The organism is Pseudoalteromonas sp. OFAV1 (assembly GCF_021532595.1).
In the GTDB taxonomy this organism is placed as follows: domain Bacteria; phylum Pseudomonadota; class Gammaproteobacteria; order Enterobacterales; family Alteromonadaceae; genus Pseudoalteromonas; species Pseudoalteromonas lipolytica_C.
In genome coordinates this window covers 173015-230685 of sequence record NZ_JAKGBG010000001.1, presented here as the reverse complement: position 1 = coordinate 230685, position 57671 = coordinate 173015, and the positions used below count along the sequence as shown (strand labels likewise).

At 40.8% G+C, this 57671-nt stretch carries 50 protein-coding genes (2 of these 50 running past the window's edge); 16 read left to right on the top strand and 34 right to left on the bottom strand.

What is annotated here, in order from left to right; all coding sequences use genetic code 11:
- The 3 genes from ribD to glyA all read right to left on the bottom strand — a co-directional run.
- Positions 1–990, bottom strand: partial view of a bifunctional diaminohydroxyphosphoribosylaminopyrimidine deaminase/5-amino-6-(5-phosphoribosylamino)uracil reductase RibD gene (ribD, locus tag L1267_RS01050; RefSeq protein WP_235381840.1) — the 5' portion only. The gene continues 150 nt to the left of window position 1, outside the view; the window shows 990 of its 1140 coding nt (coding positions 1–990); it begins with the start codon at positions 988–990; the stop codon falls past the left edge of the window.
- A gap of 2 nt (positions 991–992) precedes the next feature.
- Positions 993–1442, bottom strand: a complete 450-nt coding sequence (nrdR, locus tag L1267_RS01045; protein ID WP_054552576.1) for a transcriptional regulator NrdR — start codon at positions 1440–1442, stop codon at positions 993–995.
- Positions 1443–1549: 107 nt separating this feature from the next.
- Positions 1550–2806, bottom strand: coding sequence for a serine hydroxymethyltransferase (gene glyA, locus L1267_RS01040; protein WP_135923686.1), 1257 nt, complete (start codon positions 2804–2806; stop codon positions 1550–1552).
- 291 nt (positions 2807–3097) lie between these two features.
- Here glyA and L1267_RS01035 point away from each other — a divergent pair, with 291 nt between their 5' ends.
- Positions 3098–3466, top strand: a complete 369-nt coding sequence (locus tag L1267_RS01035; protein ID WP_135923685.1) for a hypothetical protein — start codon at positions 3098–3100, stop codon at positions 3464–3466.
- Between the two features lie 31 nt (positions 3467–3497).
- Here the strand turns inward: L1267_RS01035 and thrC are convergent, their stop codons facing one another.
- From thrC to L1267_RS01015, 4 genes are all read right to left on the bottom strand, one after another.
- Positions 3498–4781 (bottom strand): threonine synthase, encoded by a 1284-nt coding sequence (gene thrC / locus L1267_RS01030; protein ID WP_235381839.1) that lies wholly within the window; start codon positions 4779–4781, stop codon positions 3498–3500.
- A gap of 18 nt (positions 4782–4799) precedes the next feature.
- Positions 4800–5726, bottom strand: coding sequence for a homoserine kinase (thrB, locus tag L1267_RS01025; protein ID WP_135923683.1), 927 nt, complete (start codon positions 5724–5726; stop codon positions 4800–4802).
- A 9-nt stretch (positions 5727–5735) separates the two neighbouring features.
- Positions 5736–8153, bottom strand: a complete 2418-nt coding sequence (gene thrA, locus L1267_RS01020) for a bifunctional aspartate kinase/homoserine dehydrogenase I (protein WP_135923682.1) — start codon at positions 8151–8153, stop codon at positions 5736–5738.
- A 226-nt stretch (positions 8154–8379) separates the two neighbouring features.
- Positions 8380–8754: a response regulator gene (locus L1267_RS01015; RefSeq protein ID WP_199526873.1), complete on the bottom strand. Its 375-nt coding sequence runs from the start codon at positions 8752–8754 to the stop codon at positions 8380–8382.
- 235 nt (positions 8755–8989) lie between these two features.
- Between L1267_RS01015 and L1267_RS01010 the strand changes: the two genes are divergently transcribed.
- Positions 8990–10753 (top strand): sensor histidine kinase, encoded by a 1764-nt coding sequence (locus tag L1267_RS01010; RefSeq protein ID WP_135923680.1) that lies wholly within the window; start codon positions 8990–8992, stop codon positions 10751–10753.
- A 90-nt stretch (positions 10754–10843) separates the two neighbouring features.
- Entirely contained in the window at positions 10844–11752 is a 909-nt protein-coding gene (gene rdgC / locus L1267_RS01005) for a recombination-associated protein RdgC (RefSeq protein WP_135923679.1), read from the top strand.
- Positions 11753–11812: 60 nt separating this feature from the next.
- On the opposite strand, the gene L1267_RS01000 is transcribed toward rdgC, so the two are convergent.
- Entirely contained in the window at positions 11813–12655 is an 843-nt protein-coding gene (locus L1267_RS01000) for an HDOD domain-containing protein (RefSeq protein WP_135923678.1), read from the bottom strand.
- A gap of 270 nt (positions 12656–12925) precedes the next feature.
- Between L1267_RS01000 and L1267_RS00995 the strand changes: the two genes are divergently transcribed.
- Positions 12926–14617 carry a dipeptidyl-peptidase 3 family protein gene (locus tag L1267_RS00995; protein ID WP_235381838.1) on the top strand — a complete coding sequence of 564 codons (1692 nt, stop codon included), beginning with the start codon at positions 12926–12928 and terminating at the stop codon, positions 14615–14617.
- Positions 14618–14692: 75 nt separating this feature from the next.
- Here the strand turns inward: L1267_RS00995 and L1267_RS00990 are convergent, their stop codons facing one another.
- Entirely contained in the window at positions 14693–15445 is a 753-nt protein-coding gene (locus tag L1267_RS00990) for a substrate-binding periplasmic protein (RefSeq protein WP_235381837.1), read from the bottom strand.
- Between the two features lie 63 nt (positions 15446–15508).
- Positions 15509–15913: an HIT domain-containing protein gene (locus L1267_RS00985; protein WP_135923675.1), complete on the bottom strand. Its 405-nt coding sequence runs from the start codon at positions 15911–15913 to the stop codon at positions 15509–15511.
- A 112-nt stretch (positions 15914–16025) separates the two neighbouring features.
- Here L1267_RS00985 and L1267_RS00980 point away from each other — a divergent pair, with 112 nt between their 5' ends.
- Positions 16026–18251, top strand: a complete 2226-nt coding sequence (locus tag L1267_RS00980) for a S9 family peptidase (RefSeq protein WP_235381835.1) — start codon at positions 16026–16028, stop codon at positions 18249–18251.
- Positions 18252–18400: 149 nt separating this feature from the next.
- Complete coding sequence (locus L1267_RS00975) at positions 18401–20035, top strand: methyl-accepting chemotaxis protein (protein WP_235381833.1); 1635 nt, start codon at positions 18401–18403, stop codon at positions 20033–20035.
- Between the two features lie 84 nt (positions 20036–20119).
- On the opposite strand, the gene L1267_RS00970 is transcribed toward L1267_RS00975, so the two are convergent.
- The 7 genes from L1267_RS00970 to L1267_RS00940 form a co-directional block, all read right to left on the bottom strand.
- On the bottom strand, positions 20120–20701 hold the full coding sequence (locus L1267_RS00970) for a hypothetical protein (RefSeq protein WP_135923672.1): 582 nt from the start codon (positions 20699–20701) through the stop codon (positions 20120–20122).
- Positions 20702–20734: 33 nt separating this feature from the next.
- Positions 20735–21220, bottom strand: coding sequence for a hypothetical protein (locus L1267_RS00965; RefSeq protein ID WP_199526869.1), 486 nt, complete (start codon positions 21218–21220; stop codon positions 20735–20737).
- A gap of 103 nt (positions 21221–21323) precedes the next feature.
- Complete coding sequence (locus tag L1267_RS00960) at positions 21324–22403, bottom strand: hypothetical protein (protein ID WP_235381831.1); 1080 nt, start codon at positions 22401–22403, stop codon at positions 21324–21326.
- A gap of 359 nt (positions 22404–22762) precedes the next feature.
- Entirely contained in the window at positions 22763–24286 is a 1524-nt protein-coding gene (locus L1267_RS00955; RefSeq protein WP_235381830.1) for a M17 family metallopeptidase, read from the bottom strand.
- Positions 24287–24389: 103 nt separating this feature from the next.
- The gene (locus tag L1267_RS00950) at positions 24390–26072 is read right to left on the bottom strand and encodes a carbon starvation CstA family protein (protein WP_235381828.1); all 1683 of its coding nucleotides are present in this window, start codon (positions 26070–26072) and stop codon (positions 24390–24392) included.
- A 106-nt stretch (positions 26073–26178) separates the two neighbouring features.
- Positions 26179–27231 carry a DNA polymerase IV gene (dinB, locus tag L1267_RS00945; RefSeq protein ID WP_199526866.1) on the bottom strand — a complete coding sequence of 351 codons (1053 nt, stop codon included), beginning with the start codon at positions 27229–27231 and terminating at the stop codon, positions 26179–26181.
- A 71-nt stretch (positions 27232–27302) separates the two neighbouring features.
- Positions 27303–27512 (bottom strand): hypothetical protein, encoded by a 210-nt coding sequence (locus L1267_RS00940; protein ID WP_135923666.1) that lies wholly within the window; start codon positions 27510–27512, stop codon positions 27303–27305.
- A gap of 153 nt (positions 27513–27665) precedes the next feature.
- Here L1267_RS00940 and L1267_RS00935 point away from each other — a divergent pair, with 153 nt between their 5' ends.
- The 3 genes from L1267_RS00935 to L1267_RS00925 all read left to right on the top strand — a co-directional run bounded on the left by L1267_RS00935 (position 27666) and on the right by L1267_RS00925 (position 30234).
- A complete protein-coding gene (locus tag L1267_RS00935) occupies positions 27666–28094 on the top strand; it encodes an acyl-CoA thioesterase (RefSeq protein ID WP_235381826.1) in 429 nt (142 codons plus the stop codon).
- A gap of 12 nt (positions 28095–28106) precedes the next feature.
- On the top strand, positions 28107–29159 hold the full coding sequence (locus L1267_RS00930; RefSeq protein ID WP_135923664.1) for an aldo/keto reductase: 1053 nt from the start codon (positions 28107–28109) through the stop codon (positions 29157–29159).
- A gap of 136 nt (positions 29160–29295) precedes the next feature.
- Positions 29296–30234 (top strand): ABC transporter substrate-binding protein, encoded by a 939-nt coding sequence (locus tag L1267_RS00925; protein WP_235381824.1) that lies wholly within the window; start codon positions 29296–29298, stop codon positions 30232–30234.
- Here L1267_RS00925 and L1267_RS00920 read toward each other — a convergent pair.
- From L1267_RS00920 to L1267_RS00910, 3 genes are all read right to left on the bottom strand, one after another.
- On the bottom strand, positions 30173–30784 hold the full coding sequence (locus L1267_RS00920; RefSeq protein ID WP_135923662.1) for a fumarylacetoacetate hydrolase family protein: 612 nt from the start codon (positions 30782–30784) through the stop codon (positions 30173–30175). The genes L1267_RS00925 and L1267_RS00920 overlap by 62 nt on opposite strands.
- A gap of 174 nt (positions 30785–30958) precedes the next feature.
- Positions 30959–33475 carry a glycoside hydrolase family 3 protein gene (locus tag L1267_RS00915; protein WP_235381822.1) on the bottom strand — a complete coding sequence of 839 codons (2517 nt, stop codon included), beginning with the start codon at positions 33473–33475 and terminating at the stop codon, positions 30959–30961.
- A 2-nt stretch (positions 33476–33477) separates the two neighbouring features.
- Positions 33478–34743 (bottom strand): sugar MFS transporter, encoded by a 1266-nt coding sequence (locus tag L1267_RS00910; protein ID WP_135923660.1) that lies wholly within the window; start codon positions 34741–34743, stop codon positions 33478–33480.
- A gap of 227 nt (positions 34744–34970) precedes the next feature.
- Here L1267_RS00910 and L1267_RS00905 point away from each other — a divergent pair, with 227 nt between their 5' ends.
- Genes L1267_RS00905 through L1267_RS00895 form a run of 3 tightly spaced genes read left to right on the top strand, consistent with a single transcriptional unit; the run spans position 34971 to position 38677 of the window.
- A complete protein-coding gene (locus L1267_RS00905; RefSeq protein ID WP_235381818.1) occupies positions 34971–36299 on the top strand; it encodes a GH1 family beta-glucosidase in 1329 nt (442 codons plus the stop codon).
- Positions 36300–36323: 24 nt separating this feature from the next.
- Complete coding sequence (locus L1267_RS00900) at positions 36324–37655, top strand: glycoside-pentoside-hexuronide (GPH):cation symporter (RefSeq protein ID WP_235381816.1); 1332 nt, start codon at positions 36324–36326, stop codon at positions 37653–37655.
- Between the two features lie 23 nt (positions 37656–37678).
- A complete protein-coding gene (locus L1267_RS00895; protein ID WP_199526859.1) occupies positions 37679–38677 on the top strand; it encodes a LacI family DNA-binding transcriptional regulator in 999 nt (332 codons plus the stop codon).
- Here L1267_RS00895 and L1267_RS00890 read toward each other — a convergent pair.
- Genes L1267_RS00890 through L1267_RS00870 form a run of 5 tightly spaced genes read right to left on the bottom strand, consistent with a single transcriptional unit; the run spans position 38664 to position 44160 of the window.
- Positions 38664–40631 carry a response regulator gene (locus tag L1267_RS00890; RefSeq protein ID WP_235381815.1) on the bottom strand — a complete coding sequence of 656 codons (1968 nt, stop codon included), beginning with the start codon at positions 40629–40631 and terminating at the stop codon, positions 38664–38666. The two genes, L1267_RS00895 and L1267_RS00890, sit on opposite strands and share 14 nt — an antisense overlap.
- 10 nt (positions 40632–40641) lie before the next feature.
- Positions 40642–41103: a response regulator gene (locus L1267_RS00885; protein ID WP_135923655.1), complete on the bottom strand. Its 462-nt coding sequence runs from the start codon at positions 41101–41103 to the stop codon at positions 40642–40644.
- A complete protein-coding gene (locus tag L1267_RS00880; protein WP_135923654.1) occupies positions 41103–42587 on the bottom strand; it encodes a sensor histidine kinase in 1485 nt (494 codons plus the stop codon). The genes L1267_RS00885 and L1267_RS00880 overlap by 1 nt, the downstream gene beginning before the upstream one ends.
- A 10-nt stretch (positions 42588–42597) precedes the next feature.
- Entirely contained in the window at positions 42598–42807 is a 210-nt protein-coding gene (locus L1267_RS00875) for a histidine kinase (RefSeq protein WP_135923653.1), read from the bottom strand.
- A 12-nt stretch (positions 42808–42819) separates the two neighbouring features.
- Positions 42820–44160 carry a sigma-54-dependent transcriptional regulator gene (locus L1267_RS00870; RefSeq protein WP_135923652.1) on the bottom strand — a complete coding sequence of 447 codons (1341 nt, stop codon included), beginning with the start codon at positions 44158–44160 and terminating at the stop codon, positions 42820–42822.
- 218 nt (positions 44161–44378) lie between these two features.
- On the opposite strand from L1267_RS00870, the gene L1267_RS00865 reads away from it, so the two are divergent.
- On the top strand, positions 44379–44891 hold the full coding sequence (locus L1267_RS00865; protein WP_135923651.1) for an NUDIX hydrolase: 513 nt from the start codon (positions 44379–44381) through the stop codon (positions 44889–44891).
- A gap of 60 nt (positions 44892–44951) precedes the next feature.
- On the opposite strand, the gene L1267_RS00860 is transcribed toward L1267_RS00865, so the two are convergent.
- From L1267_RS00860 to L1267_RS00850, 3 genes are read right to left on the bottom strand one after another with little or no spacing between them, the layout of a single operon-like run.
- Positions 44952–45446: a YgjV family protein gene (locus L1267_RS00860; protein WP_135923650.1), complete on the bottom strand. Its 495-nt coding sequence runs from the start codon at positions 45444–45446 to the stop codon at positions 44952–44954.
- 49 nt (positions 45447–45495) lie between these two features.
- Positions 45496–46062, bottom strand: a complete 567-nt coding sequence (locus L1267_RS00855; protein WP_235381814.1) for a Crp/Fnr family transcriptional regulator — start codon at positions 46060–46062, stop codon at positions 45496–45498.
- Positions 46059–47096, bottom strand: a complete 1038-nt coding sequence (locus L1267_RS00850; RefSeq protein ID WP_235381813.1) for an NAD(P)H-dependent flavin oxidoreductase — start codon at positions 47094–47096, stop codon at positions 46059–46061. Before L1267_RS00850 ends, L1267_RS00855 begins: the two co-directional genes overlap by 4 nt.
- A 165-nt stretch (positions 47097–47261) precedes the next feature.
- Here L1267_RS00850 and L1267_RS00845 point away from each other — a divergent pair, with 165 nt between their 5' ends.
- On the top strand, positions 47262–48638 hold the full coding sequence (locus tag L1267_RS00845) for an NAD-dependent succinate-semialdehyde dehydrogenase (RefSeq protein ID WP_235381812.1): 1377 nt from the start codon (positions 47262–47264) through the stop codon (positions 48636–48638).
- A gap of 46 nt (positions 48639–48684) precedes the next feature.
- Here the strand turns inward: L1267_RS00845 and L1267_RS00840 are convergent, their stop codons facing one another.
- From L1267_RS00840 to L1267_RS00825, 3 genes are all read right to left on the bottom strand, one after another.
- Positions 48685–49758: an endonuclease/exonuclease/phosphatase family protein gene (locus L1267_RS00840; RefSeq protein WP_442960545.1), complete on the bottom strand. Its 1074-nt coding sequence runs from the start codon at positions 49756–49758 to the stop codon at positions 48685–48687.
- Positions 49759–49775: 17 nt separating this feature from the next.
- Positions 49776–50090 carry a hypothetical protein gene (locus tag L1267_RS00830; RefSeq protein ID WP_235381806.1) on the bottom strand — a complete coding sequence of 105 codons (315 nt, stop codon included), beginning with the start codon at positions 50088–50090 and terminating at the stop codon, positions 49776–49778.
- 100 nt (positions 50091–50190) lie between these two features.
- Complete coding sequence (locus L1267_RS00825; RefSeq protein ID WP_235381804.1) at positions 50191–50628, bottom strand: hypothetical protein; 438 nt, start codon at positions 50626–50628, stop codon at positions 50191–50193.
- 346 nt (positions 50629–50974) lie between these two features.
- On the opposite strand from L1267_RS00825, the gene L1267_RS00820 reads away from it, so the two are divergent.
- Positions 50975–53032: a TonB-dependent receptor gene (locus L1267_RS00820; RefSeq protein ID WP_235381802.1), complete on the top strand. Its 2058-nt coding sequence runs from the start codon at positions 50975–50977 to the stop codon at positions 53030–53032.
- A 96-nt stretch (positions 53033–53128) separates the two neighbouring features.
- A complete protein-coding gene (locus L1267_RS00815) occupies positions 53129–54313 on the top strand; it encodes an MFS transporter (protein ID WP_235381801.1) in 1185 nt (394 codons plus the stop codon).
- A gap of 14 nt (positions 54314–54327) precedes the next feature.
- Here the strand turns inward: L1267_RS00815 and L1267_RS00810 are convergent, their stop codons facing one another.
- The 3 genes in view from L1267_RS00810 to L1267_RS00800 are tightly spaced (at most 46 nt apart) and all read right to left on the bottom strand, a layout consistent with a single transcriptional unit that may run on beyond the window.
- Entirely contained in the window at positions 54328–54738 is a 411-nt protein-coding gene (locus L1267_RS00810) for a GFA family protein (protein WP_235381800.1), read from the bottom strand.
- A gap of 1 nt (position 54739) precedes the next feature.
- Entirely contained in the window at positions 54740–55753 is a 1014-nt protein-coding gene (locus tag L1267_RS00805; protein ID WP_235381799.1) for a fatty acid desaturase, read from the bottom strand.
- A gap of 46 nt (positions 55754–55799) precedes the next feature.
- Positions 55800–57671 carry the 3' portion of a putative bifunctional diguanylate cyclase/phosphodiesterase gene (locus tag L1267_RS00800; RefSeq protein ID WP_135923639.1) on the bottom strand. It continues 300 nt past the right edge of the window, so the window shows 1872 of its 2172 coding nt (coding positions 301–2172); its start codon lies off the right edge, out of view — the gene reads right to left on this strand; it ends in the stop codon at positions 55800–55802.

Here is a 57671-nt window from a genome sequence, read left to right as displayed (position 1 = left end):
ATCACCTATTAACTTAGGGGCAATATAAACAATGTATTCATCAATTAAATCTTGCTCAGCAAATGCACCGGCAAGGGTCGCACCTGCTTCGAGCCAAATATGGTTAAATTGCAGCTCAGCAAGACGCTTTAAAACCGCTGATAGATCAACTTTATTATTAACTGCTGGTACAACTTCGTGTTTAACAAAGTGAGGCCATTGATACTGTTTATCAAGCGATGTAGTGAAAATAATCACCGGACTTTCAATGCTAAATAATGCAAGTTCAGGCGTTAACCTATTTTGTGAATCAATAATCACACGGGTAGGTTGACGCAAAGGCAGTGACGTTGGCATATCAAATGGCAGCTCATCAATGCGTACATTAAGTTTGGCATTATCGGTCATAACCGTATCTGCACCAGTGAGTACCACGCAACTTTGGGCACGAAATGCTTGCACATCTTGGCGCGCTTTAGGCCCTGTAATCCACTTACTTTGGCCATTATTTAGCGCAGTTTTACCGTCTAAACTGCAAGCCATTTTACAAATCACATATGGCAACCCAGTTTCCATGCGCTTTAAAAAGCCTTTGTTTAAATCGCGCGCTTGTTGTTCAAGTAAACCTGATGCTACAGCGATACCTGCATCAGCTAAAATCTGTAGACCGCGACCACTCACCGCTGGGTTTGGGTCGACCATGGCAGCTATAACTTTGCTAACACCCGCAGCTTTTAAACCTTCGGCACAAGGCGGTGTGCGTCCATAATGACTACAAGGTTCTAAAGTCACATATGCGGTGGCACCTTTTGCATTGTCGCCAGCCACTGCCAGAGCATTAACTTCAGCATGGCCCTGCCCTGCTAGTTGATGAAATCCTTCACCGACTATTTCGCCATCTTTAACCAGTACACAGCCAACATTAGGGTTTGGTGTTGTAGTAAAACGACCTTGTTTAGCAAGCTCTATGGCACGTGCCATATAAGCCGTATCAAGTTCTGTGAATGACATAGTTAATCACCTAAACGAGCGATTTCTTCACCAAACTCGCGAATATCTTCAAAAGAACGGTAAACTGATGCAAAGCGAACATAAGCCACTTTATCTAGTTTTTTTAGTGACTCCATAATGCACTCACCAATTAAATGGCTAGAAATTTCACGTTCACCCGTGGCACGAAGCTGAGATTTAATAATGTTGACCACTTCATCGACCTGCTCTGTGCTGACAGGGCGTTTTTCTAGCGCACGATGCAAGCCATTGAGTAATTTGTCTTCATTAAATGGTTCACGACTACCGTCTTGCTTTATGACTCTTGGCATCACAAGTTCTGCGCCTTCAAAGGTGGTAAAACGTTCGTGACATTCATTACATTCACGTCGACGCCTAACCTGGTGGCCGCCGCCAACAAGTCGAGAATCAATTACTTTAGTATCTTTTGCGGTGCAAAAAGGACAATGCATAGAGTTCAGCTTCCGTTTATTAAAAACAAAAAAGGCCGCTTATTAAGCGGCCTTTATAATAGCAAAAAACAACGCTATTGTTATCTTAATTACGGTTCAACCAATAATTAAGCGTAAACTGGTAATTTTTTACAGATAGCTTTAACTTTCTCTTTTACTTCAGCTTGTACAGACTCATCATTGATGTTGTCTAGTACGTCACAGATCCAGCCAGCAAGCTCTTTTGACTCTGCTTCTTTGAAACCACGGCGAGTAATAGCCGGAGAACCAATACGAAGACCAGACGTTACGAACGGTGAACGTGGGTCATTCGGAACTGAGTTCTTGTTTACAGTGATGTTAGCGTTACCTAGTGCAGCGTCAGCATCTTTACCTGTGATATCTTTATCGATTAGGTCAAGAAGGAATAAGTGGTTGTCTGTTTTACCAGAAACAACTTTGTAGCCACGCTCTTGAAGAACTTCAACCATAGCTTGAGCGTTCTTTACCACTTGAGCTTGGTACGCTTTAAATTCTGGTTGTAATGCTTCTTTGAAAGCAACTGCTTTAGCAGCGATGATGTGGCATAAAGGACCACCTTGACCGCCAGGGAATACTGCGCTGTTTAGCTTTTTGTAGATTTCTTCATCACCACATGCAGAAACGATTAGACCGCCACGAGGGCCCGCTAATGTTTTGTGAGTTGTCGTAGTAACAACGTGTGCGTGAGGGATTGGGCTTGGGTATACACCCGCTGCGATAAGACCAGCAACGTGAGCCATATCTACGAATAAGTAGGCACCAACTTTGTCAGCGATTTCACGGAATTTAGCCCAATCAACGATACCTGAGTATGCTGAGAAACCAGCGATGATCATTTTTGGTTTGTGCTCTAATGCTAGCGCTTCAACTTGAGCGTAATCAATTTCGCCTGTTTCGTCATTTAGGCCGTATTGAATTGCATTGTACGTTTTACCAGAAAAGTTAACGTGTGAACCGTGAGTTAAGTGACCACCATGAGCTAAGCTCATACCTAGTACTGTATCATGCGGCTGAAGAAGTGCTTGGAAAACAGCTGCGTTTGCTTGTGAACCCGCATGCGGTTGAACGTTAGCGTAATCAGTACCGAATAATTCATTAGCACGGTCAATTGCTAGCTGCTCAACAACATCAACATGTTCACAACCGCCATAGTAACGTTTGCCTGGGTAACCTTCAGCATATTTGTTGGTAAGCTGAGAACCCTGCGCTTCAAGTACGCGTGGGCTACAGTAGTTTTCAGACGCGATCAGTTCGATGTGCTCTTCTTGACGAGCCGTCTCTTTAGTGATGGCTGCAAATAACTCTGGATCGAAATCCGAAATATTCATGCTACGTTCTAACATGGGGTCTCCTAAGGCAACGTGTATGGTATTTTTTGAAGGCTATATTGTACGCTTAAAACGCACTTTTGCCTATCTTGTAAAGATGAACATATTTAAACAGGGATTGAATTTATTTCACAGTGTTTTAATAATGATATTTTTTTATTGATACATAATAAAAATTTATAAATTTAAAACATTACATATATTTTTAAAATATGATTTAGCGTAAAAAGTTCATCATGCGTTTGCATATGGGCACAATGAAACTAAGCTTGTAATACAAACCCAGATCAAGGATGTTTTGAGTCAATGTTAGCCAAGCCCATTTATGAACTTGTTCCCTACTGCTATTTGTTTTTAGGTATTGCCTGTATCGTCATACCTCATGAGCTGCTCTACACACTCATTGGTATTGTGTTATTTTTGCTGGGTGCAAACATATGGCGAATGCGCTCAGAAGCACGAAGACGAGATCAAAAAAGTCAGCGAATTAAACAAAGAAGAGCGCGCTATTACTATGAATTTAAACCCTTTATTTTATTCATTAGTGCTCTGACTTTAACACAATGGACGCAAAACGAGATCATCTTATTAAGCTGCGCTTTGCTATGTTTTAGTGCGTTAGTGATAATTGCAATGCGATTATTGAACCGCCACAGCCATTCATTATCACATTAAAAAGAGCGGCAATGCCGCTCTTTTAATTACTTTAAGCTAGTTTATTTAAAAGCTCTGTTCTCAATAGTTGATAATCATGCTTGATGTCTTCTGCCAAACAAGGCTTAGCAAGAGCATCTGCTAGAGGCTTAGGCATTGCTAACTCAATACCTAAAATATCTTCAACACTTTCTTTAAATTTAGCAGGATGTGCCGTTGCTAAAAATATACCGGCACTGCCATCTGCTAAATTTTCTTTTAAGCCTTGGTAAGCAATCGCTGTATGAGGTTCTGCGATATAACCCGTTTGATGAATTTTTTTCATCACTTCTTTGGTTTCTTCTTCGCCAACACAACTTGAGTAAAAGTCATCATAGCTAAACCAATTATTATCTAACATAAATTGAACACGAGGCCAGTTATTCGGTTTACTCACATCCATTGCGTTCGATAATGACTCAAGCGTTTCGTTAGGTGCCCACTCTTTGTTTTGTAAAAAACGTGGCACAGTGTCATTTTGATTGGTTGTTGCACTCAATTTTGCGACAGGCATACCAAGTACTGCACCAATCATCGCAGCGCACACATTACCAAAGTTACCACTTGGTACTGAGATATGTGCCTTGCTACGCTTTTCTTTTGGCAACTGGGCTATTGCTTCAAAGTAATAACACACTTGAGCGACCAAGCGACTGATATTGATCGAGTTAGCTGAGTTAAGGCCAAGTTTTTGTTTTACTTCATCGTCTAAAAACGCATTTTTGACCATGCCTTGACAGTCATCAAAACTACCATCAACTGCATAGCAGTGAATGTTATTGCCAAGTGTGGTGAACAGTTTTTGCTGAGCTAATGAAATTTTACCTTTCGGATACAGAATAACTACATCAATATTTGGCTTGTTATAAAACGCATGGGCAACGGCAGCTCCTGTATCACCCGATGTTGCCGTTAAAATCGTTACTTTTTCGCCTTGGTTAAACTGCGCCAAACACTCAGCCATAAAACGACCACCAAAGTCCTTAAAGGCAAGCGTTGGACCATGAAAAAGCTCTAAGCAATACATGTCTTTTTCAACTTCAACCAATTTCACATCAAAGTTAAACGCATTTTGCACCATCTGTGCAACAGTATCGGCAGGCAGCTCATCACCAATCAGGTGTGATAAAATTTTGCTGCTACGGCTAACAAAGTCCAAATCAAGTAGCGCATCAACATCTTTGATAGGCGTTAAGCTATCAGGAAAAAAGACACCTTGATTACGCCCTAATCCCGTTTTTACCGCTTCAACAAACGACACCTGTTGTGATTCATCTTTTAAATTATGTAATTGCATGTTGTTTCCTTAAATTCTTTAAAGCTCTCGTGTGCCAAGCTGATCGAGTTGACAGATGTGGCTGAAACCCTGCTCATTAATGTAATTATCGTTCAGCCAAGCTGCGCATTTTTCTGCAGCATCTAAACTTTTACACACGGTAAATAATGTTGGGCCTGCACCCGAAATACTGACGATTTCGGCACCAAGCTCTGGTAATGCTTGTTTCGCTTCGGCAAAACCTTGGATAAGGGGTGCTCGATGCGGCTCAGCTATTTCATCAGTCATGATTGATAGCGCAGCATCAAAGCGTCCCGTTAGCAGTAAACTGCTAAAAGCCGAAAGACGTTGTGCAAATTCAACACTGTCATGCATTGATAATTGTTTTGGCAGTACTGAGCGTGCTTTTGCGGTATTTAGCGAAAAGCCAGGAAAAGCCGCCACGTAATACCATTGATTATCAACAGGTAACGAAATTGATTTATTGGGAATGAGTTCGCCAGTTAATTGCAAGCCACCTAAGTAGCATGGTGTGATGTTATCGTAATGACGGCCGCCACTAACCATAGCTTCAAAATCAGCCATCAATTCGATGAGTTGCTCTTGTGATAAATTGGTTTGTGCAAATTTATCAAGGGCTGCAAAGGCTGCCACCACAGAGCAAGCACTTGAACCTAACCCAGAGCCAATAGGTAGATTCTTTTTAAGTTCAAGTTTTACCGCTGGCATAGCAGGCGCAACGTGTTCTTTAAAGTGAATTAAACATTGATATGCTAGGTTTTCTTCTGCATTGGCAGGCAGTTTATGGGCATAGTCGCCAGAGCATACAAAAGTGTCTTGCTCAGCAGGACTTACTTCAACTACATCACCCAATAAAGTGCCATCGATGGGCGCTAAAGCAGCGCCTAATGCGTCAAACCCAACTGCAAAATTGCCGATAGAAGCAGGTGCATATACACGGATCATAACCTGCTCCTATCGTGTTAATGTTTTGAGGATGTCAGCAAATACACCTGCTGCTGTTACTTCAGCACCAGCACCATAGCCACGAATCACGAACGGACGTGGTTGATAGTATTGACTTAAAATTGCTAATGCATTTTCACCATCGCGAATATCATAAAGTGCGTGACTGCTATCGACAGCCTCAATACCGACTTTACAATGACCATTTTCAATTGTGCCTACATAACGTAGAACTTTACCTTCACTGGCTGCACTTTGAATGCGGTCGTTAAATTCAGCATCTAGACTAGGTAGCTTCGCCATAAACTCATCAACAGAGTCGCCTTCTGCAAACCCTTTTGGTAATACAGACTCTACTTCGATATCGCTCAGTTCTAACTCAAGACCTGATTCACGAGCGATAATCAACAGCTTGCGGGCTACATCTGTGCCCGATAAGTCATCACGCGGGTCTGGCTCAGTAAAACCACTTTCTTTCGCTTTTAATGTTGCTTCGCTAAGTGATAAACCATCCTGAAGCGCACCAAACATATACGATAATGAGCCCGATAGAATACCGCTGAACTTAATTAGTTCGTCACCTGCACCAAATAATGATTTGAGATTATCAAGTACCGGTAAGCCTGCACCTACGTTTGTTTCGTATAAAAACTTACGGTTATTCTTTTGTGTCGCTGCAACTAAATCTTGGTAGTACGCATACGAGCTAGTATTGGCTTTTTTGTTTGCCGCAACCACATGGAAACCTGCATTTAAGAAATCAACATATTGCGCAGCAAGTTTATCGGCTGAGCTACAATCAACAATTACAGGATTAATAAGGTGGTTTTGTTTTACAAATTGCTCAACTAAATTAAGGTCGAAGCCTTGTTCAGAGGCTGCGAGTTTATCCTGCCAACCATCAAAAGCGATACCTTCACTGTCTAGGTATAACTGTTTTGAATTCGCAACACCGTATAAATTAAGCTTGATATTACGCTTTTCGAGCCACGCTTGTTGACGCTCTAATTGCTGGATAAGCTCTTGCCCAACTAAACCACAACCAAGTAAAAACACGTCGATTGATGGGATGTGAGTAAAGAAGTTCTCGTGACACACTTTTACTGCGTCGTTGCATAGCTCACCGTCAATCACTGCTGAAATAGCACTTTCAGTTGAATCTTGTGCAATAGCTACAATATTCACTTGTGCTTGAGCTAATGAAGCAAAGAACTTGGCCGCTAAACCTTTGTGAGCACGCATGTTATCACCCACTAAAGTGACAATTGCAAGGTTACGTTGTACTTGTACTGGCTCGATTAAACCAGCTTGCGATTCTAATTCAAAGGCTGTTTGCAGTGCTTCAAGAGCTAACGATAAATCACTCTCATGCACACAAAAGCTGATACTAAATTCACACGAAGATTGAGTAATTAATACGATTGAGACATTGTCATGAGCCAAGGCATTAAATACTTTTGATGCCATCCCCACTTTACCCTTCATACCAGGCCCTGACACCGTCAACATAGCGAGGTTTTGTAAACTTGATAACGCTTTAACTGGCTCGTTAGATACACTGTCGTTACTGATCACAGAACCTTCGGCACGTGGGTTATGAGTATTTTTAATCTCGCACGGCACACCCGCTTTGGCACAAGGTAAAATCGTTTTCGGGTGCAATACTTTCGCACCAAAATAAGAAAGCTCCATCGCTTCTTTATAAGATAGCGAATCAACTTTAGAAGCTTTTTTAATATAACGCGGATCTGCGTTGTAAACACCATCAACGTCAGTCCAGATTTGGCATACATCAGCGTCTAAACACGCCGCAGCTATTGCAGCAGAATAATCAGAGCCATTACGACCAAGAGTAGTCAATTCACCTTGCTCATTCGCAGCAGTAAAGCCCGGCATAATATAAATAGTGCTTGGGGCAGCTTTTAACGCTTCTTGAAAACGTAATTTGCTTACATTAAGGTCAGCCTCTGCATCAATGTAGCCACCCACTGAAGCAATACATTCTGTTGCTTCTAAATAACGTGCATTGCTTTGTTTGAGCATACATTCCATTAGAGCAACACTAATACGCTCACCAAAGCTAATTACATAAGCGCGTACTTGATCTGGACAACATTTTAATAGCGCCACTCCATCAAGCTTATTTTTTAACTCACTTAAGTCTGGCCAGTTTGCTACTTGACCATAGTCTGCTTCTACCGCCGATTTTAGCTGCTCACAGCGATTGATTAAATTCTGCCACTGCTCACTAAAGTCTTGACCTTGTTCAGCTGTACTTGCCAATGCAACCAAAGAGTCTGTCATGCCACCCGGTGCAGATAGCACTAATAACATTTCATCTTTCAGTTCTTCTTTGACTAACTGAGCTACCTGTTGCAAACATGCGTAGTCGGCCAAGGACGACCCACCAAATTTTAATACTCGCATTATTTATGTTTCCTCATTCCATAAACGAAAAAGGCCTGTGTTCTAGTGAACACAGGCCTATAATTTTGTTGCACCTACCTATGCCACTATCCCGTAAGGATGATGGTTGTAATAATAATGGTCGTTGCGTGATTAAATGTTTTCATAGTCTGTAGACTGCCTTAAAAACAGCCAAGATGTCAACCCTTAAAAAAAGATAAATTATGCATTTAAATAATTTTAAAAGTTAACGAATACCAAATTTATGCAAAGTAGCTTTTAAGCGCACAATATCTATCGGTTTATCAATGAAGTCAATTGCACCCAACTTTACTACTCTTTGCTTCATTTCTGCTTGAATATCAGCCGAAATAACGATAACAAAGCATTCTATTTTTTCTGCCTTGATTGATTCGAGCACTTCGATCCCATCGATTTCTGGCATTGTTAAATCTAGGCACAGCAAGTCAAAACTTTGCTCTCTTAACAAGGCAAGCGCTTCTCGACCATTTGAGGCTTGTTGAATATCAGCACTGAGACAATCATCTAAACAGCGCACAACCTGTTTTCTGGCTATTGTAGAGTCATCACAGACCAGCACGGTAAAATTAAGATTATCCATGAAATAAAATCTTCGTTGTCACAATTACAACGTAAAAAAAGTCTAAAATTAAATACGGTACAAATTTATAACACACTTTTATTAGTGCAGTAAGGCTAAGTTTATTAAGAAATTAGTAACAATTAATAAACTTCCAGTAAAAAAGGATATATTTATTTATTTTTAAGCATTTATTAGCTAACTTTAGAACTAGCTGAATGTATTAATCATGTCACCAAGGAGCTATGGATATTCCATGCTACAAAAAAGCCTGTCAAAAGAGTTATTAACAAATGTACTATCGGTCTACTTTCTACTTACTTTTGTAGTGACATGTGGACAGGTTATTGCTGAATACGTTAACACCAAAGATTACATTCGCGATGAACTAACAACACTGCAAAAAACCTTTAGTCGCAGTTTAACCCGAGCTATTTGGGAACTTAATGATAAACAGACTATTACGACCGCTGAAGGTTTATTAGCAATCCCCATGATTGAAGGCATTATTGTTCGTGACGATAGTGGTGAAGTTCTTTCGCAACTTGGCCGTTCTTTAGATATACATGAACTTTACAGCCAACAGTTAGTGCAAGAAGAAGCCATTATTGAGGACACGCCTTCAGGTTTGTTCGGTTATACATTTCCACTGATTTTTGAGTTTTCAGGTAAAACGACTCAAGTTGGTGATGTCACATTGTTCTCAAGTCGAGAAGTCGTTTTTAGTCGAATCATGATTTCTATCTACTTCTTGATTGGTAATGCAATGATCAAAACCACCTTTTTGATCTTTTTATTCTTACTTGCCTTTAGAAAAAGACTCACAGAGCCTCTTTCACAATTTACAGAACAAATCGAAGATTTAGAGCTCAATGACTTAGAAGGTCGTCATATTGAAGTGAAAACCACCGAGCGTAATGAGCTCAAAGTAATGGAAGAGTCATTCAATCGCCTTATCGACAAAGTTGTACTTTATCGTGAAGAGCTCGAGCACACACAAAAAGAGTTGTTAATCAGTAATGAAAAACTCGATCAACACAATTTGCAGTTAGAACAAGAAGTAGCTCGTAAAACGTCTAATTTGAGTCAAGCGATGATGGACTTACAAGAACAAAAATACGAGCTTGAAAAGCAAAAGCTTACGCTGACCGAAGAAATCGATTTACGTAAACAGACCGAACAAGAGCTGATTGCTAAACAAAACGAGCTGCAGCGTTACCTTGATGAACTCAACATGGCACAAGAGCGTTTAGTCGGCTCTGAGAAAATGGCTGCACTGGGTGGTCTAGTTGCTGGTATCACCCATGATGTAAACACGCCAATTGGCATTGGCGTGACTGCGACTTCATTTTTACAAGAGCGCCTTGATCAAATAGAAGCTGCATATAAAGACAAAACACTCTCGCCAAAAGCGTTAGAAGAATTTATTAATGATGCTAAACAAAGCACCAGCCTATTGACGAGTAACTTAGATAGAGCCTCGGAACTGGTTGCGAGTTTTAAACAAATCGCAGTAGACCAAGCTAGTGAAGCTGTGCGCACTATCAACTTTAAAGAGTACTTAGGTGAAGTCATTCGCTCTCTTCACCCTAAACTTAAGAAAACATCTCATCATATCAATTTAGATTGCCCTAGCGATTTGACCTTAAATTTACCAGCCGGTGCGATTAGTCAGATCTTTACGAATTTGATTATGAACTCTCTGATCCATGGTTTTGAAGGCATCGAAAGTGGCGTGATTGACATAATCATCAAAGATGAAGACGACGAAGTAGTTATCGACTTTAAAGACAACGGTAATGGCGTTTCGAAAGATCAGCTCGAAAAACTGTTTGACCCGTTCTTTACCACTAAACGTGACCAAGGCGGTAGTGGCTTGGGCACGCATATTACCTTTAACCTCGTTAAGCAGACGCTCAGTGGCGATATTGAAGTATCAAGCGAAGTAGGCAAAGGCTTGCATTACCATATTAGTTTTCCGAAAAACATGCCAAAACCACTTTCAATGTTTAACTCATAAGCAATTAGAGCTAATGCCGAAATGATTCATTTCGGCATCAGTTTTTTATTGTTATGATTGGGCAAATTTATTGAAAGGATTAGCCTAATTATGTGGTTTAGTAACCTTATATGTTACCGTTTTAAACAAGACGTTTCATACTCTCAAGAAGACTTCGACAAAGCCCTAGAGCAAGACCTATTCCGCTCATGTACAGGTCAAGAGCTTTCAACTTTCGGTTGGACAAAAGCGTTCGGTAAGCATGGTCAAACTCTGTCTCATTTCTCTCAAGACAGCATTTTAGTATGCGCTAAGCGTGAAGAAAAAGTTCTGCCAGCCGCTGTTATCAATGAAATGGTGGCAGAAAAAGTTGAGCAAATCGAAGCCGAAGAAAACCGCCCAGTAAAGAAAAAAGAAAAAGACGAACTAAAAGAAAATATTCTGCATACTTTACTGCCTCAAGCGTTCAAAAAGTCGAGCCTACAGTTTGCATTTATTGACCAAAAGAATGGCTGGGTTGTGGTTAACAGCGCAAGCTTTAATAAAGCAGAAGAGCTTTTAGCCTTATTACGTAAATCACTTGGCACACTGCCTGTGGTACCCGCATTTGCCAACTACGATTTAGATGTATTTTTAACTGACTGGTTAACTAATTTCAGTACCCCTGAGGGCTTTTCTATCGGTAACGATGCAGAGCTTGAAGAAGCCGATGACAGTGGCGCTCAGGTAAAATTAAAAGGCCATGACCTATCTTGTGATGAAGTTAAATCTCACCTAGAAAATGGTAAGCGCGTAACTAAGCTTGCTCTTGATTGGCAAGAGCGCGTTAAGTTCATGCTGCAAAACGATGGCTCTATTAAGCGCTTAAGCTATTCAGAAACATTAAAAGAAGAAAACGCCGACATTCCAAAAGAAGATATGGCGGTAAAACTTGATGCAGACTTTATCTTAGCATCAGAAGAAATTAAGCAGTTGCTAGAAGATCTGACCCAAGGCTTAGGTGACGCAGAAGATTTATAAAATTAACTCAGATAATGGTTAATATTAAAAGCGCGACTTGGTCGCGCTTTTTTGTTGTAGTTATTCAGTAAAAATTGCTTTTACTTCATTAAGCATGTCGTGATACTCATCTTCGTTGAACATATCAAGAGATTCAATCACGCCTTTGTCCATGTAGGTTTGTAATGCTGCTGACTTATCAGAAACCTGTAAGATCCCTTCTAATATCGCGCCAATACGAATGAAGTCGACATAACATATATGCTCTGGACGATAGTTTGGATTTGCCCAACTTTCAGCAACTTCGACAAACTCATCAGTAAAGCCCCAAGCACGCATAATTGCACCACCTACTTTACCGCCCAACTTTTGGATAGCATGAGCAAGGAAACTTGGGTTTGCGAATACTTCAGGATGCTTTTCAGCTTCAGTTAAAATTGGCAATACACCAATGTTATAAACTAGTGCCGCCAAAGTAATTGTGTCGCGATTAAGCGAGGTTTGCTTATTTCTGCGTAAGAAGAAGTCCATTAAAGTAATTGAGTGACACGCGACTTTAAGGGTTTTTTGCCACGCCTTATCCATATAGCCTTTGATCAACTCATTGTGCGACACAAACAGCTGCTCCATCGCCATTGCTGTGGCGATGTTTTTTATTTGTCGTAAGCCTATTCGTGTTACCGCTTGATGCAAATTGGTCACTTTTACTGAGCGCCCCATAAATGCACTATTAGCTACCTTTATCATTCGCGCTGATAATGCAGGGTCGTGTGAAATAACATCAGCCATGTCCATTAGGTTTACGTTTGGATTATCTGCAGCCTGCCTCACCTTCACTGCAACTTCAGGCAATGTAGGTAGTACTAATGTATCGTTATTAATTCTATCGACCAATATGGTCAGTAATGCATTTTCTGTTGACATATGTGTGCCATCCTCTTGGGGTAGCTCACTTTACAGGTAAGCTACTGACTGACATTATTAAATTAATTATAGTTTTAGTATTGACTAACTTAGCGCTAAAGTTAAGAAAATCACAGCAATAATCTATTTTTTATTATTCGCTAATAATTTTAGGCTAAATACACCCCTAAATAGAGTAAACTTGTCAGGTACGCATCAGTTTTGCTTTAATGCGTGCACGTTTTGTTTTCTAAACAATCACTCTCACCAAAAAATCGGGAACGGGCAAAAATGACATTAAATAAAATTAGCCAAGCACTTATCTTATCTGGCGCTGTTTTTCTTGGCGCATGTTCTGAACAACCAGCAACATCATCAGAAGCGAAACCTACAACGGAGCAAAGTGCTAAAGAAAATAACCCGCAACTAATTAATATCGATCGCAATCGTTTAGATATTTATACTGACTTTACCCTTACATCAGATTTAAGCCATCTAAGCGACAACCAAAAACAAATGATCGGTAAGTTAATTGATGCATCAAAAATAATGGATGAGCTATTCTGGCGCCAAGCATTTGGTGAGAATAAAGATGCTTTCCTTGCGAAAATTAATGATCAGAAAATACAAAAATTTGCTGATATCAACTATGGTCCTTGGGATCGCTTAAATGGCGATGAAGTCTTTTTATCTGGCTATGAAGAAAAAGCAGCTGGCGCTGAGTTTTATCCTCGTGATATGAGCAAAGAAGAGCTAAACAAAGCAATTTTAGATGATAAAACAGGGCTTTACTCTGTCATTAAGCGTGACGAAAAAGGTTTACTTTATAGCGTTGCTTATTCTGTAGAATACGCACAAGAGCTTGAAAAAGCGGCCAACTTACTGCGCGAAGCAAGCCAGCTTGCTGATGATAAAGAATTTGCAAATTACTTAAGCATGCGCGCAGATGCGCTTGTGACTGATGACTTTAGAGCTTCTGATTTTGCATGGATGGATATGAAAAATAACCCAATCGATGTGGTTATTGGTCCGATTGAAACTTACGAAGATCAGCTATTCGGTTATCGTGCAGCCTATGAGTCGTATGTGCTTGTTAAAGATCTTGCCTGGAGTGAACGACTAGCTAAGTTTGCGGCGTTTCTACCTGAACTGCAAAAAGGCTTACCTGTTGACGACAAGTACAAACAAGAGGTCCCTGGCTCTGATGCAGATCTGAACGCGTATGATGTAGTTTACTATGCTGGCCACTCTAATGCAGGTAGTAAAGCAATTGCTATCAACCTACCAAATGATGAGCAAGTTCAACTAGAAAAAGGCACCCGTCGTCTGCAACTTAAAAACGCTATGCGTGCTAAATTCGATAAAATCTTAGTGCCTATCTCTGAGCAGTTGATTGTCCCTGAACAACGTAAACACATTACCTTTGATGCGTTCTTTGCCAACACAATGTTCCATGAAGTAGCGCATGGTTTAGGTATCAAAAACACGATTACCGATAAAGGTACTGTTCGCCAATCATTGCAAGAGCATGCAAGCGCACTTGAAGAAGGTAAAGCCGATATCTTAGGTCTTTACATGGTTGAGCAATTACTTAAGAAAGGCGAAATCACTGATGGTACATTAGAAGATTACTACATCACCTTTATGGCAGGTATCTTCCGCTCTGTACGTTTTGGTGCATCAAGCGCACACGGTAAAGCGAACATGATCCGCTTTAACTTCTTTGCTGAAGAAGGTGCTTTCTCTAAAAATGCTGACGGCCTATACAGCGTTAACATGGAGAAAATGAGCCTTGCAATGGAAAAACTGTCTCGCTTAATTCTTACCATTCAAGGTGACGGTGATTATCAAAAAGTGGATCAATTAATCGCCACTCATGGTGAAATTAAAGCAGAACTTGCAAAAGACTTAGAAAAACTAAGTAAAGCAAACATTCCTGTTGATGTTACCTTTAAACAAGGTAAAGAAGTATTGGGTCTATAAGTTTATTGCAGGCGCTCGCTTGCAGTAATTAATAGCAAAACTCAAATAAAAAACGCTGCCATGATGCAGCGTTTTTTAATGATGAGCGACAAAGCTGAGTTCATACTTTTTGTTCAAACGAACAATATCCCCGTTGATCAACATTTTTTGAAACTCAGCATTAAAAGCATTAATAAATTCATCGAGTTCACGACTTTTACTAAAACCAAAATAGCCTTGATTGACTGTCACGATTGGCGATAGCATAACCACTTTATCTTTAATATTTAAACTATCTATAACAGGTTTCGCAGCACGAGGATGAGTCAGGATAACATCAACCCTGTCATACATTAATTGCAAAAAGCTAGCCCTGACACTGGCGACCTCAGACAGCGACAAACTCGATGCATTGCGTTTAAACTCATCACCATAGTTCCAACCGCGAATAACCCCAATAGTATCTTTTCGTAAACTGGCAAAATTACCTACCCACGTAACCTCACTATCCGGTTTGGTGTAAAAAACTATCGGGTCTTCGTAAAATGGTAAAGCACTATAATGCATGTACTGTTCACGCAAATGGGATTTGTATGGGCCAATAATGGCATCAGCATGACCTTGTTCAACCATCTTCAAGGCACGTTTCAACGGCATAATATCAATAACTAGCGTATGCCCCAACCGACGACATATTTCGTGAGCAATATCGCCACCAAGGCCAACCACCTGGCCTTGTTCATTATGTTCTAAAATCGATGGAAAATGACTGCCAACAAAATAATAACTTTTCGCAACGCTAGGTGCTGAACTCAAAGCAAAGAGCACGACAAAAATATACATTTTCATTACGAGGTGCTCTTATATTCTTTCATTTATTTATCCTAGTTCATCCTAGCTATTTTACATCAATTAGAAGTGTGCTTTTAGCTGTTTAATTTGCTCATCAGTATAAGGGATGGCTGGGAGCTTGCCCCACACAGGCGCAGGCCATGCTGGGTCAGATTTAAAGCGCGCGATATGGTGAATGTGTAATTGTGGCACCATGTTGCCAAGTGCAGCCACATTCAATTTATCTGGTGTGAATACCTGTTGAATCAACTTACTAAGCTTAGCTGACTCTTGTAAAAAAACGATTTGCAGCTCTTCTGATAGATCAATGATTTCTCTTAACCCTGCCTGCCTAGGAACTAAAATGAACCACGGATACTGGCTGTCATTCATCAATAACACTTTGCATAACGGCCAATCAGCAAGTTCGATACAGTCTCGTGCTAGTTCTGGGGCCAAAGAAAACAGCATATCGGCATTTTTCATCAATAAATCCTTTGATAATGGGTAAACATCTCCTACTTTATAGCATTTTGTTGCAGTTGCCTAAGCTTACCATTACCATCGTGGCAGTTTTTATTCGAGCGAAGGTACCCTTGTGCTAAAAAAAATTAAATCTCTCTCACTTGCTTTGCCAGTGGTGGCAACAGCATTCAGTGTGACCGCTGAACCACTCACTCTTGAACGTATTTTTGACGATCCAAGCTTAGCAGGTAAAGCGCCTGTACAACTTAAATTCTCTCCAGATGGCAGTCGTGTAACTTACCTGCAAGGTAAAACCGATGATTACAATCGCTACGACTTATGGGAATACAACTTAAAAGATAACAAAAACCGCTTATTAGTTGACTCTGCTGCGCTATTTTCTGGCCCAGAAAACTTATCTGATGAAGAAAAAGCACGCCGTGAGCGCCAACGTATTTTTGGTAAAGGGATCTTAGAATATAAATGGTCAAAAGACGGTAAAGCGCTTTTATTCCCGCTTAATGGCGACCTTTACTATTATGAGCTTGCTTCAGCAAAAAGCCGTAAATTAACCGACACAGAAGCATTCGAAACCGATGCACGTTTCTCACCCAAAGGCCACTATGTGTCGTTTATTCGTGAGCAAAACCTATATGCACTTAACTTAAAAACGGGTCAAGAAATCCAATTAAGTAAAGATGGCGGCGGCGTTATTAAAAACGGTATGGCCGAATTTGTTGCGCAAGAAGAAATGGGCCGCATGACTGGCTACTGGTGGTCTGGTGATGAGTCTAAAATCGCTTATACCCGTGTTGATGAAAGCCCAGTAAAAGAAGCAATCCGTAATGAGATTTACGCCGATGAAGTAAAGCTTTTTAACCAACGCTACCCGTTTACAGGTACCGACAACGTTAAAATTCAGTTAGGTGTTGTAAGCATTAACAACCAAAAAACTGACTGGGTTGATTTAGGCGACGATCAAGATATTTATATCGCTCGCGCAAAATGGTTAAAAGATAACAAAACACTTTCTTATCAGTGGCAAGACCGCTCGCAACATAACTTAGAGTTACGTTTTTATAATAGCGACACTAAAAAGCAAACAGTTGCCCTAACAGAAACCAGTGATACTTGGATTAACCTGCACTTTGATTTGCAGTTCTTAAACGATAAAAAACATTTCGTTTGGGCATCTGAGCGCGACGGCTTTAAACACCTGTATTTGTATCGCACAAATGGTGAAATGATCCGTCAAATCACTCAAGGCGAATGGGTTGTTGATAGTTTAAAAGGTATAGACGAGAAAAAAGGCATTGTTTATTTTGCAGGTCGCAAAGATACAGCACTTGAGAGCCACCTTTACAGCGTACCGCTATTCAAAAAAGGCGAAATTAAACGCGTAACTGAGCTAGGTGCTTACCATAATGTGGTGATTGCTAAAGATAACAAAACCTTTATCGATAACAGCTCATCAGTGAATAAGCCTGGCTCTGCAGCATTACGTAAAATTAATGGCGAATTTATCACTTGGCTTGAAGAAAACAAGTTAGATAAGTCACACCCATTAACGCCTTACCTAGCTGATTTGATCACGCCTGAATACGGCACGTTAAAGGCTGAAGACGGACAAATTATGCATTACCGTATATTCAAGCCAACTAATTACCAAGATGGTAAAAAGCACCCGGTTATTGTTAACGTATATGGCGGTCCTCATGCCCAGCGTGTAACGAACAGCTGGCGTAGTAAAAACTTATACTTCCAGTACATGGCACAACAAGGCTATGTTATTTTTCAACTTGATAACCGTGGTTCATACAACCGTGGTAAAAAGTTTGAAGACGTGATTTATAAGCACTTAGGTGTGGCTGAAGTGGCAGACCAAATTAAAGGTGTCGAGTTCTTACGCACCCTTGATTACGTTGACCCTGAGCGTATTGGTATTTATGGCCACAGCTACGGTGGTTACATGGCGCTTATGACTATGTTTAAAGCGGGCGACTACTTCAAAGCCGGTGTTTCTGGTGCGCCAGTAACTGATTGGGCACTTTACGACACTCACTACACTGAGCGTTATGTAGGTCACCCTGCAACTAACGCAAAAGGCTACGAAGCAAGTGCAGTTTTCCCATATGCCGAAGGCTTAAAAGGCCCACTGATGATTTACCACGGTATGGCTGATGATAACGTGTTATTTACTCATGCCACTAAGTTATTTAAACAACTGCAAGATCAAGAAAAACAGTTCGAAATGATGACTTATCCGGGCTCAAAACACAGTTTACGTGGTAAGAGCGTACAAACGCACTTACACCAAACCATCACAAGTTTCTTCAACCGACACTTTAACGTTGAGTAATCACGTTTTATTTCGGTAACTTAGACTAAAGGCTGATTGTTAAATCAGCCTTTTTTTTGTCTCAATGTATTCTACTATTTAACTAGATTTTCGACCTATTTTGGCTACGCTTAATACATTGCTCCTATGAGCATGACGAAGGAACACACATGAATTTACGCCGTTTTACAATTTTTCAGCGCCTCGCCATGTTAGTGAGTGTGGTCGTTATAGGGCTGATATTTTTAAGCGTCTCGAGTTTAACGCAGCAATACAGCTCGCTAAAACATGAGCAATACATTAAAACCCAAAACCTTGTTGAATCTGCTTACTCTATCATTGAGCATAACTATGCGTTGTTTGAGCAAGGTAAGCTGAGTGAGCAACAAGCAAAACAAGCAGCCCTCGAAACAATTTCAGCACTTCGTTACGACAACAACAATTACTTTTGGATCAACGATTATCAACCCGTTATGGTCATGCACCCGTTTAAGCCCGAATTAAATGGTAAATCGCTAGCGGGCAGTAAAGATCCAGATGGCGTGTTGTTATTTGTCGATATGGTTAATATCGTCAAAAAACAAGGTGAAGGTTTTATTCCTTATAAGTGGCCAAAGCCAGGTAAAGACGAGCCGGTTGATAAAATTGCCTACGTAAAAGGCTTTGATAAATGGCAATGGATTGTTGGTTCTGGTGTCTATATTGATACTATTGAAGAAGCATTCTCTTCGCTACGTAACAATGTGATTATTATCGCGGTAGTGATCATTGCCCTACTAGTTGCACTAAGCTACCTCATTGCCAATAGCATCTTGCGCCCGACACAACTTGCCGCCGACATGATGAAAGACATCTCGCAAGGTGAAGGCGACTTAACCCAAAAGCTTGATGAAAATGGCAATGATGAAGTGTCTCGTTTATCGCGCTACTTTAATTTGTACACCGCAAAAATGCGTGAGTCACTGAAACATGTTGCCCACAATGCCGAGCAAGTTAATCAGTTTGCCCATAGTGTTGATGATGCCAGTAAAACAAATCACTCTTTTATTGAGCTACAAAACGATAGCTCAACTCAAGTAGCAACCGCAATGGAACAAATGACTCATCAAATTCACGATGTTAGTCAAAATGCCGATCAAGCTGAGCATGCCGCTAATGAAGCCGCGCAAAATGCCGAAGCGGGCAAGCAGGTTCTTAACAAGACCATTACCGCCATTGAGACACTGTCGCATAATATTGAACAAGTGAGTAAGGTAACGGCGGATCTTGCTGCAGAGAGTAACAACATTGGCTCAGTACTTGATGTTATCCGCAGCATTGCTGAGCAGACCAACTTACTGGCACTCAATGCTGCCATTGAAGCAGCTCGTGCTGGCGAGCAAGGACGAGGCTTTGCCGTTGTCGCTGACGAAGTACGTACATTAGCAAGTCGCACAGGTAAAAGTACCGACGAAATTCAAGCCATGATCAGTAAACTACAAACAGGCGCACAAGCTGCTGTTGATGCTGTATCAGCAAGCCAACAGTTATCAACCGAAACAGTTTCACAAGCAGGTGAAGCAAATAGCTCATTGAGTGAGATTGAGCGACTTGTCTCTATTATTAAAGATATGAACAGCCAAATCGCCCGCGCTACTGAGCAACAAACCAGCGCCGCAGATGAGGTTAATTTACGGATTAATGAGCTTTCACAATCAACCGAGCAATCACTGTCGAATACCGAAGGACTTTCGAACGCCAGTGAAAACTTAAAGCAAAGCTCACAAGCGTTAAGTGATGTCGTAAACCGCTTCAAGCTCGACTAACGCCACAAAAAAGCCCCGTACAGCTGTGCGGGGCTTTTACAATGAATTAGCTTGCTGCTAATTGAATAAATAGTAGTACCTTAATTAAAAGGCCCTTATAGGATTAGGCTTATATTTATCATGCTCATTTAGAATTTCGTATGGCACATTCAACCGCTCTGAAATCATTTGCACATCACGTTCAATACTCGAATAGTTGCTATGATCCATTAACACATACCCTTTATTTTGTTTACTATAAAACCCAAACTGAAGCGCAGTATAAGACGAACCACTACCACCTGGGCAATAATGAGAAATAACAAAAAACTGGCTAATATCTTCAATACGCACAAGCTCTTTACCATCCTCTTTGTAATAGCCAGAGTTAAAATCAAACTCTTTTTTCACTCGTGATGATTTAAAAATTAAAAAAACTAAAAAACCAAAAACAAAACAAACAAAAAAACAAACAATTAGTAAATAATAACTACCGAGAACTAATGTCACATAAGAAAACATTAAAAAAATCAAAACAAGCGGAACATAAAAGAAATAAGGAAATACACTACCTAGAAAAGTTTTCTTTACATGAACTTTATTATTACCAGCAATCAAATAAGCTGTTTTATGATTAGCTCCGCCACCATTTGTGAAAGTTAAAACCTCTTCACCTTCTTTGAACATAAACCCCTCTAAAATTGTGTTGCATTTAACTTATTAAAAAGCTCTTATAGGATTAGGCTTATATTTATCATGCTCATTTAGAATTTCGTATGGCACATTCAACCGCTCTGAAATCATTTGCACATCACGTTTAATACTCGAATAGCTACTATGATCCATTAACACATACCCTTTATTTTCCTTGCAATAAAAGCCAAACTGAAAAGCTGTATAAGGCGAACCACTACTACTTGAACAATAGTGAGAAATAACTAAAAACTGGCTGATATCTTCAATACGCACAAGCTTTTTGCCACCCTCTTTGTAATAACCAGACTCAAAGTCGAACTCTTTTTTTACTCGAGATTTTCTAAAAATAAAAATAAAAAAACTAGCAAGAAAGGAGTAAAAAACAAAACATACAACAATAAGTTTATATTCCTCCATAATAAAAAATTCATATGATATTTTACAAAAAGTAAGGATAAGTGGAATATAAAAAAAATAAGGAAACATACTACCTAGAAAAGTTTTTTTCACATATACCTTCTCATTACAAGCAAGCAAAAAAGCGGCTTTAAAATTAGCTCCCCCCCCATTCTAAAAGTTAAAACCTCTTCACCTTCTTTGAACATAAATCCCTCTAAAATTGTGTTGCATTTAACTTGTTATAAAATTCGCGGCTAGTAAGTACAGAGCTAAATAGAGGTTCATCATATGAATGTTTTAATTTATGGCTTTTTTTATCTACTGCAAACAACATGTAGTTTGAAAATTCAGCATGCTTTACTTTAGCAATATAATAAATTGTTTCTTTTGTTTTTAGTGTCGTCACAAATTTTATTTCACTTATATTACCAATAAACTGCATGTACGCTGTCGCTGTATAATATTTAATACTCATATCCTGCTCACCATACATAACAGGTATTAATACTTGTGGATCATAATTGTGCCAAAATTCTGTTGTATCTTTACTATGTTGCCATACTGCTTGAATATATTTGTTTATATTAGCCAAACCCTTATCTTTGTTTACATTAACCTCTGCAGAGCTACCTTTGCTAAAGGTAACTTTAGAAGCTAAAGGAGTTAAATCGAACTTAACAGTAACGGGGTTTACTTTATTAACGCCGTAATCAGGAAAGTAATCCACTGTAAAATCAAAGCTTTTTGTGCTTTTAAAATGTGGTTTATGTTCAGCTAAGGCAATAACACTTGATACCATGCCAGAGTTATCACTTCCCCTTACCATCATATCGCTTACTGCACATCTTCGCTGTTGACTACAATAGACTGCATCGTACCAACTCATTGCTTTACCATTAATTCCCCAATCAAGTGAGAGCACTGCATACTCTCCCCATAGGTAGTTATTATTTAGCTCAAGAGCACTTAGCTTGTTGTAGTTTGAAAATTTATCGGGCCTGCGTTTCAATTCTTTACTAATGTTAGCCCGTGTACCATCTCCCTCAAAAAGAGTGGTCAGTAATTGTTTTGTGTTATCAGCTTTTGCAAAACGATAATACTGCTGCAGTGCTTGCAGCTCTTTACTTGGTGCCTTTTTTGTCAGTAAGTCTTGTCCACTATAATTATCAGTCTGTTGAATACTAGCAATAACAACAATCTCACCATCACCATTGCTGGCAAGTGGTACAGATACCTGCTTAGCATTAGTAGAAAAAACAACCCCTATAATGAATAGAAAAAATAGTTTATTCATAATCACTTCCTTTTATACATCCCTTAAAAAATTAGAGATAATTAATTAAAATTAAAAACTTGAATTTAAAATATAAGTCAATAAAGAACATGAAAACTTAAACTACACAAGAAGTGAAAAAATATAAAAAGAAAATAAAATCTTATTTGAGTGCAAGACCATATCCATATATAAAAATCCATTTACAAATTTAGCGTACAAGATAAAACTAACTAAAACAAAAGATAATAATTAAAAAGCCATTAAAACAGATTAATTTATTGCATTATATTTACCAAGCAATAGAAAATAACCAAGCACAAAAAAAGCCCCGCACTACTGTGCGGGGCTTTTAAAACTAAAAACTTATAGCTTTTAGCTTATAAACAATAACGAGCGAATAAGCTGCTTACTGTTGCTGCGGTAGGCTTACCATGTTGCCAATCACCACCTTCTACGCCGCTACCTGCGATGTCCATATGAACATACGGTAATGGTTGCGCTGATTCAGTGCCATGTTTATCTAAGCCACCGACAATTGCTAAGAATGCCATTGGGAACTGGTGACCACGAGCAGTCACTGCAGAAGCTGCATTATTACTTGATAATACATCGTCAGCTAACGTGCGAGGACGAATGAAGTCATAATCTTCACGACGGCTACGAGATACTTCGGCGCCATCTGCCCATAAATCGCCTAAATCAGCAATTTGGCGTGAAATTTTCGCTGCGCGAGCTGGACCATTTTCAACATACGCACTGTAAGGCCCCATCGCACGTGCTGCGTGGCCTGTTAATGTTGCAACAGTGAATAACTCTGGATTTACTTCGTTTAAAGCGCGATCTTTCATTTCGCTTAGTAAGTCACCCATTGCTAAACGGCCTTCTGCATCTGTGTTACCGATACGAACGCGAACGCCTTCACGGCTGGTAATGATTTCATCAGGAACAAAACAATCAGAACCAATTGAGTTACGAACTACGGCTAAATAAGCAATCACTTTTACGCCTTTTGGTGCAAAGTCAGCCACTGATTTCATAAAGCCAGCAACCGAAGCTGCACCGCCTTTATCGCGGCTCATACCAGCCATAAAGCCACCCACTTTAAGGTCAGCACCACCGGTATCGTAAACTAAACCTTTACCAACAAACATTAGGGTGCGCTCAACGTCGCTTTCAGGAACATACTCTAGTTTTACAACACGCGGATGATGACGCTCAACAGCGTAAGATGCACGCGCTACTGTGCTCATCATTGGGTAATCTTTATCGATAGTGTTGATATCTGAAATCACTTCTACAGACACCTTGCTACCGGCAAATAACTCAACGCAATAATCAGCAAAGCGAGGTGGTGCCATACGCTCAGGCTCGGTACCACATAAGTCACGTGCAGCGTATTGACCCGCAGCAATGGCATTCACTGCTTTAACCATCGCTGCATCTGCGCCCACTAGGCTAATTTGGCTAATTGGTTCAATCGCCTGACCGTGGAACTCACGTGCTTCAAGTGGTTGCCACAATGCTTGGCAAGCACCTAAATACGCCACTTCAAGGGCATGCTTGTAACGGCTGTCTTGATTTATATTAGCAAGTAAAATAGCAGGCTGAGTGCTCCCCGATGCTTTGGCTTCTAGTACACCTTGCTTTGCCGCGTCAAAGTAACGGCGTACATCATCATAATCACGGTTTAGAGGGCCTGTAGGGGCTAAAATCACGCGTTTAGAGTCAATGACAAGTAATGTCACTTGTTTGCCAATACGCGCGTCTACAGCTTGTTGAGCGCTAATAGCTTGGCTTAAGCTTGCGTCTGCTAAAGAAGAAAAATCATCACCGATAATAATCAATGCATCGTGATTTGCATCCGCTAATTGCGGGGCTGCAACTGCATGAGGGTATGCCATAAAAAAGGTCCTGCTGTTAGAAACATAGGACCTTATTATCATTGATTTAGAGCGCTATTGCCAGCCAAGTAAGATAGCTAACTATAAGGCTGGCAAGCTAAGTTTACTGCTCTGTAATGTGTGCTGAGTCTTTACGATGCTTAACAATCACAGACCAAGCTTCAAGCATAACCAAAACACTCACAACCAGTACTAACAAATCAAGTGTCACCAGTAACCAGTTACCTTGTTGGTAGTATTCGCCAAGTTTGATAACCCCAGCAAAGAACGCCATAACTAATACGAAGCTCATTGGGATCAAGGTGTATTTTGCCGGGCGATTCGCTTTAATAAGCATTACCGATATAACCAGTAAGGTTAAGCTTGCAAGGATTTGGTTAGTCGAGCCGAATAACGGCCAAATGATCATACCGCCGCTACCATCAGCGCCACCAGCACCAAAAGCAAGCAGTAAACAGCAAAGTACAGCAACTAACGTCGCAACCACACCGTTTCGAATAATGCTGATATTATAAATATCGCCCCATTCTTGGATGATATAACGCTGCAGACGAACGCCAGAGTCCATCGTAGTCCCCGCAAACAGCACCACCATTACGGCAAGTAATGTTGAGGCGACTTCTTGCGAAATACCCCAGCCGTTTTCAATTAGATTAGCGCCACCATTAATAAAGGCACTCACACTACCGGCACCTAAGTGGCTGTAAATTTCATGCCATTCTTCTGGAGATACCGCAAGCGCCACACCACTTACTGCAACCAATGTAATAAGCGCAAGCATACCTTCGCCTACCGCACCTAAGTAACCAACAAAGCGGCCATCAGTTTCTTTGTTAAGCTGCTTAGAGCTAGTACCTGAAGAGACAATACCGTGGAAGCCAGATACCGCACCACAGGCTATGGTCACAAATAGCAATGGAATAATACTTGGTGTATCAACCGCCGTTTGAGTATTGAAAGCAGGCGCTGTGATATCAGGCATTGAAATAAATACCGCACCATAAAGCAGTACTAATCCCACTAATAGCTGCATACCGTTGATGAAGTCACGTGGCTGTAACAGCATCCATACAGGGAGTAATGAAGCAATTGCCGCATAAATAAATAAGATGATGATCCAGTTCGCATTCGCACTTAAGCCAAACATTTCATCAGGTAATGCAATTGGCATGCTACTACCAAGGTAAATAGTGTAATAAAGGATCCCCACACCAATTAAACAAAGTGGAATTAACGACACTTTACGGCGTAGCAACTGACCAATGACTAACGCCACGACAATCGCTGACCAAGCAGGAAAAACAGCGTTAGGTTGAGATACAAATGATTTGGCAATTACCACACCAAATACCGCATTCACCATCAGCAGTACTAAAAACACTACAATCATAAATAACGCACGGGTGCGTTTACCAATTACGCTTTCAGATAAAGCGCCCATTGATTTGCCTTTGTTACGCGCACTGGCCCATAGAGCCCCCATGTCGTGAACACCAGCAAAAAAGATAGTACCAAATACCACCCAAAGTACCGCAGGCACCCAGCCCCAATATACGGCAATCGCAGGGCCAACAATTGGCGCTGCACCTGCAACAGAAGTGAAATGGTGACCCCATAACACAACTTTGTTGGTTGGCACATAATCCACACCATCCTCAAGTTCATGAGCAGGTGTGACAAAATTATCATCCATTTTAAATATTTTTTCGGCGATGAATTTCGAATAAAAGAACCATCCGAACAACATACCGACTATTCCGAGCAGCACGATTACGACCGATTGCATAGTCATCTCTCTTGTTAAGTTATAATGTTGTCTAAGGTGTTGAACTAGATAGGCCTAGCACCCCAACTAGACACTAACAAACTTTCAAGCACCAAGGTGTTAACCTTTAGTCTAATATACTCAGCTGAAAATGCTCGTGAGCTTGACTCTTTATTCCGACACCTATCCCTAACAGGCGTACTGGCTGGTTGTTGCCTCGCTCATAGGCTTTACTCATTAACTCAGAAAAAATGCGTTCGTCTAATTGGTGATGGCTTTGATCGGCACTGGTAACAACAAAGTTGGCAAACTTTACTTTTACCGATAATTTATTGATGCGGTTACTTAATTGCTGTTTATCTAGACGGCGAGTTAATTCCTCCATTAAACGGGGTAACTGGCTTAAACATTCGTCTAAATTATTTTTGTTGTACTCATAGGTATGCTCAACACTAAGTGACTTACGTACTCGCTCAGTTGACACCTTGCCAACGTATTCACCTGCACATTTTTGGTATAAAGACACGCCAAAATTACCAATGTGTTGCTGCATCCAATTAACCCCTTTCGCGCGCACATCAGCCCCAGTGTAAAGCCCTTTCAGTTGCAACTTTTCTAATGTCACCTTACCTACACCAGGAATTTTACCAAGCGGTAAACTCGCCAAAAAGTCATCAACCTCCTCAGGCAATACAACAAACTGTCCATTAGGCTTGTTTTCATCACTGGCAATTTTGGCAATAAACTTAATCGGAGCAACACCTGCAGAGGCTGTCAGCCCGGTGGTGTTATAGATTTCTTGGCGAATTTGCTGCGCCATCAGTGTTGCGCTGCCTTTGCATGCGGTACTGTCGGTTACATCTAGGTAGGCTTCATCTAACGATAACGGCTCAATAAGGTCAGTGTACTTTGCAAAAATAGCGCGAATTTGTGTAGAAATTTCTTTATAGACCTGCATTCGTCCGGGCACGATAACCAGATCGGGGCACAATTGTTTGGCGTGGTAGTTCGACATCGCCGAACGCACACCATATTTACGGGCAATATAATTGGCTGTAGAAAGAACCCCGCGACGACTATTTCCGCCTATAGCCAGTGGCACATTGGCAAGGGCTGGGTTATCACGCATTTCAACGGCCGCATAAAAGCAATCCATATCAATATGAATGAATTTTTTCATCTAACATACAACAACTGTTTATTTATACAGTTATTATTATTTAAACGACCCGAATGTGCAAGCTAGGTAATTTAACTTGTTTGCTCGTTTGTTTGCTGTGATGATTTTTTCCGGCTAACAAGCCGTGCTCCAAACAGCCAGAATGCCGCCTCAAGTAGCAACCCTACACCAATTAAGACGATGAATCCTGACATTGTGCCCATGCTGTAACACAGCAGAGCGAGCGCAAGGAGGATGAAAAGAGCGATCCACTTAGCCGCTTTCAAAGTGAGTTGCTGCATAATTAAGATCCTTCAATGTGTGTTAAACCAGTGCACACTTTACGTAAGCGTGAACTTATAAATCTAGCACAATATACTGAGCTTTCTAATTACCTTGAGCTAAAAGCTGCATATTGCTAACCTAAGTTATCTCACAATCAATGAAGATTTACTATGCAATCGTTTATAGAACAACACCCTATCAGAACAAAAATCAATGTTGCATGGGGTGAAATGGATGCCCTGCAACACGTCAACAATGTAGTGTATTTTCGCTACTTCGAAACAGCCCGTATCGATTTTTTTACTCAATTAGGTTTTCTTAAAGATTTACAAGTAACAGGTGTTGGCCCGGTGATCAGCGAAAACAATGCTCGCTATAAACGCCCGGTAACATTTCCTGATACGGTGCATGTTGGTGTTAAGGTTAGTGACATTGAACAAGATCGTTTTATGATGCATTACACTGTATTTAGTGAAAGCCAAGATGCTGTAACAACCATTGGCTCATCACAAGTGGTAATGTTTAATTTTAAAACGGGTAAAAAAGCGCAGTTAAATGATGAGTTATTAGCTGCACTTAAAGCCCATTCTAGCGATTAACAAGGATCTATTATGCTTTATAGCCCACTTGGTCGAAGTGGTATTGATGTATCTCGTGTTTGCTTAGGTAGCATGACATGGGGTATGCAAAACAACCAAGCCGATGCCGATGAACAAATCGCCTATGCATTAGATAAAGGCGTTAACTTTATCGATACTGCAGAAATGTATGCAGTGCCACCTTCTCCTGACACCTATGGTAAAACAGAACAGATCATCGGTAACTGGTTAGCTCGTAACAAAGACAAACGCGATAACCTTGTTATTGCCACTAAAATTGCAGGTAACGGTTTGCCTTGGGTACGCGATGCGGGCGACATTACTCGCCAGGCAGTAGTTGAAGCTGTTGATGCTTCACTCAAACGCTTACAAACTGATGTTATCGATTTATACCAGTTACATTGGCCTAATCGTACTTCGCCACACTTTGGTAAACAGTGGCCAGGTAAAGTGCGCTTCTCGGAGGCTGACACCGAGCAAAATATCGCTGGCATGTTAGATATCCTCGAAGGTCTGAATGATTGTGTAAAAGCAGGTAAAATTAAACACTGTGGTTTATCTGATGATACTCCGTGGGGCATTAGCCAGTACCTTCGTTTAAGCGAACAACATAACCTTCCGCGTATGGTATCAATTCAAAACGAGTTTAGTTTGTTACATGCCAAAGATTGGCCGTATTTGATTGAGCAATGTATTCATGAAGATATTGCTTACCTACCATGGTCACCGCTGGGTGGTGGCATGTTAAGTGGTAAGTACTTAAATGGTGCGCGCCCAGAAGGTAGCCGCTGGACGCTAGTACAACGTAATGGCCTATTTAGAGACACAGCACAATCGCAAGCTGCAATTGCTGAATATGTTGAAATTGCTAACGCCTTTAATTTAACGCCTTCACAGCTCGCGCTTGCTTGGTGTAATCAAGTAGATGGTGTGAGTTCAACAATTATTGGTGCAACATCGATGGCGCAGTTGAAAGAAAATATCGATGCTTTCTCGGTGCAATTAAGCGATGAAGCTAACGATAAAATCGCTGACGTATTTAACCGCTATCCGATGCCATTCTAAGCTATCTTCTAAAACATTAGTGAGTCTACCTTCAGTAGACTCGCTAGCACTTATTTATCATTTTAAAGTTTTATCTACAAATTTATCCATACTTTAGTGTATAGTTGTTAACAGTACTTTAGTATTTGGGTTATCGATGAGTAAATACGTAAAACAAGTATTATGCATTGTTACTGGTATATTGCTTACCCCAATCACTTGTGCCTCAGAACAACTTTCAATTACTTGGCTTGAAAATGATGGTAAACCATTCTACATAGAGAAAAGCCAAGCTAACCCGTATGGCGGCTTGTGCAACGAAATCACCGATATGTTGATTGAAGCCTTACCAGAGATTAAACACACCAAGGTGATGTTGCCGCAAAAAAGAGGCAGTAAATACCTCGATGAAGGCCATATGGCGTGTTATGCCTGTATGATCCACCGTGAGGAAAAGACCAATCGCGCAACCTACTCGATTCCAACGACGGTCTATCCTCCATTTAGTGTTTTAAGTACCCCTGACACCGCAGTAAAGATTACGCAAAAACACGGCAACCCAGTCTCATTAATTTCTTTACTGACCGATGCCAACTTCATTTATGGTCAAAATGATGCTCGTAAGTTCGGTAACCTGATAGACACTATTGCAATTAATACAAAGCTATACGAGAGTGCTGCACTAAGTAGTACTGGTAGTAATGCTAATTACGCACTGCTTTCCCAGCTTGAACATGGCTATATTGATTACACCATTGAATACCCTTTTGTTGCTGATTACTACAATCAGACAAACCAAAAGAATATTCAAAAATTGGCCGTAAATATTCCTGAAAAAAATATGATATTCGGTGCAATAGGTTGCTCATCTAGTGCACCAAACAATTACGCCGAAAAAGTTTTAGCAAAAATAAACACTGTACTAAAAAATAAGATTTTAGCTGATGAAAAATATCAACTTAGCCAACGCATTTGGCTAGAGCAAAGCTTTCCTGAGTTTTCGTCACATTATCAGCGTTATATTTTAGAGCCACTTAACGTGATTGCCACTGATGGCTTAAAAGAGTCTGCTCAGCCGCCTGCAAAGTCACCTTAAATATAGCGCCTGAGGTTACCTTACCTACACCTTTAGGGGTGCCGGTCATGATGATGTCACCATCTTCTAAATCCATGAACTCACTAATTTCGGATAAAATTTGCTGTGCATCATGCAGCATTAGCTGAGTATCACCAAACTGCACTTCCTTACCATCTATTTGCAAATTAAATTGATACGCCAAAGCTTCATCACAACTAACAAACTCAGTAAATAGCGCTGCGCCATTAAAGGCTTTTGCACGCTCCCAAGGTAATCCCTTTTCTTTTAATGCGCTTTGTAACGAGCGCTTAGTTAAATCAAGACCTAATCCAACTCCAGCTAACTGCTTATTTTTTATCAGAAAGCAAAGCTCAGTTTCATAATGTAGAGCTTCACCATTATGCTCGGCATGGAGCTGTTGCGAAATTGCACTATTAGGTTTCACAAACAATACCATGCTGGTAGGAGTTTCATTATTTAGCTCGGCAATATGCTCGGCGTAATTGCGTCCAACGCAGACTATCTTACTCGGTGTAAATTCTTCAGAGGCTAATTTTACTGAATGCATAACCAGATCCTTTTAAGTAAAACTTAGGCAAACACGTATATCATTGAGTAATTCTAACTGAAGATGAAAGACAACAGTACTAAACTATGTAGTAGAGTAAAGCTCTTGATAAAGAGAAAGTGGTTAACAGGCAGTATGTTACCTGTTAACCAAAAGGACGTAAGGGAGGAGTTGTTACTTACAAGTATTCGTCAATTCTTGGTTATCGGTCACACCAACGCTTAAATGAGCAATCGACACCTGCCATGCTCCGTCGGTTGCCAACTGCCAAGGCGAAAATACCTGCGCTAGATTGACACCTTTATCTGCAAAACAAGCTAAGTTTACAGAGATAGTTTGCCATTCGGCCGTGTCTGCTAGTCGCTCGCGAATATCAAACTGGCCTTCACAGTTTTCACCACATTGCATACCTAACATTAAAGGAGCATCAGCCGCTTTATCCACTTTAATTAACATCTCAAGTTGACCATTTTTCTCAACGTACGAGCGTAAATCTGACGGAAACGCAGCCACTAAACGCACTGATGCAGGCTCTTTACCGTTAAAACTAATGGCACGAGCATCTTCTTGTACGTCTTTATCAAAGGTTTTTACACTTACTGCATTTACAGCAGCTCGACTACTCGTCATTGCTTGCAATTCACTGCCACTTTGCAACTGAAGTGACCAAGGCGACTTAATTGCTCGCTCAAACATTACTAGATCTTCAAGTTCACTTGTCACCTGAGAAGTTTCATCAAGATTGTCAGCTAGGGTATTCTCATCTTCATATGTTAAACCAAAGCCGTATGGCAGAAGTGGTGCGTAATCTTTATCGCCACGGTTTTGATTGCCGATTGGATCATTTGGCCATGAGAATGACAGCTTACCTTTAAAGTCATGATTGATTGAACCATCTGCATTTTTAAAAAGCACATCGCTTATGGCGTCACCTTCACTACCTGGCAGCCAAGTTGCAACAAACGCATCACTGGCATTTAGCTCTGCATTCACCCACATTGGGCGACCACTAATAAATAGCGATACCACGGGAATACCCGCTTCTTTTAGCTTTTTAAGTAGGGCTAGATCTGTTTTATTACCACGTTGGTATTCAAGGTTGTCTAAATCACCATTACCTTCAGCATATGGCTGCTCACCAAACACGACAATCGCTACATCTGGCTTAGTTTCAAATTCGCCATTTAGATCATACTGAACTTGCCCACCGGCTTGCTCAACGGTCTTTTTAATACCATCAAAAATTGAAGAGCCACCAGGAAAGTCACTATTTTCATTGCCTGTCCCCTGCCATGTGATAGTCCAACCACCTGACTGCATACCAATATTATCAGCACCTAAACCAGCAACTAGTACATTGGCTTTTGGTGATAATGGTAACAGCTGCTGTTTATTTTTCAGAAGAACCAGTGATTCACGTACCGCTTGTTTTGCAACTGCGCGATGCTCTGCACTACCAATGATCTCTGTTTTACCAGAAAGTGGGCGCTTAGCAGGACTTGGCTTATCAAATAAGCCTGCACGCATTTTTACACGAAGAATACGGGTAACCGCATCATCAATACGACTTTGCGCAATTTCGCCGTTCTTAACCTGCTTAATTAAGTTTTCATATAATGGTTTCCATGCATCTGTTGGAACCATATACACATCAAGGCCTGCATTTGCAGCTTGCGCACAATCTGCATTGTTACAACCAGGAATTTGACCGTGACCATTCCAATCGCCGACGACAAAGCCATCAAAGCCCATTTTACCTTTTAGCACATCAGTAAGTAGGTATTTACTACCGTGAATTTTCTCGCCATTCCAGCTGTTAAATGACGCCATCACGGTTTGTGCACCTGCACCTAAACCACCAACATAACCTTGTGCATGAATTTCGAATAACTCTTGTTCAGACGCGGTGTTATTACCTTGGTCATCGCCCCCTTCTGTACCGCCATCACCTAAAAAGTGTTTAACAGTACTGATCACGCGTTTATCAGACAGAAAATCTTTATCAACAGCTCCTTGTAAGCCTTTTACGATGGCTGCTGAATATGCTTTAACGATTTCAGGGTCTTCAGAGTAGCCTTCGTAAGTACGGCCCCAACGATCGTCACGAACAACGGCGACTGTAGGTGCAAACACCCAATCAATGCCCGTCACCATTACTTCTTGTGCTGTAGCGGCTGCAATTTTCTCAATTAGCTCAGGGTTATTTGTTGCCCCTAAACCAATGTTATGAGGGAATAATGTAGCGCCAATCACATTGTTGTGACCATGTACTGCATCGGTGCCCCACATAGTTGGAATTTTGCTGCCATCTAATGAGTCATCAATTGAGGCTTGATACATTTTTTCAGCCAAATCAATCCAATCAGAAGCCTTGGCATGTTTGTCGTTATTAGGGAATGCACCACCACCATTAAGGTAAGAACCAAACCCGTATTTACGCATATCTTCAACGGTAATATCGCGAATTTCAGGTTGGATCATTTGTGCAATTTTTTGCTCAAGCGTCATACCGGCTAACATCTTCGCAATCTTAGCTTCAAGCTCAGGGTCTTCAGCAATCCCGGTTTCAATATGTGGCCAGATTTCTTGCTTCACTTTTTCTTTAACTGTTACTTCTTGCTCAGCACAACCTAACAGCCCCATACTTGCAATCATTAAAGAGCCGAGGGTGAATGTATTTTTCAATTTCATATTTACACCTTTGAAGTCTGAGTTGATACTTTTGAGCCTACTAGCGCAAAGTAAGTAATGTATAAGTAGCATGCGATAGGTAAAAAGAGCGCCAGTTGCACGCCAATAGCATCAGCCATAACACCTTGCAATAATGGAATAATTGCGCCACCAACAATCGCTAAGCACAAAATACCAGAACCTTTTGAGGTGTATTTACCTAGGCCATGAAGCGCAAGGCTAAAAATAGTTGGGAACATAATTGAGTTACAAAGCCCAACTAAAAGAATCGCCCACATAGCCAGGCTGCCTTCACCTGTCATTGCGATCACAATTAACACCACAGCAAGTAAGCCATGACACGCAAGCACTTTGCCCGCATCAAATTTTTGCATCACAGCAGCGCCAATAAAACGGCCAACCATCGCACCGGCAAAATAATAACTAATATAGTGAGCGGCTTCCTTTTCAGCTAAACCAGCAATATTATCTAAAGTTAAAAAACCAACTAAAAAACTACCAATAGCAACTTCAGCACCCACATAAACAAAAATACCTACTGCACCTAAAATTAAATGACGGTATTTCCACACACTACCTAAGTCTACAAAATCTTCTAAGTCTTGATGTGCAGCTTCATTGTCACTTTCTCTACCTAGTTTAGGCAGCTTTAAAAAAGCAAAAATAACGGCAAGAACTAATAAGCTTAATGACAGTAACAAATAAGGTAACTTTACTTGCTCTGCGGTTGCATGACTGACTTCAGATAAAATTAGCCAACCACCAAAGATAGGAGCGACAGTAGTACCAAGTGAGTTGAAAGCTTGTGTCATCGTTAATCGAGATGACGCGGTTTTTTGTGGACCAAGGACACTCACGTAAGGGTTTGCAGATACTTGTAAAATAGTAATACCCGATGCAAGCACGAATAATGCTAGTAAAAATAATTCGTAAACATGTGCTACTGCAGCAGGGTAAAACAAGGCACAACCAATGGCGGCAACCACCAAGCCCACAACAATACCAAACTGGTAACCAATACGGCTGACCAATTTACCCGCGGGGATAGACATCACAAAATAAGCACCAAAAAAGCAAAACTGCACCAACATGGCTTGCGTGTAGTTAAGCGAAAACATACCTTTTAAGTAAGGGATTAAAATATCATTCAAACACGTTATGAACCCCCACATGAAAAATAACGTGGTCAATGATGCCAGTGCAAAGTGTTGCTTAGGCATATCAGCTTGGCTAGCTGAAGCCGCAACAGGCGTTGATACATGAGCCATAATTTTATCTCTAGTTAATTATATTTATCAGTTTGTTACAGCATATCCAGAACTAAACTACTAACAACAAATAGCGAAAAATGTTGCAACATCAAATGTAAGCGCTTACATTTATATCATATTAAATATAATTAGCAATTTATTTACAATAAAAATGTAAGCGCTTACAGATAGATTGTATATGCCTTTGGCAGCCTTACATTATCAATGCGAAGGATGACTCTTCAGTGTATAAATCTATTTCTCTTTTGCCTGATTCGTTTTTGCTTAAACCAGAATTCACTTTTGGTGTAGCGACTGCGTCATTTCAAATCGAAGGCGCCCGCGACACTCGACTTGATTGTATCTGGGACACATTTTGTGAAAAACCAGGGGCTATTGCAGATCAAAGTAATGGCGATAACGCTTGTGAACACATAGCTCACTGGCAAAAAGACGTCGAAATGATTGCCGATTTAGGCGTCGATGCTTACCGTTTATCAATTTCTTGGCCAAGAGTCATGAATCAAGATGGGACTGCAAACAAACAAGGTATGGCATTTTATCTTGAGCTGCTAACGGCTTTAAAAGCGCGTAACATCAAAACCTACGTCACTTTATATCACTGGGATTTACCTCAGTATCTTGAAGATCAAGGTGGTTGGTTAAACCGTGATACAGCTTACAAATTTAGAGAATATACTGAGCTAGTTACTGAGCATCTCGGTCATCTCGTAGATTCATTTGCAACCTTAAACGAGCCATTCTGTAGTGCTTATTTAGGTTACGAAGTAGGTGTGCATGCACCAGGTGTAAAATCACAACAGGCAGGCCGACAAGCAGCTCATCACCTATTACTTGCCCATGGCCTAGCTATGCAGGTTTTACGTGAAAACTGCCCAAATACAGAAGCCGGTATCGTACTAAACTTCAGCCCTACTTATCCGCTAACTGCTGCCGATAGCAAAGCCGCAGAGCTTGCTGATCAGTATCATAATCAATGGTATATAAAAGCCGTGCTAGACGGGTGCTATCCTCCGCTATTTGATCAGTTAGCAGATGAAGTTAAACCAACAATACTTGCTGACGACATGGCGATTATTAGCCAAGCCGTCGACTTTATTGGTGTTAATTATTATACCCGCATACACTACAAAAATACCCCAGATGGCTGGTTTGAAGAAGCAAGTTTAGCCAATGTACGTGTAACCGATATGGGCTGGGAAGTTTATCCGCAAGGCTTAACTGAACTGCTTGTATCACTGCACCAACAATACGATTTGCCTAAAATGTACATAACTGAGAATGGGGCAGCTATGGCTGATACACTCAACAATGGTGAAGTGTATGATGTTGAGCGAGTCGATTATTATCACACTCATTTAAATGCAGTTTGTGCAGCAATTCGTCAAGGCGTTAATATTCAAGGTTACTTTGCTTGGAGCTTAATGGACAACTTTGAGTGGGCGTATGGCTACGAGAAACGCTTTGGGTTAGTGTATATTGACTATGATAGCCAGCAGCGTATTTTGAAAGAAAGCGCAAAACAATATCGTGAATTATTAAGACAACGATAAAAATAACAACACACGAGAGCACACATGCTGACAAAAAAAGAAAAGATAGCCTACGGATTAGGCGATACAGCAAGTAACATTATCTTTCAAACAGTGATGTTATTCTTAACGTTTTTCTATACAGATATTTTTGGTATATCGCCTGCTGTTGTCGGCACCTTATTTTTGGTGGTGAGAGTTGTCGATGCTATTACCGATCCATTAATGGGGGCTCTAACCGATTCGACCCGCACTAAGTGGGGAAGCTACCGCCCTTACTTGCTTTGGCTTGCCTTACCATTTGGGGTGATCAGTATGATCACCTTTACCACGCCTGACCTACCTGAATCAGGTAAAGTAGTTTATGCGTTTGTTACTTACACTTTATTGATGCTGGTCTACACCGCTATTAATATTCCCTATTCAGCGTTAGGTGGCGTGTTAAGTAGCGATCCGAAAGAGCGAGTATCAATTCAATCATACCGTTTTGTCTTTGGTATGCTAGGCGGGTTAATTGTGAGTGCATGTACTTTGCCCCTAGTTAACTGGCTAGGTAAAGGTGATAACGCGACGGGCTATCAGCTAACAATGGCACTGATGAGCGGCTTAGGTGTGGTGCTATTTTTAATTTGTTTTCGCTACACTAAAGAACGAGTTACAGCACACAACAATGCGTCGCTTAGTTGGAAAACTCGTTTCAATACATTATGGCAAAATAGTCCTTTTAAAGTACTGTGTTTTGCCGCTGTAATGCTACTTACCAGTATGGTTTTGCGTACTACCTTAGCAATTTACTATGTTAAGTATGTACTTGGCGAGGCTGATTTGGTGACCTACTTTGTAACCATTGGCATGATAGGCAATATCCTTGGATGTGCCTGTGCTAACCCTCTGAGCAAGCGAGTAGACAAGAAAACAGCATACATACGCTTACAATATATTTCTGCTGTTATCAGCTGTATTGCATTTTGGTTGCCTAGCGAGCAGATTGTGTTGGCATTTGTTATCTATTTCTTTTGGTGCTTTTTCACCCAAATGGCAACCCCGCTACTTTGGGCCAAAATGGCTGATACCATCGATTACGGGCAATGGAAAACTGGCGAGCGCTTAACAGGATTAGTGTATGCTAGTGTGGTGTTTTTCATTAAGTTAGGGTTGGCGCTAGGTGGAGCAATTGCGGGCTGGCTATTGGCTTTTTATGGCTATGAGGCTAACGCAGAGCTTAGCGAGACAACATTATCAGGTATTTTGATTTCATTTACCCTTTACCCAGCAATAGGTAGTATGCTTGTCGCATTTATCATGAAAATGTATATTCTTGATAATCAAACTGTTGAGCAGATTAGTGCAGACTTATCATCGCAACATAAACAATAACTTGGTTTTTTAAAAGGACAAACATGGCCACCATTTACGAGGTGTCGAAACTTGCAGGAGTCTCACTTGCTACAGTTTCAAGAGTAATGAATAACAATGCCAATGTCAGTGACGCTACTCGTAAAAAAGTGACAGCTGCAATGAATGAGTTAGGCTATCGCCCCAACTCAATTGCACAGTCGTTGGCATCAAATTGCTCAAACAGTGTTGGCTTACTGGTCTCTGAATTACAAGGTCCATTTTATGGCCCAATGATGAGTGGTATTGAAAACATTTTTCGAAATCAAGGCAAACACCTCATTATTGCAGCTGGCCATAGTGATGAAGAACGCGAAAAACAAGGTATTGAGTTTTTAATAAGCCGCAATTGTGATGGGCTTATTTTACACGTAGAAGCTGTTAGTGATGAGTACCTAATTAAACTTAGTAAAGGCCGTATTCCATTTGTTCTGATCAACCGCTACATTAGTCAGCTAAGTGATCGTTGTATACTACTTAACAATATAAAAGGCGGTTACCTTGCTGCCAAATATGTATTAGAAAAAGGCCACAAGCAGATAGCATATATTAGTGGCCCATTATGGAAGCAAGACGCCAAAGACCGTTTAGAAGGTCACAAGCAAGCGCTTGCTGAGTTTGGTGTTCCTTTTGATGAAGAGTTGCTATATCAAGGTGACTTCATGGAATCGAGTGGCTTTGAAGGGCTTGCGGCATTGCATCAACATGGCAAACCATTTAGTGCTTTAATTTGTGCCAACGATGAAATGGCTGTTGGCGCTATGGCAAGTGCAAGAAAATTAGGGCTTACACTCCCTAAACAGTTATCTATTATGGGATACGATAATGTGTTTTTTACTCGCCATGTTTACCCTCAACTGAGTACCATAAACTACCCGATTGAAGAAATGGGCAGAATGGCGGCTAACTGGATCCTGAATCAGGTTTACCAAAAGCAAACCCCGTCATTACAAACTTTATTTGAACCAGAGCTTATAGTTAGGCACTCTATCAGTGCGCTATAAGCTCGCTGAGTATCCCTAAATTAATAGGTTTTAATAGCACTTGTTCAATATCAAGCTGTTTCATTTTTTCAGGATCTGGCTCGGCACCACTCACTACCACTAAAGCTAACCCCGCATACTCTTGGTTAATTTTAGCTGCCAAATCAAGACCTTCACCGTCTGGCAAGTGCATGTCTAACAGCACTTTATCAAAGCGTTGATTATCGTGAAGAATATCCAGACAAGCAGCACAACTATCGGCAATGACGGTTTCAACCCCCAAACTTTCAAGTAATAGCTGGGTTATTTGTGCGGCATCACCATCATCTTCAACCAATAAATAACGTGTACTTTGCTGAGTCAATGCGAGGGAATCCTCCCGAGCAACAACAGGTTCTGTTTTACCTTGGCAAATATAATGATTGAGCACTTGATAAAGTAATCCAGTATCAATAGGTTTGGCTATCATGTCATTAAAACCAAGCGCACTAAGCTCACTTTTTACACCTTTCATTGTTGCGGCAGTAAGCGCGATGATAGGCCCCTGATAGTCCATTTTCCTAAGCTCAATGGTGGCTTCTTTACCACCCATAACCGGCATATGTAAATCAATAAACACAATATCGAAAGGTTTGCCTGCTTGCTCTGCACTGGCCACTTTCTCGATAGCCTGCTTACCATTTTCAGCAAACTCTACATCTGCCCCAGTGCTGGTGATCATGTGTCCAACGAGAACTCGTAGGTCTTTTAAATCATCAACAACCAACACTCTCCCTGAAGTTGAAAGTGTACTTAACTTTTGCTGACAATCAGGGCTTGAATCGAAACTCAATACCTGTCGTTCAACCTCACGTATATTGCCAGGGTATATAGATAAGATAAATTCAGACCCTTCCCCTAAGGTTGATTCAAGCTCAATTGAGCCTTGCATACGAGCTAATAATTCGGCGCAAATCGCAAGACCAAGGCCTGCACCACCTACATCCCTCGACTCAACATCGGCAATCTGTTCAAAGGGTTTAAAAATCAGTGCCTGCTTTTCTTGAGGAATACCAAGGCCTGTGTCCTTGATACTAAAAAACAGCATTTCTCGCTCATTGACCCAAGCAGTCCATGCGCGCACGACTATTTCACCTTGGTTGGTAAACTTAATCGCATTATTGATAATATTGATTAAAATTTGTCTTAGCCGTGTGGCATCTGTATTTATAATCAATGGCAAGGCTTGCTGTGACTCAAATTTAAGTTTTAAGCCTTTATCCAAGGCTGAGACGCGCATTAAGGTATACACATCAGCCATAAGGCTATCAAAATTAACATCACTGCAATTTAGTTCAAGTTTATCGGCGGCAATTTTAGATAAGTCGAGCACATCATTAAGTAAACTTAGCAAGTGTTTGCCATTTCTATAAATGACCCCAAGTTCATTATTTAAATGCCGATTCTTTTCGCTCTGCATTAGCAGCTCGGTATAACCCAAAATGGATGAAAGCGGTGTACGTAACTCATGGCTCAAATGTGCCAAGAAGCGGTCTTTAGAACGATTTTCTGCTTCCGCTTTTAATCGTTCAACTCGCTCATCTTCAACATCTCGGCGAGCTAAGGCGTAACGAATAGCACGGGCAAAGCGGCTTGAATTCATCTCGCTTTTTACGAGGTAATCAACCGCACCAGCATCAAGTGCCGCAGAATCAAGGGCTTCATCTGATTGCCCCGTAAGCATGATAATCGGCCCACGAAAACCGTTTGCAACAGCCCGTTTGAGCACTTCTAAGCCATCAGAGGCACCTAAACGATAATCTAACAAACAAATATCATGCTTGTTTTCGCTCAGTACACTAATGGCTTGCTCGGGGCAGCTTAACCATTCTACATCAAAGGTATGGGAACCCAATTGCTCCAAGTAATCACAAGTGAGAATATAATCATCTTCATCGTCTTCAACCAAGAGTAAGCGGGTTACCTTATCTAACATGTATTATCCTTTAATCATTGAGTGGTGTTGGCAGCTCTACAAATTCAACCCAATACTTACCAAGCGTCTTCATCAGCTCAACTAATCCCTCAAAAGTGACCGGTTTTGTAATGTATGAAGCCGCCCCTAAATCGTAACCTTTAACCATATCTTCTTCTTGCTTTGATGTAGTTAAAATCACAACCGGAATGCCTTTTAAATTAGGGTTTGTCTTGATTGCTTGTAACGCCTCACGGCCATCCATTCGTGGCATATTTAAATCTAGTAAGATCAAGCCAGGCCTTGGTGAACTTTCTTTTTCGCTAAACTTACCTTTGCGTTCAAGGTACTCAAGTAGTTCCACGCCATCTTCAACAAAATATAACTCGTTTAAAACACGGCTTTCAGCTAGAGCATCTTGTGTTAATAAACGATCATCTTCATCATCATCGGCCATTAAAATGGTAATTGGTTTAACTTTATTAAATGGCATTATGCCTCTCCTTGTAATGTGAAAAGGGATGTTTCCACAGGTAATTTAATAGTAAAGCTTGCACCTTCACCTACGCGACTACTCGCAAAAATTTCGCCACCGTGACGCTCTACAATTCGTCGACAAACCGATAGGCCAATGCCTGTGCCTTTATATTGTGAACGCCCGTGTAAACGCTGAAACGGAACAAATATTTTTTCTAGGTACTCTTCAGAAAAACCAATACCGTTATCCGAAATAGTAATGATCTCCCACTCGACCTCGCTATTATGAGCTTGGCTAAACTCTTGAGTTCGCTGGTAATTAATGTTTATGACTGGCGGCACATTCTCGCGTCTAAATTTAATGGCATTCGAAAGAATATTTAAAAATAGCTGCAACATTTGGCTCGGATCAGCCTGAATATGAGGAAGTGGCTCTAAATTAACAGTTGATTCTGACTCTTTAATAGCGATCTCAAGGTCATCTAACACCTCATTTACAACGTTATTTAAATCGGTATCTACAAAGTCTTTGCCACGCGTAGTAACTCGAGAAAACTCAAGTAAGTCATTAATAAGGTTAGACATACGCTGCGCCGCATTTTTCATACGGTTAATATAATCAATGCCTTTTTCGCCGAGATCATCTTTAAACATTTTTTCTAGACGGTCGCTAAATGCTTGAATTTTTCTCAGCGGCTCTTGTAAGTCGTGGCTTGCTACAAAGGCAAACTCTTCCAACTCTCTGTTAGAACGGCTTAATTCATCTGAATAAATGGTTAGCTCTTGAGTACGCTCTGCTACTTTTACAGCTAAATTTTCATTCTGTTCTTCTAGATCAGCTCTATATTTTGCTGCATTACGAGCGTTAATGCGTGTTAAAACAAACATACCGATCAGCAATAAGGTACTTGTAACAGCAGTAATTGCAAAAGTTAATTTTGCTTCGTTCTTAATTTCTAAAAGCTCGGAAAATAACTCTATTTTAAAATTAAGCTCCCGCATCTGGATTTCATCAACAGCTGTGCGTATCTCTTTGTATAAATCGCGTCCTTTATCTGTAAGTAACAATTGACGGGCTTTTAAATCTTTATTAGCCAATGCAAGATCTGTGGTTTTGGTCATCACAGCAACTTTATCATTGACTAAATAAATCATCCTTGCAATACGATCAGCTTGTCCCGGTATTTCTGAATGAAGACTTTTCACCAGCATTATTTGTGCTTGCATTGAGGCAATTGCATCATTATATGGCATTAAGTAATCTTCCCGATCAGTAAGCAAATAGCCACGCTGCCCTGACTCAGCTTGAACAACAGACAAGTGTAATCGTTCAATAGCTGTATTTAGAGAGTTGGTATTATCTAGACTGTTCTGGATCTCAGTTAATGAGCGAATACTATTAATAGCTAATATAGCGTTTGCAACCACAATACACAGCACGACAGCGATAAAGCTCGCCCAGCTAATGGTGATTTTTCCCTTCTGTTTTTTTCTTTGCATTTGCTTTCCGTTACTCACTAGCGTGGGTATCACTAATTAATTGTAATTGCTCACTACACTGTTGGCAGTTAGCAATTATTTTATCAAGTGCATCAAGTGCTTTTTGCTTTGGCATATCATTTTCTAATACAAGCTTAACTAGCTCTGCATTCATTGAAATACGATTCAATGGTGCGCGTGCATCATGGACTAACTTACGTAAAGACTCGTCATTATTCATAGCTATCCTTTATTATTTGTATTCGCCAATGCCTCCGTAAGCATTTAAACGGTTGTAGAGTGTTTTTGTGCTGATCCCTAACATCTGGGCAGCAATTGTTTTATTTCCTTGTACTTTATCCAATGTCGCGTGGATCAGTTCTTTTTCCACCTCTTCAATGGTTTGTCCTGCCATTACTTGGTTGTTTTGTGTTTCTTTATTTACTTTCGAGAAAGGAGATTCTAATGACTCAGGTAAAACAATTGCCGTACCTTTAGGATCGCTCATAATAAAAGCGCGATGTATTGCATGGCGAAGCTCACGCACGTTACCAGGCCAATCATGAGCCTCAAGCTCTTTTAACTGGCTTGCTTGCCACTTAAAGTCAGTGCCATTTTCTTCATTGAGTTGTTCTAAAAAGGCATTCGCAAGCAGTGGAATATCTTCTTTGCGCTCACGTAGCGGTGGAATATCAATAGGGAATACCGCTAAACGAAAGTAAATATCTTCACGAATAACATTGTTTTGCGCAAGATCTGTTAAAGTACGGTTGGTCGCAGAAATAACCCTACAATTCACCGCTTGCTCTTTTGTACCGCCCACTCGGGTTACTTTTTTGCTCTCAAGCACACGTAATAAGTTTGGCTGCATATCAATCGGCATTTCGGTGACTTCATCTAAAAACAACGTACCACCAGCAGCTTGTTCAAACACACCCTCTTTACGCGCAATCGCACCTGTAAATGCGCCTTTTTCATGACCGAAAAGTTCGCTACCAATCAGCTCTTTTGAAAATGCGCCGCAGTTGGTAGCCACGAGTGGACCATCGCACTCGGTTGCGTTATGAATAGCCTGCGCAACAACCTCTTTACCGGCACCACTTTCGCCCATTAACATCACATTGGCTGATGTTGCTGCCACACGCTCAATCATAGTATAGAGTTTTTTCATCACTTCTGACTCACCGATTAAGGTGCCAAAATGACGCTTAATTGAAGGTGCTGACTTTTTCTTATCAGACGCTTTTTTAGGGTTTAAAACACGCTCAATGTCTTCGCGTTGTAGCGGCTTTACCAAATGCCCCACATTAGCTTCACACATCTCGGCTAATTTACCTTTTACTGATGGGTGACCAGAAATAAGCGTAACTCGCGGAGATTGACCTATTTTTTTTAGGTGTTCGAGTAAGTGTAAACCACTGCCGTCTGGTAACATAAAATCTAAAAAGACGTGGTCAAACGTATTATTTTCAAACCATTGCTCAGCTTCGGCAAGATTGGCAGCAGTATTAATGTTATGCCCAAGGAATTCAACGATGTGACAAACAACATCACTAAATTCACTGTCATCATCAACCAAAAGTACATTCAACATATTAATTCCCTAAGCTTTTTTCATCATTCTACGCAAAGTTTTTCTGAAAAGAAAATACTACACATAGAGTGCATATGCAGTTATTTATTCCGACATTTTACCCCAATAAGTTCCATTTTGGGGTAAAAAAATAAATCTAATATCATTTACACGCTATAGTAACAACTCAAATATTAAATTAAGCTGTATTTGATTAAATACAAGAAGTTTTATGGCACATGAAGTTATTAAAAAAAGTACTCCACCCAAGTTTAAGTGAACAGTATGGTAGTGTGTTTATTCGCAACACAGCACGAGCCATTGTATTGAAAGGTGAACAAGTACTACTTTTATATACCGCCCGTTATGATGACTACAGCTTACCTGGCGGTGGTATCGATGACGGTGAATCTATCGAGCAAGGGCTACTCAGAGAGCTTCATGAAGAAACTGGCGCGCAACAAATAAAGATTAAACATCCCCTTGGTTTATATGAAGAGATCAGGCCTTGGTACAAAGACGATTTTGATTGTGTGCATATAAAATCTTACTGTTATTTTTGTGAAATAAGTGATGAATTTGCAGATCCAAAAATGGAACACTACGAAGTTCAAAACGGTATGCAACCCAAATGGGTAAACATATTTGATGCCATAGCACACAATGAAACAACTATGGCAATGAGTGATAAGCAGGGATTATCGATACAGCGCGAAACTTATTTACTCAAGCTGATTGCCAACACGCTTTAAGCTTATTTTGCTATAAAAGCACGGTATATTTTACTATACCGTGTTAACACCTTTTAATACTTATACAGCCTTAGGTGAAGCGTAGTAGCGCCATATTCCTAATAAATTACTCAATAGAAATACCGTTTCCATTACCACTGCGACTGGGGAAAACATGATCGCATTATGTGTTATCCAACACAGTGTACCAATAACCATCATAAGCCTTAATGATAGGTCTTTGCCTTGGAACGACGCGTAGGTTTGAATTAAAGTTGCAACTAAGGCAATAAAACTTACCCAGTTATACCAAGTTAGGCTCACAGCGGTAATACTTACCAACATAAAAGTAACCATCACCCAGGTTTTACGAGCAAAAATACAATATGCATAGCGCACTGCCGCTATTAGCATTAAGCTTGCGGCACTTAAATTATCAAGTAGCAAAAAGTGAACTGATGTGAGTAATACCGAACTAAACAAACAGGCTAAAATAACGTGCCTTTGCCTAAATTGAAAAGATGCTAAATCGAGTAATGTGGCGATTGCAACTAAGCACTGGGATAAAATAAACATAACGACTCCTGAAAAACCAGCAGTGTAATGTTCACCGTTTTGCCACACCTTAACTTAAGTTAAGACGCCCTCTAATTCGTGATAAAGAAATAGCTGAGATCCCTAAATACATAGCAACCTCACTTAAACTCAATTGCGAAAGCCAATGCGGTTTATTATCCAGCAAATACTGATACCTTTGCTCTGGCGTATTAAGTAGTAAAAAGGCTTCTTTTGCCTCCTTAAATAATAACTGCTGAGTAATTAACCTATGTTTTAATTCTTGCCAATCAGGGCCATCAAGTAAAGCCAAAGGTACTTTAATAAGCTCAGCATCTCGTATCACTTTAAGCTGGTAAAACGCATTAGTTTTGGTCAACCAGTTGCCATAGAGCAGTGCAAACTCATCTTGAAAATAAAACTCTTTGCACTTTTCTGAGCCCTGCTCTGATGCATGTATTGCCGCAAGTACGCCAGAAACAATCAAATAACCCGCATCTTGTTGATTGCCTTGTTGCAATAGAACATCACCTTTAGCATAACGCTTAATTATGCATTGCCCAGCAAGCTTATGACGAAACTCACTGGCAAGCTGATGATAACTATCACCTAGCGGAAGTAATTGGGTATCACTCAAGATTGCCAACCTTGCATTAATAATTCAGTAATTTGCTTAGCGTTAATGCCTTCTCTGGCAATAAAGCGCTCACCACACCAAAGCGGTGTAAAGCCACTGTCGCCATTTGCTTCCGATTTTGAGCGCAATGCCGTCATCGCAATTGACGCATAAGGAAAAGGTGGCGCTTGCTCTGGCATCGCACCTAACTGTTGCATCACTCGATTACGTATTCCTCGCGCCGGACGACCAGAAAACAAAGTCGTCAATTCAGTTGAGTCTGGCGAAACTTTTTTTAATGCTTCACGATGTAATGTGCTTGTCGTAGCTTCTTCACACAGTAAGTAAGCGCTCCCAACCTGAACCGCAGTAACGCCTAATGCTTGGGACTGGGCTACATCTTCAGCTGTGCAAATTCCACCCGCAGCAATAACGGGTATATCAAGCTCTACACACTCTCGCACCAATTGTACTGTGGTTGGTTGCAGCGATAAATCCATTGATAAAAAATGGCCGCGGTGGCCGCCCGCCTCAATCCCTTGTGCAATAACTGCATCGGCACCGTTTGCTTGTAACCAATGTGCTTCATCAAGGGTTGTGGCGGATGAAAGAACGACCCCGCCCCACGCTTTAATTTGAGAAAGAATATCTTTACTTGGCAAACCAAAATGAAAGCTTACAACTGGCGGCTTATAAGGCGCAATTACATCAATAACCTGCTGATTAATAGGCTGGCGTGAAGCGTTACGGGTAAATTGTGAGGCATCAACAGCAAACTCCTCAAAATAAGGTGCAAGCACATTATGCCAAGCAGTCTGCTGCTCCAGTGTATAGTCAGGTGTATGATGACAAAAGAAATTAAGATTATAGGGTTTGTCTGTATGCTGACTAATATAATCAAGCTCTGACTTTAATTGCTCAGTCGAAAGCATAGCGCAAGGTAACGAACCAAGCCCCCCAGCTTCACATACAGCCACTGTCAATTTGGCATTTTGCACACCCGCCATCGGCGCTTGAATAATTGCCAGCTCGGTATTTAACACAGAATTTATCATTACGTATTCCTTGTAAGTTTTGCAGCCTATTGCAGTTTTTACATATCAAAGCAAATAAAACACTAAAGAAAAAACAACTAAAACATTAAAAAACAATAAGATAAAAACAAATGCAAGTCGGTATTACCTTTGCAGGTTACACATTACATTTTAAAGGAGGTAATAATGACTGATACTGTAACTACAATCAATCCAACCAATGAACAACCCCTAGAAACCTATAGTTTAATGTCATTGCAAGAAGCCAATGCAGAAGTCGACAAGTGTCATCAGGCATTTTTATCATGGCGTGATACCACACTCGAACAACGTGCAACACTCCTCAATCAACTTGCTGAGGTTATTGAGTCTAATAAACAAGAATTAGCTCAATTGATGACCGATGAAATGGGCAAGTTATATCAACAAGGCCTTCAAGAAGTTGAGCTGTGTGCTGCAATTTGTCGCTACACTGCTGAACAAGGACCTACAGTTCTTGCTGATGAAAGCCGCGATATGCAAAATGGCCGCGCAATTATCAGCTATCAGCCAATTGGTGTTATTTTAGGTATTCAACCTTGGAATTTCCCACTTTACCAAGTCATTCGCTATGCTTGCGCTAACATTATGGCGGGCAATACCACGGTTCTTAAACACGCAGGTAATGTATTTGGCATGGCCGAAAAGATTGAGCAACTGTTTTCGCAAGCAGGTTTTCCAGACTATTGCTTTAAGAACCTACTTATCGGTGGCAGTACAGCAAGTGAATTGATTGAGCATAAAGCTATTCGCGGTGTCACATTTACTGGCAGTGACGAAACCGGTAAAAAGGTCGCTGAGCGTGCGGGTAAACAGGTCAAGAAAACCGTATTGGAACTTGGCAGTAATGATGCCTACGTCGTGCTTGATGATGCAGACTTAAACACAGCGATCACGGCATGTGCTCAAGGACGTTTAATTAATAACGGCCAAACCTGTGTTGCCGCAAAACGCTTTATTGTGGTTGATGCCTTATACAATGATTTTAAAGCTTTAATTAAAGAGCAATTTGAGCAAGTCGTTCTTGGCGATCCGAATGATGAAAAAACCACGCTTGGTCCAATGGCTCGTAAAGATCTACGCGATAAACTACATCAACAAGTAACTGAGTCGGTAGAAGCCGGTGCAAAAGTGCTTACTGGTGGTTATATTCCAGAACACTCGGGGTGCTATTACAGCCCAACGCTACTTGAGAATATCAAACCGGGCATGCCCGCCTATGATGATGAATTATTTGGCCCTGTAGCATCGCTTATCAGAGCAAAAGATAATGATGAGGCAATGCAAATTGCTAATGACTCGCGCTATGGTCTTGGCGGCGGTATTTTCTCAAAAGACGAGCAAGCTGCCATTGAGCTTGCAAAGCACCACTTTGATACCGGTATGGTGAATATCAACGGCTATGGGCTAGCCCAGCCAAACCTGCCATTTGGTGGTGTAAAAGACAGTGGCTATGGCCGTGAACATGGCGGCTTTGGGCTACGAGAATTTGTTAATATCAAAACCATTATGGTCAACGACTAAACACAATAAAGGGCTCTACGGAGCCCTTTTAAATACCTAATCATTATCATTCTTCAAACATTGGCACCTGTTGCTTTGACACTGTTGGCATTTTTAACTCATCCACCGCTTTTTCTTTATCTATTTGCTCTTGCTGTTTTTGATTGTCAGAATCTGGGTTATAAACAAGCTCAGTAAGAAGCGCAAAATGATCAGAACCATATTTTGCCAACCGCTCAATGCGTTTCACACTAAACTCATTACTATGAAAAAGGTGATCTAGTGGCCAGCGCATAAAGAAATAACTGGCATGAAAGGTATAAAAAAAACCGCGGCCCTTACGTGGATCTAATAAACCACAAATACGCATAAACAAACGGGTACTGCGCGACCAAGCAACATCATTTAGATCTCCTGCAACGATACAAGGTCGCTGCCTATTTTTAAGTGCTTTCGCTAAAATAATCAGCTCAGTATCACGGGGTCGTGAACTGTCTTCTTCTGTTGGACTTGGTGGTGCAGGATGAATAAAGTGTCCTTGCATTTCAACACCATCAGCGTCTTCAAATAAAATATGAATCGAGGGGATTTCGCTTTCGATAAGCTCACACACTTGTTGTTGTTTAATTTTAAACTTACTGTATAAGTGCATGCCATAGCGATTATCTTTTGGGCAGTAGACACGATACGGATAATCTGGCTCTAAACTACTCAGCTTTTTTTGCCAAATTTGATCAGACTCTAAAGTAATGAATAAATCAGGTTGATGCGCTTTGACTAAACTAATCAGTTTGTCATATTCAGTGTTCGACATCAGTACATTTGCCGACATAATACGAATACTGTGCTTATCATCTTTATTGCTTGAGGCAACTTCTTTGTTAGCAAGCCTTGTGTAGGTATAAATCCAGCCAACTTGTAGTAGCAGCACAACGATACTGACAAGAGCCAAACCAATGTAAAGCATTGATCCCGTACGACTGATTAAATAACATGATACAACTAAACACATTCCTGCAAGGTAAACCACTTGCAAACGTACAAAGTCACAACTACGAATTAAATAATGTTGGGAGTATGAAAATGGCAGGATTGAGACCACCAGCAGCAGAGCTAGCAGTATACTCAATCCATAAGTCATACAGCTTTGTAGCAAAACTAGCGACTCAATATTGATACAATTTCGCGAGTGCCTTCAACTAAACGAACAACAGTATTGTCTACCTCAATAGAAATTAATCCATCGCGATCACGCGAGTTAATTATTTTACCGCGGCGGTAAATATCACGATCGAGAATGTCGCCCTTACGAAGTTTTTTCTGCCAACCTGGTGGTAAATCACCACCGTTATCTAGCTTTTTCTCTAGACCCGGTGGAAGACTCTTTCCTTTGTCTTTGTCCTTATCTTTTGCCAATACACCTGTTGTGGCTAGACTTAATCCCAACACAGCAACCGTTAATAATGCTTTCATGCAAATACTCCTTTTTTATATACACTTTTAAGCGTAGCAAGTTTTCCTGAACAAGGTATGAAATAACCAAAAAAAGCCGCATTAGCGGCTTCTTACAGGATTAACGATGACGAGTAACGATTGATAATATCTCTCGCGTATCATGTACTAAATGAATCAGGCGGTCATCGATTTCGATGGCAATAATACCATTTCGATCACGGCGCTTAATTACACGCCCATGTCGATAAATATCACGGTCCAGGATGTCACCGTGGTGAAGACGTTTATACCAACCTGGTGGCAAACCACCACCATGTCCTACTTTTTTGTATAAACCGGGTGGTAAATCACGGTAGCTATAACGGTCATACCTATCGTGGCGATCATATCTGTTATGATGATGGTGATGCTTGTGATGCTTCTTATGTTTATGATGCTTTTTACGCTCATGTTTGCGCTCATATCTATCATGGTCACGGTCATGTTTTGCGTATGCTTCCATCGGAATAAAGCTTAGACCCAAAACAGCAACAGAGATAGTTAGTAATTTATTCATAATTGAGACCCTCAACTTTGCTCATATTGAAAGCCTAACGTTTGTGGCTGAATCATAGATGAAGGGTTACAATTTAAAAACGTAATTGTTTACATATCAACACATTAGAAAGCCAACCTTTACATTTCTTTAAACTTCTTTGGTCATCATAGCCAATTTTATGACTCGATTTTGACTTTTTACAACGCTAATTACCGAAAATAGGGCAGTACTTTTCATGCTGATTTAAAGTGCGAATTTTTAGCGTCATAAACACAACGTAAAAAGTTATTAATCGCGAAAGCTTTTACCCATCCTAAAAAGCAGTTACCCTTTGATTTTTGTTGTACCTAACCAAAGGGTTTTCATGAAGTTGTCGATACTCTCAGTGCTTGTGAGCACCTCATTAATTAATCAGCAAGCGATTGCTAATAATGAGCTAGAACATATTACAACAACCGCCTCGCGCAGCGAGGTATTGGCAGATCCACTGCCTGTTGTGGTAAGTAGTATTTCACAAAAGCAACTGGCACTTATCGCTCCAACCCATATTGAACAAGCCCTAAAGCAAGTTGCCGGTGCTAATCTTCAACATGGTAACGGCCAAGAGTATTTACCCGCTTTACGTTCGCCTGTGCTATCAGGTGCCGGTGCTTGCGGTGGTTTACTTACTGCTGAAGATGGTATTCCACTTCGCGCAGCTGGCTTTTGCAACATCAATGAATTATTCGAAGCCCACACTGAAATGGCTGATCGTATCGAAGTACTGAAAGGTCCGGGCTCTGCTCTTTATGGTTCAAACGCAGTGCATGGTGTGGTCAACGTGATCACCCCTGATACAACCTATGACCACAACCAACTTGGTTTTGATTACGGTTCGTTTGGCTATACCCGCTATAAACTAGGTACGGGTCGTGACTTTGGTCAGCAAGGCTTAGGCATTAATGCCACGATCACCCGAGATACGGGTTATCGCGATGACGAAAGTGTTGATCAAGAAAAGCTCTCGCTACGTCACCGTTTTGATGGCGAAAAACTAAGTGTAAGTACAGGCCTTACTTATACCCATTTAGATCAGCAAACTGCTGGCTACATCGAGGGCTTTGAAAGCTATAAGGATGAGCAAATAGCACAGTCTAACTTTGACCCTGATGCATTTCGTAAGGCCCGCTCTTTGCGTGTTTGGTCAAAGCTAAATTGGACACAAGATGAGGCTAACAGCTTTACCCTAACGCCTTATATTCGCGACCAAAGCATGACCTTCTTTAAGCATTTTTTACCGGGTACTCCCCTTGAAGAAAATGCTCAGCAAGGAGTTGGCCTACAATCTAGCTGGCAGCATAAGTTGACCGCTTCTAGCCTGTTAACTGTTGGTTTTGATGGTGAGCTTACTGATGCTGATTTTTTACAATATCAAGACGGCCCCACTCAAGGCTCAGCGTTTTTAGTCGCCACCGTGCCACAAGGTAAACATTATGACTATCAAGTAACAAGTACCCTATTGGCACCATTTGTTAACCTTGATTGGCAACTTGATGAGTTACTCATCAGTCTTGGTGGTCGCTACGAGCGTATGCGTTATGACTACGACAACCAAATGTTGGCTGGTCGCACAAAAGACGATGGCACAGCATGCGCAATGGGTGGGTGTCGCTATTCTCGACCAGAAAGCGGCGTAAATCGCTTTACTAACTTCTCGCCTAAGCTTGGTTTAAGCTATCAATATGCTGATAATCAGTTTATCTATGCCAATGCTTCTGAAGGTTATCGAGCACCGCAAGCGGCAGAGCTTTATCAGTTACAGCGCGAACAGAATGTCGCAGATCTTAAATCCGAAATAGCTAAAAACCTAGAACTCGGTTTAAAAGGTCAACAAGGACAGCTGCATTATGTAGTTAGCATTTATGCAATGAATAAAGAGAATACTATTTTCCGCGACAGTGACTTTTATTACGTCAATGATGGCCAAACCCAGCATCGCGGTGTTGAGCTTGAGCTGGCCTATGCCATTACACCAAGCTTATCGATGCAGTTAGCAGCGAGCCACGCCAAACACACTTACAGTTACGATCAATTACTTGGCGGGGTTAATATTAATGGCAATCTCATCGATACTGCACCACGTAACATCGCAAACTTACAGCTACTTTGGCAAGCAAACGACATAACGCGTGTTGGTCTTGAGCTACATACCACCAGCAGTTACTTTACTGATCCTGAAAACCTGCATAGTTACGAAGGCCACTCGCTAGTTAACTTAAGAGCGGCGTGGCAGCTAACAGCTAACTTTACGGTTACTGCACGAGTGAACAATTTAACCGACGAGCGTTATGCTGAGCGTGCTGACTACACCACATTTAGTGGCGACCGCTACTTTCCGGGAAGACCGCGCAATGCCATGTTATCAGCAAGTTATCAGTTTTAAGTAACCGCATTTTTTGGTGAGCTATCTCATAGTTCACCCACGCTGTTTAGTGTTTTGGTATGATAAATGTACCTCTTGCTATGATCTCTAAACAGCGTGACATCTTCTCAAAATCTAATTCGTAACCTTCTTTTAGTGCTGGGCATTTTTCTTATTGCAGCCAGTTTACGTGCCCCTATCACTGGTATTGCACCGGTGCTTGAACAGATCATTGAACAATTTAAGTTAAATGCATCACAAGCCGGCATGTTGACGACATTACCTTTAATCGCGTTTGCTATTGCCTCGCCTATGGCGGCAAGTCTTGCTAAAAAGTGCGGCCTTGAAGTATCGCTATTTATTGCTCTTGTACTAATAGGCATAGGGGTTGTATCTCGTGTTATTGATTCTGCCACTGTGCTATTTATTGGTACCGCAGTGATTGGCGTAGGTATCGCGATTGGTAATGTGCTATTGCCAAGCCTGATAAAAAGAGACTTTCCACATAAAGTGGCAGTGATGACATCTAGTTATGTTTTGGCAATGGGCATATTTGGTGGCAGCTATTCAGCACTCATCATTCCGCTGGCAGAATATAAAGAACTTGGCTGGCAATTGGCACTCGCAAGTTATGGCTTATTGGTTGTACTGGCAATAGTGGTGTGGTTACCGCAACTTAAGCAGCATACCATGCCAAAACAGTCTCATGTACCTGGTAGCACACAAAGCAAAATTTGGCACTCAGCACTTGCTTGGCAAATCACTTTGCTGCTCGGTTTCAACTCATTTTTCACTTATATCATGCTAGGTTGGCTACCCAGTATACTTATAGAAGGTGGCCATAGCGCTCAGCATGCAGGTGCTTTGCAAGGCGCCTTTCAAGTTGCCTCGGCACTGCCGGGTATTGTGCTTATTCCACTACTTGCCAAATTAAAAGATCAACGCATCTTAACGCTAAGCTTAGCGTTACTTGGTGCGCTTTGTTCTGTTGGATTATTAGTTGCGCCTAGTTTTGCGATGCTTTGGTCAGTCACCTTAGGTTTTTGCTCAGGTGCGTGTTTTATCTTAGGCTTATCATTTGTAAGTTTGCGAACTCATGACTCAATGCAAGCCGCGGCATTATCAGGTATGGCACAATGCATCGGGTATTTACTAGCTGCAACAGGCCCTATTATTGCGGGGTCCTTACATAGCTATTTTAATAACTGGGCAGGAGCACTTTGGCTGTGTATTACATCAAGCCTACTGTGTGCATTGTTTGGTTACTTAAGTGGCCGAAATGTCACTATCGAGCAACAATAAAAATGAAACCGCACTTATTTAGGTGCGGTTTCAAAGGCACTCATATCACTTAGGTTATCGAGCCAAGGTTTATGTGAACGATACCAAATATGGGCTTTAGGGATAAGCTCATCAGCTTGCTCTACAGCGCCAATTCGTAAGCCATAAATACGCTCACCAGCTCCTACAGAAGTAGCATACAAGGCTGTACCACAGTTACCACAAAATCCTTGCGCACGTTGATTACCACTCTCAGCGATTTTTATATATTCTTTTGGTGGAGCACCTGTGAAGGTACCCCCATCTGGCACAGACACCACAACCGTGCGAAAAGGCGCACCCGAGATAATTTGGCAGTCAGTGCAGTGACAGTTAATCACTTTATTTTCATCAACTTCTGCATGGTAAGTTACCTCACCACAATGACAACGACCGGTAACCTTCATATTAAACTCCTTGTTGAGATGACTGCTCTTTTACTGGGTAGTGATTGGCATGTTTTAAGCTTTGTAAGTCATTAAAACGTACCCCATGCTGGGCCATAATAGGATGTATTTTTTTGCTGATCAATTGCCTAATGTAAAAGGGCTGATTCGGCACAAAATGATGGATTGTATGCGTGCGGCCAAAATCAAAACAAAATAACTGAAATGGTAAAAACCAGCGACTGGTGACCACATGCGTTTGCTCAAGCAAGTTATTTACACCGCCATAATAATGCATGGAAGATGTCACTAAGTTAAGAGAGCTCGAACGAATCATATTAGGCACAATAAGTACCACCATTAAAAACTCTGCTCCCGCCAGTAATTCAGCTCCCCATGTTGGCAATGTAAATGGCTGCACAAACTGCACAGCGTAATAAGCAATTACCCCATAAAGAATCGCAAAGTACGCGGTTGTAATCGGAAAGCCCGCATTAAACACGCGTAAAAACTTAAAACCAGTAATTTCTTTATTAAATCGCTTGGTATTGATTAATAAACCTAGCAGACCATCAGTAATGACCAAGGCTCTTAAAAATGGTGATTTAATGCCATTGCCCACTAAGCGCTCTTCTAAATCTTGTGAGGTGCCGGATACTTTATGGTGATGTAAATGAATTTTTCTGCGATACCAAGGGTTAACCGTATTGGGTCGCATTAGCCACACGGTTAACATCATTAGGTTATGAATATAAGGGCGATTACTAAAATACTGCTTGTGGATCAGGTCATGCTCAAGCTCATGGGAGATCGAGGTAATAAATGCAGCCAGAATGATACACAGCCATGCAGGTATAATAGTTAGGTAATAAAGTGTCGCAACGCCAATCAGTGCGCTTAACGACATTAGTAAAATAACCATCGCAATGGTGTTTTGCTGGTTGAGTATAGAGAAACGTGTTCTAAGCGACTGCTCTTCGGTCTTAATGGCCGTAACAATCGCCTTTATGTTTTGCTTTGCGGTTAATTTTGACATCACAAGCTTTGCTAACTGGTTGATATCAAAATCATACCGTAATTACCTACTGCTCTCGAGAAAATTGCGTTAAAAATGGCACTACATCATTTGCTGGCAATGGCTTAGAAAAGTAATAGCCTTGAATATAATCACAACCCGCTTCAGTTAGAACCGCTAGCTGCTCACGCTCTTCAACCCCTTCAGCAACAACTTTAATACCTAACACCCGACTCATTTGGATAATCGATTTAACCAGCGCTTCGTCACCTAAATCAACATGCACTTCATCAATAAATGACTTATCAAGCTTAAGTACATCAACCGGGAAGCGGCGCAAATAACTAAGGGACGAATAACCGGTACCAAAATCATCTAATGAAATTAAACACCCTGCTTGCTTCAACTGCTTTAATACATCGAGATGGTTTGTATTTTCTGGCGCTAGCACACTTTCAGTTAACTCAAATGAAATTTTTGATGGTTTAACACCCTGTTTTTTAATGATTTCAAGCCATGTATTACGCTCAGGGTTAAACTCAGTAAACTCAAATAAAGAGCGATTCACGTTAAAAACAAAGTTTTCATAACCTTCTGCTTCTAACGCTTTTATTTGCTGACAGGTTTTAATCAACACAAGTTCACCGAGAGGTATAATCACTCGAGACTCTTCAGCTAACGGAATAAACTCAACAGGTGATACCCATTGCCCTTGATTATTCCAACGCACCAAACTTTCGAATTTAGCAACCGTGTTATTTTCAACATCAATAATCGGCTGAAAATACACCTCTAACTCGTTATTTTTAACCGCTTGCGTTAATTGCTCAACTAATAGGTTATGCTTTTTAACCTTAATATCCATATCTTTACAGAAAAATAAGTACTCTTCTGCAACTTGCTTTGCATTTAATGTAGCCAGCTCTGCTTGTCTTATTAAACGACGAGCAATTTTTTCTATTTTATGTTGCGATGTTGTATCACTGGTTTGCTCTAATCTGCTAATACCCAATGTAACTGATATTTGTTGATTAATACCACCAATTGAAAAAGGCTCAAGCAATAACGTAGTAACCTGTTTACATACATGTTCAAGTTCACTCGTGTGCTGATAGGTCTGCAAGATAGCAAAACTATCGCCATCTATTCGCGAAAAAGCACATTCTTTAAAATGGCGTTCAAGTCGCTCTGCTAACTTACATAAAACCCTATCACCAAATGTTAAGCCGTATACCGTGTTAATATCTTGGAACTTGTCGATATCAAAGTAAATTACAGCTAAATTGGTATCCACATCGTCTTGATAAGACAGCGACGACACAAGCTGGCACAAGTACTCTTTAAAATAAAAGCGATTGGTTAAACCGGTGAGCTGGTCATGATTCGCATGAAAGTAGATTTTCTGTTCTGCTTCTTTCTTCTCAGTGATATCAAGAATAAACGCCACATAACAATCTTCACCATTATTTTGCATTTTGGTTATAGATAAAAATTGTGTATATAGCGTACCTTGTTTGGTCTTGTTAGTGATTTCACCGGACCACTTACCCTCAGTATTAATTTGGTGCCACATTGCTTTGTAAAAGTGAGGATCATATTTGTTTGAGCTTAAAATTTTTGGGTTTTGCCCTAAAACTTCATCCAACGAGTAGCCCGTCATTTTCGTAAATGCGGTATTCGCGTAGGTAATATGTACATTGTGGTCGCAAATAAAAATTGCTTCGTGGCTTTGTTCTATAAGTTGATTTGCAAAATCGAGTTTAGCAATAAAGCGGTCTTTCTCAATTTCACGTTGAATAAGGCCGGTAAATAATGAGAAAAACGATTCTATTTGCATCGCGTCGTTTATTTCATGCTGAAATAGCGCGACAAGAATAGTATCAGTTTTGCCAGACACGCTTTGTAGAGGTACCCCTACATAAGCTTCAACTCCCATGTC

What these genes read in the sequence shown, in the direction of transcription:
- nrdR (WP_054552576.1), bottom strand. Translation starts at nt 1,442, where the DNA reads ATGCATTGTCCTTTTTGCACCGCAAAAGATACTAAAGTAATTGATTCT.
- L1267_RS01010 (WP_135923680.1), top strand. Translation starts at nt 8,990, where the DNA reads ATGCTACAAAAAAGCCTGTCAAAAGAGTTATTAACAAATGTACTATCG.
- L1267_RS00960 (WP_235381831.1), bottom strand. Translation starts at nt 22,403, where the DNA reads ATGAATAAACTATTTTTTCTATTCATTATAGGGGTTGTTTTTTCTACT.
- L1267_RS00840 (WP_442960545.1), bottom strand. Translation starts at nt 49,758, where the DNA reads ATGACTTATGGATTGAGTATACTGCTAGCTCTGCTGCTGGTGGTCTCA.
- L1267_RS00930 (WP_135923664.1), top strand. Translation starts at nt 28,107, where the DNA reads ATGCTTTATAGCCCACTTGGTCGAAGTGGTATTGATGTATCTCGTGTT.
- L1267_RS00820 (WP_235381802.1), top strand. Translation starts at nt 50,975, where the DNA reads ATGAAGTTGTCGATACTCTCAGTGCTTGTGAGCACCTCATTAATTAAT.
- L1267_RS00915 (WP_235381822.1), bottom strand. Translation starts at nt 33,475, where the DNA reads ATGAAATTGAAAAATACATTCACCCTCGGCTCTTTAATGATTGCAAGT.
- L1267_RS00850 (WP_235381813.1), bottom strand. Translation starts at nt 47,096, where the DNA reads ATGATAAATTCTGTGTTAAATACCGAGCTGGCAATTATTCAAGCGCCG.
- L1267_RS00900 (WP_235381816.1), top strand. Translation starts at nt 36,324, where the DNA reads ATGCTGACAAAAAAAGAAAAGATAGCCTACGGATTAGGCGATACAGCA.
- L1267_RS00845 (WP_235381812.1), top strand. Translation starts at nt 47,262, where the DNA reads ATGACTGATACTGTAACTACAATCAATCCAACCAATGAACAACCCCTA.
- L1267_RS00935 (WP_235381826.1), top strand. Translation starts at nt 27,666, where the DNA reads ATGCAATCGTTTATAGAACAACACCCTATCAGAACAAAAATCAATGTT.
- L1267_RS01035 (WP_135923685.1), top strand. Translation starts at nt 3,098, where the DNA reads ATGTTAGCCAAGCCCATTTATGAACTTGTTCCCTACTGCTATTTGTTT.
- glyA (WP_135923686.1), bottom strand. Translation starts at nt 2,806, where the DNA reads ATGTTAGAACGTAGCATGAATATTTCGGATTTCGATCCAGAGTTATTT.
- L1267_RS00920 (WP_135923662.1), bottom strand. Translation starts at nt 30,784, where the DNA reads ATGCATTCAGTAAAATTAGCCTCTGAAGAATTTACACCGAGTAAGATA.
- L1267_RS00810 (WP_235381800.1), bottom strand. Translation starts at nt 54,738, where the DNA reads ATGAAGGTTACCGGTCGTTGTCATTGTGGTGAGGTAACTTACCATGCA.
- L1267_RS00895 (WP_199526859.1), top strand. Translation starts at nt 37,679, where the DNA reads ATGGCCACCATTTACGAGGTGTCGAAACTTGCAGGAGTCTCACTTGCT.
- L1267_RS00865 (WP_135923651.1), top strand. Translation starts at nt 44,379, where the DNA reads ATGAAGTTATTAAAAAAAGTACTCCACCCAAGTTTAAGTGAACAGTAT.
- L1267_RS00940 (WP_135923666.1), bottom strand. Translation starts at nt 27,512, where the DNA reads ATGCAGCAACTCACTTTGAAAGCGGCTAAGTGGATCGCTCTTTTCATC.
- L1267_RS00955 (WP_235381830.1), bottom strand. Translation starts at nt 24,286, where the DNA reads ATGGCATACCCTCATGCAGTTGCAGCCCCGCAATTAGCGGATGCAAAT.
- L1267_RS01000 (WP_135923678.1), bottom strand. Translation starts at nt 12,655, where the DNA reads ATGTCAACAGAAAATGCATTACTGACCATATTGGTCGATAGAATTAAT.
- rdgC (WP_135923679.1), top strand. Translation starts at nt 10,844, where the DNA reads ATGTGGTTTAGTAACCTTATATGTTACCGTTTTAAACAAGACGTTTCA.
- L1267_RS00825 (WP_235381804.1), bottom strand. Translation starts at nt 50,628, where the DNA reads ATGAATAAATTACTAACTATCTCTGTTGCTGTTTTGGGTCTAAGCTTT.
- L1267_RS00985 (WP_135923675.1), bottom strand. Translation starts at nt 15,913, where the DNA reads ATGAAAAATGCCGATATGCTGTTTTCTTTGGCCCCAGAACTAGCACGA.
- L1267_RS00880 (WP_135923654.1), bottom strand. Translation starts at nt 42,587, where the DNA reads ATGCAAAGAAAAAAACAGAAGGGAAAAATCACCATTAGCTGGGCGAGC.
- thrB (WP_135923683.1), bottom strand. Translation starts at nt 5,726, where the DNA reads ATGATCCGTGTATATGCACCTGCTTCTATCGGCAATTTTGCAGTTGGG.
- L1267_RS00970 (WP_135923672.1), bottom strand. Translation starts at nt 20,701, where the DNA reads ATGTTCAAAGAAGGTGAAGAGGTTTTAACTTTCACAAATGGTGGCGGA.
- thrC (WP_235381839.1), bottom strand. Translation starts at nt 4,781, where the DNA reads ATGCAATTACATAATTTAAAAGATGAATCACAACAGGTGTCGTTTGTT.
- L1267_RS00875 (WP_135923653.1), bottom strand. Translation starts at nt 42,807, where the DNA reads ATGAATAATGACGAGTCTTTACGTAAGTTAGTCCATGATGCACGCGCA.
- L1267_RS00975 (WP_235381833.1), top strand. Translation starts at nt 18,401, where the DNA reads ATGAATTTACGCCGTTTTACAATTTTTCAGCGCCTCGCCATGTTAGTG.
- L1267_RS00995 (WP_235381838.1), top strand. Translation starts at nt 12,926, where the DNA reads ATGACATTAAATAAAATTAGCCAAGCACTTATCTTATCTGGCGCTGTT.
- L1267_RS00890 (WP_235381815.1), bottom strand. Translation starts at nt 40,631, where the DNA reads ATGTTAGATAAGGTAACCCGCTTACTCTTGGTTGAAGACGATGAAGAT.
- L1267_RS00860 (WP_135923650.1), bottom strand. Translation starts at nt 45,446, where the DNA reads ATGTTTATTTTATCCCAGTGCTTAGTTGCAATCGCCACATTACTCGAT.
- L1267_RS00830 (WP_235381806.1), bottom strand. Translation starts at nt 50,090, where the DNA reads ATGAAAGCATTATTAACGGTTGCTGTGTTGGGATTAAGTCTAGCCACA.
- dinB (WP_199526866.1), bottom strand. Translation starts at nt 27,231, where the DNA reads ATGAAAAAATTCATTCATATTGATATGGATTGCTTTTATGCGGCCGTT.
- L1267_RS00805 (WP_235381799.1), bottom strand. Translation starts at nt 55,753, where the DNA reads ATGTCAAAATTAACCGCAAAGCAAAACATAAAGGCGATTGTTACGGCC.
- L1267_RS00925 (WP_235381824.1), top strand. Translation starts at nt 29,296, where the DNA reads ATGAGTAAATACGTAAAACAAGTATTATGCATTGTTACTGGTATATTG.
- L1267_RS00950 (WP_235381828.1), bottom strand. Translation starts at nt 26,072, where the DNA reads ATGCAATCGGTCGTAATCGTGCTGCTCGGAATAGTCGGTATGTTGTTC.
- L1267_RS00990 (WP_235381837.1), bottom strand. Translation starts at nt 15,445, where the DNA reads ATGAAAATGTATATTTTTGTCGTGCTCTTTGCTTTGAGTTCAGCACCT.
- L1267_RS01015 (WP_199526873.1), bottom strand. Translation starts at nt 8,754, where the DNA reads ATGGATAATCTTAATTTTACCGTGCTGGTCTGTGATGACTCTACAATA.
- thrA (WP_135923682.1), bottom strand. Translation starts at nt 8,153, where the DNA reads ATGCGAGTATTAAAATTTGGTGGGTCGTCCTTGGCCGACTACGCATGT.
- L1267_RS00885 (WP_135923655.1), bottom strand. Translation starts at nt 41,103, where the DNA reads ATGCCATTTAATAAAGTTAAACCAATTACCATTTTAATGGCCGATGAT.
- L1267_RS00910 (WP_135923660.1), bottom strand. Translation starts at nt 34,743, where the DNA reads ATGGCTCATGTATCAACGCCTGTTGCGGCTTCAGCTAGCCAAGCTGAT.
- L1267_RS00870 (WP_135923652.1), bottom strand. Translation starts at nt 44,160, where the DNA reads ATGTTGAATGTACTTTTGGTTGATGATGACAGTGAATTTAGTGATGTT.